Source organism: Streptomyces desertarenae (genome assembly GCF_042681365.1).
Lineage (GTDB): Bacteria > Actinomycetota > Actinomycetes > Streptomycetales > Streptomycetaceae > Streptomyces > Streptomyces desertarenae.
On sequence record NZ_JBHUFU010000001.1, the window covers coordinates 229571 to 284091 of the forward strand.

The 54521-nt window shown below is 74.4% G+C and carries 53 protein-coding genes and 1 pseudogene (2 of these 54 running past the window's edge); 25 read left to right on the forward strand and 29 right to left on the reverse strand.

Going from position 1 to position 54521, the window contains the following annotated elements; translation table 11 throughout:
• On the reverse strand, positions 1-311 hold the start of the coding sequence (ligD, locus tag ACFSJS_RS00930) for a non-homologous end-joining DNA ligase (RefSeq protein WP_380895593.1). Its footprint begins 583 nt before the window's first position; the window shows 311 of its 894 coding nt (coding positions 1-311); its start codon is at positions 309-311; its stop codon lies beyond the left edge, outside the window.
• 201 nt (positions 312-512) lie between these two features.
• Between ligD and ACFSJS_RS00935 the strand changes: the two genes are divergently transcribed.
• The 3 genes from ACFSJS_RS00935 to ACFSJS_RS00945 all read left to right on the forward strand — a co-directional run bounded on the left by ACFSJS_RS00935 (position 513) and on the right by ACFSJS_RS00945 (position 3131).
• Positions 513-1292 carry an IclR family transcriptional regulator gene (locus ACFSJS_RS00935; RefSeq protein ID WP_380895595.1) on the forward strand — a complete coding sequence of 260 codons (780 nt, stop codon included), beginning with the start codon at positions 513-515 and terminating at the stop codon, positions 1290-1292.
• A gap of 86 nt (positions 1293-1378) precedes the next feature.
• Complete coding sequence (locus ACFSJS_RS00940) at positions 1379-2260, forward strand: SMP-30/gluconolactonase/LRE family protein (RefSeq protein WP_380895597.1); 882 nt, start codon at positions 1379-1381, stop codon at positions 2258-2260.
• Positions 2261-2333: 73 nt separating this feature from the next.
• A complete protein-coding gene (locus ACFSJS_RS00945) occupies positions 2334-3131 on the forward strand; it encodes an SCO2400 family protein (protein WP_380895599.1) in 798 nt (265 codons plus the stop codon).
• An 87-nt stretch (positions 3132-3218) separates the two neighbouring features.
• Here the strand turns inward: ACFSJS_RS00945 and ACFSJS_RS00950 are convergent, their stop codons facing one another.
• Complete coding sequence (locus ACFSJS_RS00950; RefSeq protein WP_380895601.1) at positions 3219-3701, reverse strand: MarR family winged helix-turn-helix transcriptional regulator; 483 nt, start codon at positions 3699-3701, stop codon at positions 3219-3221.
• A gap of 85 nt (positions 3702-3786) precedes the next feature.
• On the opposite strand from ACFSJS_RS00950, the gene ACFSJS_RS00955 reads away from it, so the two are divergent.
• From ACFSJS_RS00955 to arfA, 6 genes are all read left to right on the forward strand, one after another.
• The gene (locus tag ACFSJS_RS00955) at positions 3787-4803 is read left to right on the forward strand and encodes an NADP-dependent oxidoreductase (RefSeq protein WP_380895603.1); all 1017 of its coding nucleotides are present in this window, start codon (positions 3787-3789) and stop codon (positions 4801-4803) included.
• 242 nt (positions 4804-5045) lie between these two features.
• A complete protein-coding gene (locus ACFSJS_RS00960) occupies positions 5046-6398 on the forward strand; it encodes an extracellular solute-binding protein (RefSeq protein ID WP_380895605.1) in 1353 nt (450 codons plus the stop codon).
• Entirely contained in the window at positions 6395-7357 is a 963-nt protein-coding gene (locus ACFSJS_RS00965) for a carbohydrate ABC transporter permease (RefSeq protein WP_380895607.1), read from the forward strand. The genes ACFSJS_RS00960 and ACFSJS_RS00965 overlap by 4 nt, the downstream gene beginning before the upstream one ends.
• On the forward strand, positions 7354-8295 hold the full coding sequence (locus ACFSJS_RS00970) for a carbohydrate ABC transporter permease (protein ID WP_380895609.1): 942 nt from the start codon (positions 7354-7356) through the stop codon (positions 8293-8295). Before ACFSJS_RS00965 ends, ACFSJS_RS00970 begins: the two co-directional genes overlap by 4 nt.
• A 272-nt stretch (positions 8296-8567) precedes the next feature.
• The gene (locus ACFSJS_RS00975) at positions 8568-9581 is read left to right on the forward strand and encodes an arabinan endo-1,5-alpha-L-arabinosidase (RefSeq protein ID WP_380895610.1); all 1014 of its coding nucleotides are present in this window, start codon (positions 8568-8570) and stop codon (positions 9579-9581) included.
• A 129-nt stretch (positions 9582-9710) separates the two neighbouring features.
• Positions 9711-11213, forward strand: a complete 1503-nt coding sequence (gene arfA, locus ACFSJS_RS00980; RefSeq protein ID WP_380895611.1) for an arabinosylfuranosidase ArfA — start codon at positions 9711-9713, stop codon at positions 11211-11213.
• Between the two features lie 67 nt (positions 11214-11280).
• On the opposite strand, the gene ACFSJS_RS00985 is transcribed toward arfA, so the two are convergent.
• The 8 genes from ACFSJS_RS00985 to ACFSJS_RS01020 all read right to left on the reverse strand — a co-directional run bounded on the left by ACFSJS_RS00985 (position 11281) and on the right by ACFSJS_RS01020 (position 20852).
• The gene (locus tag ACFSJS_RS00985) at positions 11281-12438 is read right to left on the reverse strand and encodes an aldose epimerase family protein (RefSeq protein ID WP_380895613.1); all 1158 of its coding nucleotides are present in this window, start codon (positions 12436-12438) and stop codon (positions 11281-11283) included.
• On the reverse strand, positions 12435-13718 hold the full coding sequence (gene mmsB / locus ACFSJS_RS00990) for a multiple monosaccharide ABC transporter permease (RefSeq protein WP_380895615.1): 1284 nt from the start codon (positions 13716-13718) through the stop codon (positions 12435-12437). Before mmsB ends, ACFSJS_RS00985 begins: the two co-directional genes overlap by 4 nt.
• Positions 13715-15280 (reverse strand): multiple monosaccharide ABC transporter ATP-binding protein, encoded by a 1566-nt coding sequence (gene mmsA, locus ACFSJS_RS00995; protein ID WP_380895617.1) that lies wholly within the window; start codon positions 15278-15280, stop codon positions 13715-13717. The genes mmsB and mmsA overlap by 4 nt, the downstream gene beginning before the upstream one ends.
• A gap of 40 nt (positions 15281-15320) precedes the next feature.
• Positions 15321-16454, reverse strand: coding sequence for a multiple monosaccharide ABC transporter substrate-binding protein (chvE, locus tag ACFSJS_RS01000; RefSeq protein ID WP_380895618.1), 1134 nt, complete (start codon positions 16452-16454; stop codon positions 15321-15323).
• A gap of 5 nt (positions 16455-16459) precedes the next feature.
• A complete protein-coding gene (locus tag ACFSJS_RS01005) occupies positions 16460-17455 on the reverse strand; it encodes a hypothetical protein (protein ID WP_380895620.1) in 996 nt (331 codons plus the stop codon).
• A gap of 123 nt (positions 17456-17578) precedes the next feature.
• Positions 17579-18607 (reverse strand): zinc-dependent alcohol dehydrogenase, encoded by a 1029-nt coding sequence (locus ACFSJS_RS01010; protein WP_380895622.1) that lies wholly within the window; start codon positions 18605-18607, stop codon positions 17579-17581.
• Positions 18604-19764 carry a mandelate racemase/muconate lactonizing enzyme family protein gene (locus ACFSJS_RS01015; protein ID WP_380895624.1) on the reverse strand — a complete coding sequence of 387 codons (1161 nt, stop codon included), beginning with the start codon at positions 19762-19764 and terminating at the stop codon, positions 18604-18606. The genes ACFSJS_RS01010 and ACFSJS_RS01015 overlap by 4 nt, the downstream gene beginning before the upstream one ends.
• 113 nt (positions 19765-19877) lie before the next feature.
• Positions 19878-20852 carry an SGNH/GDSL hydrolase family protein gene (locus tag ACFSJS_RS01020; protein WP_380895625.1) on the reverse strand — a complete coding sequence of 325 codons (975 nt, stop codon included), beginning with the start codon at positions 20850-20852 and terminating at the stop codon, positions 19878-19880.
• A gap of 343 nt (positions 20853-21195) precedes the next feature.
• On the opposite strand from ACFSJS_RS01020, the gene ACFSJS_RS01025 reads away from it, so the two are divergent.
• The gene (locus ACFSJS_RS01025; RefSeq protein ID WP_380895627.1) at positions 21196-21690 is read left to right on the forward strand and encodes a DUF3145 domain-containing protein; all 495 of its coding nucleotides are present in this window, start codon (positions 21196-21198) and stop codon (positions 21688-21690) included.
• A 63-nt stretch (positions 21691-21753) separates the two neighbouring features.
• Positions 21754-22695, forward strand: a complete 942-nt coding sequence (locus tag ACFSJS_RS01030) for an NAD(P)-dependent oxidoreductase (protein ID WP_380895629.1) — start codon at positions 21754-21756, stop codon at positions 22693-22695.
• Here the strand turns inward: ACFSJS_RS01030 and ACFSJS_RS01035 are convergent.
• On the reverse strand, positions 22632-23300 hold the full coding sequence (locus tag ACFSJS_RS01035) for a TetR/AcrR family transcriptional regulator (RefSeq protein WP_380895631.1): 669 nt from the start codon (positions 23298-23300) through the stop codon (positions 22632-22634). The genes ACFSJS_RS01030 and ACFSJS_RS01035 overlap by 64 nt on opposite strands.
• 144 nt (positions 23301-23444) lie before the next feature.
• Between ACFSJS_RS01035 and ACFSJS_RS01040 the strand changes: the two genes are divergently transcribed.
• Entirely contained in the window at positions 23445-24398 is a 954-nt protein-coding gene (locus tag ACFSJS_RS01040) for a beta-ketoacyl-ACP synthase III (RefSeq protein ID WP_380895633.1), read from the forward strand.
• A gap of 128 nt (positions 24399-24526) precedes the next feature.
• Here ACFSJS_RS01040 and fabF read toward each other — a convergent pair whose 3' ends face one another.
• The 5 genes from fabF to ACFSJS_RS01065 form a co-directional block, all read right to left on the reverse strand.
• Complete coding sequence (fabF, locus tag ACFSJS_RS01045; RefSeq protein ID WP_380895635.1) at positions 24527-25789, reverse strand: beta-ketoacyl-ACP synthase II; 1263 nt, start codon at positions 25787-25789, stop codon at positions 24527-24529.
• A gap of 89 nt (positions 25790-25878) precedes the next feature.
• Positions 25879-26127, reverse strand: coding sequence for an acyl carrier protein (locus ACFSJS_RS01050; protein ID WP_380895637.1), 249 nt, complete (start codon positions 26125-26127; stop codon positions 25879-25881).
• A 71-nt stretch (positions 26128-26198) separates the two neighbouring features.
• Positions 26199-27233, reverse strand: a complete 1035-nt coding sequence (locus tag ACFSJS_RS01055) for a ketoacyl-ACP synthase III (protein WP_380895639.1) — start codon at positions 27231-27233, stop codon at positions 26199-26201.
• Positions 27234-27246: 13 nt separating this feature from the next.
• The gene (locus ACFSJS_RS01060) at positions 27247-28203 is read right to left on the reverse strand and encodes an ACP S-malonyltransferase (RefSeq protein WP_380896744.1); all 957 of its coding nucleotides are present in this window, start codon (positions 28201-28203) and stop codon (positions 27247-27249) included.
• A 100-nt stretch (positions 28204-28303) separates the two neighbouring features.
• Positions 28304-29506, reverse strand: coding sequence for a PucR family transcriptional regulator (locus ACFSJS_RS01065; protein ID WP_380895641.1), 1203 nt, complete (start codon positions 29504-29506; stop codon positions 28304-28306).
• Between the two features lie 295 nt (positions 29507-29801).
• Here ACFSJS_RS01065 and ACFSJS_RS01070 point away from each other — a divergent pair.
• Positions 29802-30563, forward strand: a pseudogene (locus ACFSJS_RS01070) (aldo/keto reductase); the annotation flags it as partial.
• Positions 30564-30613: 50 nt separating this feature from the next.
• Here the strand turns inward: ACFSJS_RS01070 and ACFSJS_RS01075 are convergent.
• Complete coding sequence (locus ACFSJS_RS01075) at positions 30614-31498, reverse strand: NAD(P)-dependent oxidoreductase (protein WP_380895642.1); 885 nt, start codon at positions 31496-31498, stop codon at positions 30614-30616.
• A 179-nt stretch (positions 31499-31677) separates the two neighbouring features.
• Here ACFSJS_RS01075 and ACFSJS_RS01080 point away from each other — a divergent pair, with 179 nt between their 5' ends.
• Complete coding sequence (locus tag ACFSJS_RS01080; RefSeq protein WP_417823173.1) at positions 31678-32646, forward strand: GlxA family transcriptional regulator; 969 nt, start codon at positions 31678-31680, stop codon at positions 32644-32646.
• 58 nt (positions 32647-32704) lie between these two features.
• On the opposite strand, the gene ACFSJS_RS01085 is transcribed toward ACFSJS_RS01080, so the two are convergent.
• Complete coding sequence (locus tag ACFSJS_RS01085) at positions 32705-33565, reverse strand: SDR family oxidoreductase (RefSeq protein WP_380895646.1); 861 nt, start codon at positions 33563-33565, stop codon at positions 32705-32707.
• Positions 33566-33693: 128 nt separating this feature from the next.
• Between ACFSJS_RS01085 and ACFSJS_RS01090 the strand changes: the two genes are divergently transcribed.
• Positions 33694-34128 carry a winged helix-turn-helix transcriptional regulator gene (locus ACFSJS_RS01090; protein WP_380895648.1) on the forward strand — a complete coding sequence of 145 codons (435 nt, stop codon included), beginning with the start codon at positions 33694-33696 and terminating at the stop codon, positions 34126-34128.
• Between the two features lie 270 nt (positions 34129-34398).
• Positions 34399-35166 carry a class I SAM-dependent methyltransferase gene (locus ACFSJS_RS01095; protein ID WP_380895650.1) on the forward strand — a complete coding sequence of 256 codons (768 nt, stop codon included), beginning with the start codon at positions 34399-34401 and terminating at the stop codon, positions 35164-35166.
• A gap of 369 nt (positions 35167-35535) precedes the next feature.
• Here the strand turns inward: ACFSJS_RS01095 and ACFSJS_RS01100 are convergent, their stop codons facing one another.
• Both ACFSJS_RS01100 and ACFSJS_RS01105 read right to left on the reverse strand, forming a co-directional pair.
• A complete protein-coding gene (locus ACFSJS_RS01100; RefSeq protein ID WP_380895652.1) occupies positions 35536-35778 on the reverse strand; it encodes a DUF397 domain-containing protein in 243 nt (80 codons plus the stop codon).
• Complete coding sequence (locus tag ACFSJS_RS01105; RefSeq protein ID WP_380895654.1) at positions 35775-36596, reverse strand: helix-turn-helix domain-containing protein; 822 nt, start codon at positions 36594-36596, stop codon at positions 35775-35777. Before ACFSJS_RS01105 ends, ACFSJS_RS01100 begins: the two co-directional genes overlap by 4 nt.
• Before the next feature lie 94 nt (positions 36597-36690).
• On the opposite strand from ACFSJS_RS01105, the gene ACFSJS_RS01110 reads away from it, so the two are divergent.
• From ACFSJS_RS01110 to ACFSJS_RS01120, 3 genes are read left to right on the forward strand one after another with little or no spacing between them, the layout of a single operon-like run.
• Positions 36691-37176: a hypothetical protein gene (locus ACFSJS_RS01110; protein ID WP_380895656.1), complete on the forward strand. Its 486-nt coding sequence runs from the start codon at positions 36691-36693 to the stop codon at positions 37174-37176.
• On the forward strand, positions 37173-37649 hold the full coding sequence (locus ACFSJS_RS01115) for a hypothetical protein (protein ID WP_380895658.1): 477 nt from the start codon (positions 37173-37175) through the stop codon (positions 37647-37649). Before ACFSJS_RS01110 ends, ACFSJS_RS01115 begins: the two co-directional genes overlap by 4 nt.
• 31 nt (positions 37650-37680) lie before the next feature.
• Positions 37681-38355, forward strand: a complete 675-nt coding sequence (locus tag ACFSJS_RS01120) for a pirin family protein (RefSeq protein WP_380895660.1) — start codon at positions 37681-37683, stop codon at positions 38353-38355.
• 52 nt (positions 38356-38407) lie between these two features.
• On the opposite strand, the gene ACFSJS_RS01125 is transcribed toward ACFSJS_RS01120, so the two are convergent.
• A complete protein-coding gene (locus ACFSJS_RS01125; RefSeq protein ID WP_380895662.1) occupies positions 38408-39388 on the reverse strand; it encodes a DMT family transporter in 981 nt (326 codons plus the stop codon).
• A 329-nt stretch (positions 39389-39717) separates the two neighbouring features.
• Here ACFSJS_RS01125 and ACFSJS_RS01130 point away from each other — a divergent pair, with 329 nt between their 5' ends.
• A complete protein-coding gene (locus tag ACFSJS_RS01130; RefSeq protein WP_380895664.1) occupies positions 39718-40410 on the forward strand; it encodes a maleylpyruvate isomerase family mycothiol-dependent enzyme in 693 nt (230 codons plus the stop codon).
• Between the two features lie 4 nt (positions 40411-40414).
• Here ACFSJS_RS01130 and ACFSJS_RS01135 read toward each other — a convergent pair whose 3' ends face one another.
• The 4 genes from ACFSJS_RS01135 to ACFSJS_RS01150 all read right to left on the reverse strand — a co-directional run bounded on the left by ACFSJS_RS01135 (position 40415) and on the right by ACFSJS_RS01150 (position 45536).
• A complete protein-coding gene (locus tag ACFSJS_RS01135; protein WP_380895666.1) occupies positions 40415-41872 on the reverse strand; it encodes an SGNH/GDSL hydrolase family protein in 1458 nt (485 codons plus the stop codon).
• A gap of 199 nt (positions 41873-42071) precedes the next feature.
• Positions 42072-43565, reverse strand: coding sequence for an amino acid permease (locus ACFSJS_RS01140; RefSeq protein ID WP_380895668.1), 1494 nt, complete (start codon positions 43563-43565; stop codon positions 42072-42074).
• A 422-nt stretch (positions 43566-43987) separates the two neighbouring features.
• Positions 43988-44698, reverse strand: a complete 711-nt coding sequence (locus ACFSJS_RS01145; protein WP_380895670.1) for a type 1 glutamine amidotransferase — start codon at positions 44696-44698, stop codon at positions 43988-43990.
• Positions 44699-44717: 19 nt separating this feature from the next.
• Positions 44718-45536 (reverse strand): serine hydrolase domain-containing protein, encoded by an 819-nt coding sequence (locus ACFSJS_RS01150; protein ID WP_380895672.1) that lies wholly within the window; start codon positions 45534-45536, stop codon positions 44718-44720.
• A 169-nt stretch (positions 45537-45705) separates the two neighbouring features.
• On the opposite strand from ACFSJS_RS01150, the gene ACFSJS_RS01155 reads away from it, so the two are divergent.
• Together ACFSJS_RS01155 and ACFSJS_RS01160 are read left to right on the forward strand one after the other, a co-directional pair.
• Positions 45706-46209 (forward strand): MerR family transcriptional regulator, encoded by a 504-nt coding sequence (locus ACFSJS_RS01155; RefSeq protein WP_417822988.1) that lies wholly within the window; start codon positions 45706-45708, stop codon positions 46207-46209.
• A 4-nt stretch (positions 46210-46213) separates the two neighbouring features.
• On the forward strand, positions 46214-47245 hold the full coding sequence (locus ACFSJS_RS01160; RefSeq protein ID WP_380895674.1) for an aldo/keto reductase: 1032 nt from the start codon (positions 46214-46216) through the stop codon (positions 47243-47245).
• 81 nt (positions 47246-47326) lie between these two features.
• Here ACFSJS_RS01160 and ACFSJS_RS01165 read toward each other — a convergent pair whose 3' ends face one another.
• Positions 47327-48235 carry a DUF4429 domain-containing protein gene (locus ACFSJS_RS01165; RefSeq protein WP_380895676.1) on the reverse strand — a complete coding sequence of 303 codons (909 nt, stop codon included), beginning with the start codon at positions 48233-48235 and terminating at the stop codon, positions 47327-47329.
• A gap of 511 nt (positions 48236-48746) precedes the next feature.
• Complete coding sequence (locus ACFSJS_RS01170; protein WP_380895678.1) at positions 48747-49409, reverse strand: TetR/AcrR family transcriptional regulator; 663 nt, start codon at positions 49407-49409, stop codon at positions 48747-48749.
• A gap of 115 nt (positions 49410-49524) precedes the next feature.
• Here ACFSJS_RS01170 and ACFSJS_RS01175 point away from each other — a divergent pair, with 115 nt between their 5' ends.
• Positions 49525-51135: an MFS transporter gene (locus ACFSJS_RS01175; protein ID WP_380895680.1), complete on the forward strand. Its 1611-nt coding sequence runs from the start codon at positions 49525-49527 to the stop codon at positions 51133-51135.
• A gap of 202 nt (positions 51136-51337) precedes the next feature.
• The gene (locus ACFSJS_RS01180) at positions 51338-51796 is read left to right on the forward strand and encodes a peptidase inhibitor family I36 protein (RefSeq protein WP_380895682.1); all 459 of its coding nucleotides are present in this window, start codon (positions 51338-51340) and stop codon (positions 51794-51796) included.
• On the opposite strand, the gene ACFSJS_RS01185 is transcribed toward ACFSJS_RS01180, so the two are convergent.
• Positions 51777-52595: a potassium channel family protein gene (locus ACFSJS_RS01185; protein ID WP_380895684.1), complete on the reverse strand. Its 819-nt coding sequence runs from the start codon at positions 52593-52595 to the stop codon at positions 51777-51779. The two genes, ACFSJS_RS01180 and ACFSJS_RS01185, sit on opposite strands and share 20 nt — an antisense overlap.
• A gap of 68 nt (positions 52596-52663) precedes the next feature.
• Here ACFSJS_RS01185 and ACFSJS_RS01190 point away from each other — a divergent pair, with 68 nt between their 5' ends.
• The gene (locus tag ACFSJS_RS01190) at positions 52664-52957 is read left to right on the forward strand and encodes a small hydrophobic protein (protein ID WP_380895686.1); all 294 of its coding nucleotides are present in this window, start codon (positions 52664-52666) and stop codon (positions 52955-52957) included.
• Between the two features lie 129 nt (positions 52958-53086).
• On the opposite strand, the gene aceE is transcribed toward ACFSJS_RS01190, so the two are convergent.
• Positions 53087-54521, reverse strand: the 3' portion of a protein-coding gene (gene aceE, locus ACFSJS_RS01195; protein ID WP_380895688.1) for a pyruvate dehydrogenase (acetyl-transferring), homodimeric type. 1298 nt of this gene lie beyond the right edge of the window; the window shows 1435 of its 2733 coding nt (coding positions 1299-2733); the start codon falls outside the window, past its right edge — the gene reads right to left on this strand; its stop codon occupies positions 53087-53089.

The following is a 54521-nucleotide window of genomic DNA, read 5'->3' on the forward strand; positions in this document are numbered from 1 at the left end:
CACACCAGGGTCGGCAGGTCCTGCACGACCACCTGGCGGTCCGTGCTCCCGTCGACGCGGTGCACCTCGCGCACGGCCACCCAGTCGGGGGTGCCCGGCGGCACGTGCTTGGCCATGAAGGACTTCCCGGCCACGCCGCCGGGGGCGCGGACGAAGGAGGCCGGCCGGTCCCGCAGGTGGGGCAGGAGCACCTCGCCCACGGAGGTGTAGTACTCCACGACGTCGGCCTTGGTGAAGCCGGCCTCGGGGTAGAGGACCTTGTCCGGGCGGGAGAGGGAGAGGGTCCGGCCCTCCACGACGGTGTTCGGCATGGGATACGGGTTGCCGCGGCGGTGCGGTCCCACACCGCCTCGGCGCCCCGGTCCGGAGCGCGTTGCCGGGGGACCCGGGCTGCCACTAGCCTACGTTCGTGATTCCGGTCATCCTTCGGGATCCCGAACGAGCAGAGGGTCCGGCGTCAGGGGCCGAGCGGCACCGCGACTCCGGGCCAGGGGGAGGAGGGGAGGGCGGCGATGGGACGTCTCGTACCGGCCGTGACCAGGGCTCTCGACATACTGGAGCTCTTCCTCGGGGGGGACGGCACCCTGTCCGCGCCGGAGATCACGCGGAAGCTGGGGCTGCCCCGCACCACCGTCCACGAGCTGGTGACCACCCTGGCCGCACGCTCCTATCTGGTGCCCGTGCCCGAACAGCCCGGACGCTACCGGCTCGGGGTGCGCACCTACCAGCTCGGCAGCCGCTACGCCGAGCAGCTCGACCTCGCCGCCGAGGGGCAGCAGGTGGCCCGCAGCGTCGCCGAGACCTGCGACGAGACGGTGCACGTGGCGATCCTGGAGGACGCGGACGTCATCTACATCGCCAAGGTGGACAGCACCCACGCGGTGCGCATGGTCTCCGCCGCCGGGCGCCGCCTGCCCGCGCACTGCACCTCCGTGGGGAAGATGCTGCTGGCCTCCCTGCCCGAGGAGGAGCTGGACGCGCGGCTGCCCGGTCCCGGCGGCGAACCGCTGAGGGCGATGACGCCGAACTCCATCACCTCGCCCGGCGAACTGCGCGCGGCGCTGGCGGAGGTCCGGGAGCGGGGCATCGCCGTGGAACGGCGTGAGTCCAACCCGGACGTGAGCTGCGTGGCCGCGCCGGTGCGCGACAGCGCGGGCCGGGTGGTGGCGGCGCTCAGCATCTCGGTGCCCATGATCCGCTGGAGCGAGGAGCGGCGCACCGAACTGGAGGCCCTGGCGGCCAAGGGGGCCGCCGAGCTGTCGGCGCGCCTGGGATACCGGGGCGCCGCCTGACCGGAAGGCGGGGGGCGGCCCGCGGAGGCACGGACGCACGGCCGCACGGAGGCCGTGGAGGACCATCGGCGAAGGGGCGGGACGGCATGACCGGAACGGGGAGTACGGCGCGGTTCGACGTCGCGGTGCGGCAGGAGGCGCTGCTGGGCGAGGGTCCCACCTGGGACGCGGAGCGCGGCCGGCTGGTCTGGGTGGACATCCTCTCCTCGCGGGTGCACACCTGGGAGCCGGGCAGCGGGCGCCGCACGGTGCTGGCCACCGAACAGCACGTCGGCGCCGCCAAGCCGCGCGCCGGCGGCGGCCTCGTGGTCAACCTCCGCGACGGCGTGGGCCTGTACGGCGAGGACGGCTCCTTCGCCTGGCTGCACCGCGACCCGGTGCCCGGCCGGCGGGGCAACGACGCCGCCGTGGCCCCGGACGGCGCGCTGTGGGCGGGCACGATGGCCTACGACGAGACCCCCGGGGCGGGCACCCTCACCCGCGTCGCCCCGGACGGGACGGCCGCCACCGTCCTGCCGGAGGTGACGATCAGCAACGGCACGGGGTGGAGCCCGGACGGGCGGCTGATGTACTACGTCGACACCCCCACCCGCCGCATCGACGTCTTCGACGTCGACCCGGACGCCGACGGCGCCGCCGCCCTCGGCGGCCGCCGGACGCTGGCCGCGATCGAGGCGGGGGCGGGCTTCCCCGACGGGCTGACGGTGGACGCCGACGGGTGCGTCTGGGTCGCCCTGTGGGACGGCGGCGCGGTGCGGCGCTACACCCCCGACGGCAGACTGGACCGCACGGTGCCCGTTCCGGCCTCCCGGGTGACCGCGTGCGCCTTCGGCGGGCCCGGGCTGGGCGACCTGTACGTCACCACGGCCCGGACGGGCGTCGACCCCGGAGCCGAGCCGCTGGCCGGGGCGCTGCTGGTGCTGCCGGACGCGGGACGGGGGCTGGTCCAGCCGCCGTTCGCGGGCTGACGCGGGTCGGCACACCATCTTCACCCCGGGCCCCTTCTGCGGGACACCCGGCGAGCCGTAGCCTACGGGCTCCATGACCTACTGCGTCACATGCCGCCGGCACCTCAACGGCGCCCTCTGCTGCCCCGGATGCGGTACGCCCAGCCGCGACCTGGCGCCGGCGGACACCGCCCCCCGCCCCCTCGCCGCGCCGCACGCCCCGTACGGCAGGAGCCGCCGCGCGGCCGGGGACGGGCCCGGCGGCGGGCACCGCGACGCGCCCGGCGGCGAGGGGACGGGCGGGGAACCGGACGGGGACGGCCGCGGCGGCGGACGCCGGGCCGACCGGGCCGCGAGGCGGAGGCGGGCCGCCCTCGTGGGCCTGGTGCTCGGCGCCGGGCTGTCCACCCTCGGCATCGCCGAGTTCACCACCGAGGGCGTGCTGAGGGAACTGCCGCTGCTGCCGTCCGCGCCCGCCGGTGAGGACGTGGACGGGGCGGAGCGGACCGGCGGCGACGGCGGCGGCGCCGCAGGTGGCGGACCGGGCGGCCCGCCGACTGCGGCGGACCGGCCGGGGACGGAGCGCGGCCCCGCCGCCTCCCCGGCCTCCTCGGCCGCGGCCTCCGCCGGGGCGTCCGCGTCGGCCGCGGCCTCCGCGGAGGCGTCCCCGTCGGCCTCCGAGCCCTCCGCGCCGGCCCCCACGGTGACGGAGGAGGGCACCGTCGAGGCGCCCTCGCGGCCCACCGCCGAGCCCACCGGGGAGCCCGAGCCGCCGCAGAGCACCGGACCGGCCGATCCGCCGCCCCCGCCTCCCGCGGAGCCCGAACCCGAGCCCGAACCGGAGCCGGAGCCCACCCCCACCTGCGACCGCTTCATGTGGTGGTGCGTCTGAGACCCGTGCGCGGGGAGGACCGCGGCGGACCGGGGGCGACCGGGACGGGGCCGCGGCGCGGCCGCGGCCCGGGAGCCCCGGGCCGCGTCACGGCCCGTCCGGCTCCGCGCCCGTGCCGCCCGCCGCGCCCTCCGTGCGCCCGGCACCCAGCATCCGCCTGAGCAGGTCGCGCAGGAGGGCGCGCTCGACCGGGGTCAGCTCGCCCAGCGGCTCGCGGGCGAAGTCCAGGGAGCCGCGCAGCAGTTCGGCGGTGCCCAGGCCGCTTTCGGTGAGGGCGGCGAGCTTGACGCGGCGGTCGGCCGGATCGGGACGGCGCTCGACCAGGCCGCGGGACTCCAGCCGGTCGACGAGGCCCGTGATGTTCGACGGCTCGCACTTCAGCCGTCTGGCGATCTCCCGCATGGGCAGGGGCCGGTGGTGGAGCAGGGCGATCAGCCGGGCCTGGGGGCCCGTCAGGGAGTGCCGGCCGGCCGCCTCGTCGTACTCCCGGTGGAAGCGGTCGACGACGGTGCCGATCAGCTCGACCACTTCCAGGGTGAGCGGATCGGCGGGTGCGCTGCGGGAGGCCATACCGCCAGGATACCGATGTGCTTGACAACCTGAAACATCCTGTGGATGGTTGTTTCAGGTACTGAAGTATTTGGAGGGTTCTCCCATGGCACTGCCCACGACCGGCCGAGAGTGGCACCTGACGGCCCGCCCGGAGGGCTGGCCCGCCCCCGAGGGCTTCGCCCTGCGCGAGGCGCCCGTACGGGCTCCCGGTCCCGGCCAGATCCTGGTGCGCAACCTCCACATGTCGGTGGATCCGTACATGCGCGGCCGCATGGACGACCGCGAGTCCTACGTGCCGCCGTTCCGGCTGGACGAGCCGATGGACGGCGGGGCGGTCGGCGTCGTCGTCGCCTCCGAGGCCGAGGGCCTCGCCCCGGGCGACCACGTGCTGCACGGCCTGGGCTGGCGCGAGTACGCCACGCTGGACGCCCGGCACGCCTCGAAGGTCGACCCGGAGCTGGCCCCGCTGACGACCTACCTGGGTGTGCTCGGCATGCCCGGTCTGACGGCCTACGCCGGTCTGCTGGAGGTGGCCTCCTTCAAGGAGGGGGACGCCGTCTTCGTCTCCGGTGCGGCGGGCGCGGTCGGCAGCCAGGTCGGCCAGATCGCCCGGCTCAAGGGCGCCTCGCGGGTGATCGGCAGTGCCGGCTCGGCGGAGAAGGCGCGGCTGCTCACCGAGGAGCTCGGCTTCGACGCGGCCTTCAACTACAAGGACGGGCCGGTGTACCGGCAGCTGAAGGAGGCCGCGCCCGACGGCATCGACGTCTACTTCGACAACGTCGGCGGCGACCACCTGGAGGCCGCCATCGGCTCGCTGAAGGTGCACGGCCGCGTCGCCGTCTGCGGCATGATCGCGCAGTACAACGCCACCGAGCCGCCCGCGGCCCCGCGCAACCTCGCGCTCGTCATCGGCAAGCGGCTGCGCATCCAGGGGATGCTGGTCGGCGACCACTCCGCCCTGCGGCCGGCGTTCGTGGAGGAGGTCTCGGGGTGGATCCGCTCCGGTGAGCTCAAGTACCACGAGACGGTCGTGGAGGGCATCGAGAACGCCGTGGACGCCTTCCTCGGCATGCTGCGCGGCCGGAACGTCGGGAAGATGGTCGTCAGCCTCGACGCCTGACGCCCGGCCGCGCGGCGCCCGCGAACACGGGAGGGGGGGCCGCCCCGGCACCGCCGGGACGGCCCCCCTCCCGTGTTCGCCTCCCCCTGCCTCCTCCGCGCCCGCGCCGCGCCGCGGGCCGGGCGGCTCCCGTCCCGGCGCGGCGGTTTCTGCGCAAACCATTGACGCGGCAGGGCTTCGCTCCTACCTTCCCGTTCGGAACTCCGATCGTTATTCGATATTTCGAACGTGGGGTGGAGTGTATGCGTCAGACCCCCCTGCCGGCCCGCGCGCCCGGCCGGCGGCGCCTGCTGGGCGGCATGGCCGCCCTGGCCGCCCTGGCGGCCACCGGCGCGGGAACCGCGGGCTGCGCCGCCCCGGCCGCCGTGGGCGCGGGGCGCACCCGCGTACGGTTCTGGCACCTCTTCGGCGGCGGCGACGGCGTCAGCATGCGGACGATGCTGGACGCCTACCGCGCGGCACACCCGGAGGTCGCCCTGGAGGCCTCCACCCTCCAGTGGGGCGCCCCGTACTACACCAAGCTCGGGATGGCGGGGGCGGGCGGACGCGCCCCCGAGGTCGCCGCCCTGCACCTGGCGCGACTGCCCGGGTTCGGCCCCGGCTCCCTGCTGGACCCCTTCGACACCGGCCTGCTGGCCGAACACGGCGTCACCGAGGAGGACTTCCCCGCCGACCTGTGGCGCCGCGGCCGGATCGGCGGCCGGCAGTACGCCGTCCCGCTCGACACCCACCCGATGGTCCTCTACTACAACACCGACCTCTGCGCGAAGGCCGGACTGCTCGGCCCGGACGGAAGGCTGAAGCCGGTCCGCGGCACCGAGGAGTTCACCGCCGCCCTGCGCGCGGCCGGGAAGGCCACCGGCGGGCCCGGACTGGTCGTGGAGACCCTCGGCGCCGGGACCATCGGCCCCTGGCGGCTGTTCGCCACCTTCTACTCGCAGACCGGCGGCACCCTGCTGGACGAGGGCGCCACCCGCATCACCCTCGACGACACCAGGGCACTGCGGGTGCTGCGCTTCATGCGGCGGCTCACCGACGAGGGCCTGGCCCACCGCCGGGTCGACTACAACGGCACGGTCGGCGTCTTCGGCGGCGGGGAGACGGCCTTCCTCCTCAACGGGGAGTGGGAGGTCGGCACCTTCACCAACCTGGGCCTCCCCTTCTCCATGTCCCGGGTGCCGAACCTGTTCGGCCGCCCCACCGCGCAGGCCGACTCCCACTGCCTCGTCCTGCCCCACCAGCGCGACCGCGGCGGCGAGACCAACGAGGCGGCCCACGCCTTCGTCGCCTGGCTGCTGAGGAACAGCGCCGAGTGGGCCAGGGGCGGCCACGTCCCCGCCTACCTGCCCGTCCTGGAGGAACCCGCCTACCTCGACCTGCACCCGCAGTCGGAGTACCGGTCCGTGATCGACGACGTGGCCCTGGACCCGCCCGCCTGGTTCGCCGGCTCCGCCTCCACGATGTGGATCGAACTCGGCGCCGTCCTCTCCGGGGTCCTGACCGGCTCCCGCACCCCGCAGGGCGCCCTGGCGGAGATGCGGGACCGGCTCCAGGCCCTGCTCGACACCCCCGACCCGCTCGGAGGCGACGCATGACCGCGACCGCGCCCACCGCCCCGGCCCCGCCCCCCGGAACCGCCCCCCGGGCCGCCGCTCCCCGCCCGCCGGCCGTGCGCCGCCGCTGGATCGAGCACGGCCTGGTCTTCACCGCGCCCTTCCTGCTGCTCTACGCCCTCTTCCTGGTCTGGCCGCTGCTGCTGGGCCTGAGGATGAGCCTGGGCGACGACGACATCACCGGCGCCGGCGGCGGCTTCGTCGGCCTGGACAACTACGCCGAGGCGCTGGGCGATCCGGACGTGTGGTCCTCGCTGGGGAACACCGTGTGGTTCACGCTCCTGTCCACCGCGCCGCTGGTGCTGGCCGGCCTGGTCATGGCCCTGCTCGCCCACCACCTGCGGGTGGTGCAGTGGCTGTGGCGGCTGTCGTGGTTCGCGCCGTTCCTGCTGCCCTCGGGCGTGGTCGGCCTGCTGTGGCTGTGGATGATCTACCCCTCCGACTTCGGCCTGGCCGACCTGCTGCTGGGCTCCCTCGGCCTCGACTCCGGGATCGGCTGGCTCACCGACACCCGCTACGCGATGCTCTCGATCGTCCTGACCACCGTGTGGTGGACGGTCGGCTTCAACTTCCTGCTCTACCTCGCCGCGCTCCAGGCCATCCCGCAGCACCTGTACGAGGCGGCCGAACTGGACGGCGCCGGAGCCTGGCACCGGCTGCGGCACATCACCGTGCCGATGCTCGGCCGCACCACGGGGGTCGTGGTCATCCTCCAGCTCCTGGCCTCGCTGAAGATCTTCGACCAGGTCTACATCATGACCGGCGGCGGCCCCGACGAGAGCACCCGCCCGATCCTGCAGTACGTCTACGAGGCCGGCTTCACCGGTTACCGCATCGGCTACGCCTCGGCCGTCTCCTACGTCTTCTTCGCCCTGATCGTGGTCGTCTCGCTGGTCCACCTGCGGATGACCCGCCGCTTCCGTGAGGGGGCCGCCCAATGAGCGCGACCGTGAAGGACGGGCCCGGCGGCCCGGCGACCGCACCGCCCGCCGCGCGGGGCACCGCCCGCGCGCGCACCGCCCGGCGGCCCTCCGGACCGGGCGGCGGCCGCCGCCCGCGCTGGACCCCGGGGCGCGCCGCGGTGTTCGCCGCGGCCCTCGTCCTGGCGGCGCTGTGGGTGCTGCCGCTGGCCTGGGCGGTGGCCACCTCGCTCAAGCCCGAGAACGAGACGACGCGGACCTCGCTGGAGTGGGTCGGCTCGCGCCTCACCTTCGAGGCGTACGAGAAGGTGTGGGCCTCCGGCGACCTGGCCCAGTGGATGCTCAACTCCGCCTACGTCTCGGTCGTGACGACCGCGCTGACCGTGCTGACCTGCGCCATGGCCGCCTACGGCTTCTCCCGCACGGAGTTCCGCGGCCGGAAGGCGCTCTACGGGCTGGTGATGGCGGGGATCATGGTGCCGCCGCAGGTGCTCATCGCCCCGCTGTTCGCCGAGATGGTCGCCCTGGGACTGGTCGACACCTACTGGGGCGTGATCCTGCCCCAGGTCGCCGTCCCCGCCATGGTGTTCATCCTGGTGAAGTTCTTCGAGGGGGTGCCGCGCGAGCTGGAGGAGGCCGCCCACGTCGACGGCGCCGGGCGCTGGCGGGTGTTCTGGACGGTCGTGCTGCCGCTGTCGCGGCCGGTGCTGGCCGCCGTCGCCATCTTCACCTTCATCCAGACCTGGAACAACTTCCTGTGGCCGTTCCTGGTCACCACCGATCCGAACGCGATGACGCTGCCGGTCGGCCTGGTCAACGTCCAGTCCACCTACGGCGCCCGCTACGCCCAGGTGATGGCCTCCCTGGTGATCGCCGGACTGCCGCTGCTGCTGGTCTTCGCCCTCTTCCAGCGGCAGATCGTCCGCGGCGTGGCCCACACCGGACTGGCGGGGCAGTGACGGCGCCCCGCACCCGCCGGCGCGGGCGGTCCTCACCGGCTCGTCCGCGGCGGTGAGGCCGTACCCGCCGCGTCCGGGCCGGAGGACCTCCCCCTCCGTCACGCCCCCCGCCGCCGCGGAGCCGGACCCCCGCCGCCGCGGAGCCGGACCCCCGGCCGCCCGGCGGACCCGAGGGCCGCCGCGGATCCCGCCGATCCCTCCGACCGCAACGGAAAGGGAGACCAAGGAGCCGTGTGCTCCGAGCGATTGCCGAGAATGTCCGAAGGAGGAACATGAACGATCGAACGAGACATCCGCACAGGCCCGCCGGGACCGGTCCGCGCCGCTCCCCGGTCGCGCTGGCCGCCGTCCTCCTGGGCCTGCTCGTCGCCCTGGTCCCCGGCAGCGCGCACGCCTACCCGCTCCCCGGCCGGGTCACCGGTGACGTCTCCGTCCACGACCCGTCGATGATCCGCCTCGACGACGGCCGGTACGTCCTGTACTCCACCCACGACGGGCCCCAGGCCCGGATCTCCACCGACCGGGTCCGCTTCACCCACGCCGGCCCGGCCTTCCCCGACCCGCCCTCCTGGTGGGCCGGGTACTCGCCCGAGCGCAGCCCCTGGGCGCCCGACATCTCCAAGCACAACGGCCGGTACTGGCTGTACTACTCGCTCTCCACCTTCGGCTCCAGCCACTCCGCCATCGGCGTGGCCACCAGCACCAGCGGCCTGCCCGGCACCTGGACCGACCGCGGCATCGTGCACTCCACCACCTCGAACTCCGGCTACAACGCCATCGACCCCAACCTCTTCGTCGACGACGACGGGACGTGGTGGCTGACCTTCGGCTCCTGGTGGTCGGGGATCAAGACGATCCGGCTCGACCCGGCCACCGGCAAGCAGCACGCCGGCGACCGGACCCTGTACTCCGTCGCCGCCCGCAACCCCACGAGCAACGGCATCGAGGGGCCGACGCTGATCAAGCGCGGCGGCCACTACTACCTCTTCGCCTCCTTCGACAAGTGCTGTGCCGGCACCGACAGCACCTACAGCATCCGCGTGGGCCGCTCCACCAGCCCCACCGGACCGTTCCGCGACCGCCGCGGAGTGGACATGCGGAACAACGGCGGCACGGTCGTGCTGGAGACCCACGGCCGCGTCATCGGCCCCGGCGGCCAGTCCGTCCTCGCCGACACCGACGGCGACCTGCTCGTCTACCACTACTACGACGGGGGCAACAACGGCTCGCCCACCCTCGGCATCAACCTGATGCGCTGGGACGCGGGCTGGCCGGTGGCCCACTGACGACCCGCCGGCCGCGGGCGGCCACCCCGCCCGCCCGCGGCCGGCGCCACCCTCCCCACCCCTTCGCGGACCCCGCGGGCCCACGCCGCCGCGGACCCCGCCCCGAACCGCCCCGGACGGAAGGAATCCATGAGCACCACCGCACGGTTCACCCTCGACCCCGCCTTCACCGTCGGCGAGGTCGACCCCCGGCTGTTCGGCTCCTTCGTGGAGCACCTCGGCCGCTGCGTCTACACGGGCGTCTTCGAACCCGGACACCCGTCCGCCGACGAGCAGGGCCTGCGCACCGACGTGCTGGAGCTGGTCCGCGAGCTGGGCGTGACCGCCATCCGCTACCCCGGCGGCAACTTCGTCTCCGGCTACCGCTGGGAGGACGGCGTCGGCCCCGCCGAGCAGCGCCCCCGCCGGCTCGACGCCGCCTGGCGCTCGGTGGAGACCAACCGCTTCGGGCTGTCGGAGTACATCGACTTCGTGCGCAAGGTCGGGGGCGAGCCGATGATGGCCGTCAACCTCGGCACCCGCGGCGTCCAGGAGGCCCGGGACCTGCTGGAGTACGCCAACCACCCCGGCGGCACCGCCCTGTCCGACCTGCGCGCCGCCCACGGCGACAAGGAGCCCTACGGCATCCGGCTGTGGTGCCTGGGCAACGAGATGGACGGCCCCTGGCAGACCGGCCACAAGACCGCCGCCGAGTACGGCCGGCTGGCCGCCGAGACCGCCCGCGCCATGCGGCAGCTCGACGACTCCCTCGAACTGGTCGCCTGCGGCAGCTCCTCCCAGGCGATGGACACCTTCGCCGCCTGGGAGGCCACCGTCCTGGCCGAGACCTACGACCTGGTGGACCACATCTCCCTGCACGCCTACTACGAGGAGGTCGACGGCGACCGCGACTCCTTCCTGGCCTCGGCCGTGGACATGGAGTCCTTCATCGAGAACGTCGTCGCCACCTGCGACCACGTCGGGGCCCGGCTGAAGTCGCCCAAGCGCATCAACCTCTCCTTCGACGAGTGGAACGTCTGGTACCAGCGGCGCTTCCAGGCCGCGCCCCTGCCCGACTGGGAGGAGGCGCCCCGGCTGCTGGAGGACAACTACACCGTCACCGACGCCGTGGTCTTCGGCTCCCTGCTGATCGCGCTGCTGCGCCACGCCGACCGGGTCACCGTCGCCTGCCTGGCGCAGCTCGTCAACGTCATCGCCCCGATCATGACCGAGCCCGGCGGCCCGGCCTGGCGGCAGACCACCTTCTTCCCCTTCGCCCAGGCCTCCCGCCACGGGCGCGGACGGGTCCTGGAGGTACGGGTGCAGTCGCCCACGTACACCACCGCCAAGTACGGCGAGGTCCCGCTGCTGCACGCCACCGCCGTGCGCGACGAGGCCACCGGCGCCGTCACCGTCTTCGCCGTCAACCGCTCCCGGCACGACGCCCTGCCGCTGGAGGTGGACCTGCGCGGCCTCGCCCCGGAGCGCGTGGTGGAGCACAGCGTGCTGGCGGACTCCGACCCCGAGGCGCGCAACACCCTCGCCGAACCCGAGCGGGTCCTCCCGCACGCCGGGGAGGGCACCGAACTGGCCGGCGGGACGCTGCGCGCCGTCCTGGAGCCGATGTCGTGGAACATGATCCGGCTCGCCTGACGCAGCCGGGGACGGCGGCGGGGGCGGTCCGTCCGGACCGCCCCCGCCGCGCGTGCCCCCCGCGCCCCTACTGCGTGGAGAAGGAGTGCACGGTGGTGCTCCGGTACGTCCGGCCCGGGCGCAGCACGGTGGTGGGGAAGGCCGGCTGGTTGGGGGAGTCGGGGAAGTGCTGGGTCTCCAGGCAGAACCCGTCGCCCTGCCGGTAGACCCGCCCCGAGGTGCCCTCCAGGGTGCCGTCGAGGAAGTTGCCGCTGTAGAACTGCACGCCCGGCTCGGTGGTGGCGATCCTCATCACCCGGCCCGAGACGGGCTCGGTGACGGTGACGGCGTGCTCGGGTCCGGCCGTGATGCCCTTGTCCAGCACGAGGTTGTGGTCGTACCCCTGGGCGTACAGGACCTGCCGGTGCGCCTCGCGGAGGTCCAGCCCGATCGGCTTGCCCCGGCGGAAGTCGAACGGCGTGCCCGCGACCCGCGCGAGCTCCCCGGTCGGGATCAGCGTCTCGCCGACCGGGGTGTAGCGGGAGGCGGCCACCTGGAGGACGTGGTCCGAGACGCTGCCGCTGCCCTCGCCGGCGAGGTTGAAGTACGTGTGGTTGGTGAGGTTGACGACGGTGGGCCTGTCCGTCGTGGCCTCGTAGTCGATCCGGAAGCTCCCGTGCCGGTCCAGCGTGTACTCCACCCGGACCTCCAGCGTCCCGGGGAAGCCCATCTCGCCGTCGGGGCTGGTGCGGGCGAGGACCAGGCCGACCTCGCCGCGCCGGGAGAACGGCTCGACCCGCCACACCTGGGCGTGGAACCCCCGGTCGCCGCCGTGCAGGCAGTGCCCGTTGTCGTTGCGCGGCAGTTCGTGCACCCGCCCGTCGAGCGTGAGGCGCCCGTCCGCGATGCGGTTGCCGTAGCGGCCGATGAGCGCGCCGAAGTACGGGGAGCGCTCCACGTAGGAGTCCAGGTCGCGGAAGCCGAGGGAGACGTTGTCGTACCGGCCGTCGCGGTCGGGCACCTCCAGCGACTGCACGATCCCGCCGTAGGAGAGCACCGCCAGGCGGGTGCCGCCGTTCTCCAGCGTCCACAGGTCCACCGCGGTGCCGTCCGCCAGTTCCCCGAACCGCCTGCGCCGCGGCCCGTCCGCCTCCCCGGCGGCGTGCGCGGTCCCCGGCCCCACGGCCGCGGCGGCCACACCCGCCGCGGCGGCCGCCGTGATCACTGCGCGCCTGCTGGTGCTCACGATCCCACCTTCCTCTTGTTCCAGACGTCGAATCCCACCGCCGCCAGCAGGACCAGGCCCTTGATGACCTGCTGGTAGTCGGTGCCGATGCCCACCAGGGACATCCCGTTGTTGAGCACCCCGAGCACCAGACCGCCGATGACGGCACCCAGCACGGTACCCACACCGCCGCTCATCGAGGCACCGCCGATGAACGCCGCGGCGATCGCCTCCAGTTCGAAGTTGACGCCCGCCTGCGGGGTGCCGGCGTTCAGCCGCGCGGCGTACACGCAGCCCGCCAGCGCCGCCAGCACGCCCATGGTGACGAAGACCAGGAAGGTCACCTTCCGGTCCTGTACGCCCGACAGCTTGGCCGCCGCCCGGTTGCCGCCCAGGGCGTACACGTGGCGGCCGACGACGGCGTTGCGCATCACGAAGCCCAGCCCGACCAGGATGGCGCACATGATCAGCAGCACCACCGGGACGCCCCGGTAGCTGGCCAGGGTGAGGGTGAACGCCACCACCGCCGCCACGATCGCGCCGCACTTGAGGAGGAACAGGTTCAACGGCAGCACCTCCAGTTCGTACGCCAGCTGCCGCCGCCGGTCGCGCCACTCCTGCACCAGCACCACCGCCACCACGACCACGCCGATCAGCACCGTCAGGTCGTGGTAGTTCGACAGCGGGCCGCCCTCGGGCAGGAAGCCCTGGCTGATCTCCTGGAAGCCGCGCGGGAAGGGCGCCAGGGACTGGCCCTCCAGCAGGATCTGGGTGCCGCCCCGGAACAGCAGCATCCCCGCCAGTGTCACGATGAACGACGGGATGCCGACGTAGGCGATCCAGAAGCCCTGCCAGGCGCCCGCCAGCGCGCCGATCAGCAGCGAGCAGGCCAGCGCGGCGGGCCAGGCCATGCCGTACTCGACCATCATCACGGCCGCCGCCGCGCCGACGAAGGCGGCCAGCGAACCGACGGACAGGTCGATGTGCCCGGCGATGATCACCATCATCATGCCCATGGCCAGGATCAGGATGTAGCTGTTCTGCTGGACGATGTTGGACACGTTGACGGGCTTGAGGAGGTTGCCGTCGGTCCACACCTGGAACAGCACCACGATCAGTGCCAGCGCGACGAGCATCCCGTACTGCCGCGTGTTGGCGCGCACGGTGCGCGCCAGCAGCGCCCAGGCCGCCCCCGGCCGGCCCGTACCGCCTCCGCCCCCGTCGGGGCCGTCCTCGGCCGTCCTGCCCGGAAGGCCCCCGCCCGCGGGGGTCCTTCCCCCGGTGATCGTGTCGTCGCTCATCGCGCGCCCCGGCTCCCGTCCTCGGTCATGTAACGCATCAGCACTTCCTGGCTCGCGTCCTCGCGGGCCACCTCGCCGGTCAGCCGTCCGGCCGCCATGGTGTAGATCCGGTCGCACATCCCCAGCAGCTCCGGGAGCTCCGAGGAGATCATCAGCACCGCCTTGCCCTGCGCGGCGAGCCGGTCGACGACGGTGTAGATCTCGTACTTCGCCCCGACGTCGATGCCGCGCGTGGGCTCGTCGAGGATCAGCACCTCGGGGTCGGTGTGGATCCACCGGCCGAGCACGACCTTCTGCTGGTTGCCGCCGCTGAGCCGCCCCACCTGCTCCAGGACGGTCGGGGTCCTGATCCGCAACGACGTCCGGAAGTGCTCGGCGACCCGCCGCTCCCGGTGCTCGTCCACCACCCCGGCGCGGGCCAGCTTCGGCAGCGAGGCCAGGGAGACGTTGCGGCTGACGGTGTCGATCAGGTTCAGCCCGTAGGTCTTGCGGTCCTCGGTGACGTACGCCAGACCGCGGGCGATGGCGGCGGGCACGGTGCGGGTGTCGGCCTCCTCGCCGCCGATCCGCACCGTGCCGCCGTCGTGGATCCCGTAGGAGCGGCCGAAGACGCTCATGGCCAGCTCGGTGCGGCCCGCCCCCATCAGCCCGGCGATGCCGACGATCTCCCCGCGCCGCACCGTCAGCGACACCCCGTCGACCACCTTGCGCCGGCGGTCGACGGGGTGGCGGACCGTCCAGTCGCGGATCTCCAGCGCCGGCCGCCCGGCGTCCGCGCCCGTGTAGCGGGTGCGTTCGGGGAAGCGGTGGTCCAGGTCGCGGCCCACCATGCCGCGGATGATCCGGTCCTCCGGGAGCGCCGCGGGCGCCTTCGGGGAGGGGCGGACGGGGAGCGTCTCCACCGTCCGGCCGTCGCGCAGCACGGTGACGGTGTCGGCGACGCGGCGGATCTCGCCCAGCTTGTGGGAGATGAGGATGCAGGCGATGCCCTGGGAGCGCAGCTCCGAGATGAGGTCGAGGAGCTTGGCGCTGTCCTCGTCGTTGAGCGCGGCGGTCGGTTCGTCCAGGATCAGCAGCCGCACCTTCTTCGCCAGCGCCTTGGCGATCTCCACCAGCTGCTGCTTGCCCACGCCGATGTCGGCGACCCGGGTCTGCGGGTTCTCGCGCAGCCCGACCTGCCGCATCAGCGCGGCGGCGCGGCGGACGGTCTCGTTCCGGCGGACGATGCCGCGGGAGGCGATCTCGTTGCCCAGGAAGATGTTCTCGGCGATGGAGAGCTGGGGCACCAGCGCCAGTTCCTGGTGGATGATGACGATGCCGCGCCGCTCGCTGGCCCGGACGTCCCGGAAGGCGCACGGCTCGCCCTCGAAGAGGATCTCCCCCTCGTAGCTGCCGTGCGGGTGGACCCCGCTGAGCACCTTCATCAGCGTCGACTTGCCCGCTCCGTTCTCCCCGCAGACCGCGTGGACCTCGCCGGGGCGGACGGTCAGGTCGACCCCGGACAGGGCCCGGACCCCGGGGAAGGTCTTGGTGATCGAGCGCATCTCCAGAACGCTGCTCATGGTCGTCCCCTCCGTGGTGTGGGGCGTGCGTGCGGGCGGGCTACGAGAGCTGGTCGGCCGTGTAGTAGCCCTCGTCCACGAGCAGGTCGGTGGAGGACCTGTCGATGCTGACGGGCTGGAGGAGGTAGGCGGGGACGACCTTGGCGCCGTTGTCGTAGGACTCGGTGTCGTTGACCTCCGGCTCGCCGCCCTTCAGTACGGCGTCGGTCATCTGCACGGCCCGTTCCGCCAGTTCGCGGGTGTCCTTGAAGACGGTCTGCGTCTGCTGCCCGGCGAGGATCGACTTCACGGAGGCCAGCTCGGCGTCCTGCCCGGTGATCACGGGGTAGGGCTTGGCCTCCGTGCCGTAGCCGGCGCTCTTGAGGGCCGAGACGACGCCGATGGAGATGCCGTCGTAGGGGGAGAGGACGGCGTCCAGGCGCTCGCCGCCGTAGTGGCGGCTGAGCAGGTCGTCCATCCGCTTCTGGGCGGTGCCGCCGTCCCAGCGCAGGGTGGTGACCTGGTTCAGCTCCGTCTGGCCGCTGCGCACCACCAGCCGCCCGCCGTCGATGTGGGGCTTCAGCACGCTCATCGCGCCGCGGAAGAAGAAACCGGTGTTGTTGTCGTCCGGCGAGCCGGCGAACAGCTCCAGGTCGAACTTCTCCCCCTTGCCCTCCGCCAGGCCCAGCGCGTCGACGATGTACCGCCCCTGGAGTTCGCCGACCTTGAAGTTGTCGAAGGTGGCGTAGTAGTCGACGGCGTCGGTGCCGCGGATGAGGCGGTCGTAGGCGATGACGGGGATGCCGGCGTCCGCGGCGCGCCGGAGCGCGTTGGTCAGCGACGAGCCGTCGATGGCGGCGATCACCAGCGCCTCGTGGCCCTTGGAGATCATGTTCTCGATCTGCGCGACCTGGTTCTCCACCTTGTCGTCGCCGTACTGGAGGTCGGTCCGGTACCCCTTGGCCTCGAACTGCTCCACCATGTTCTCGCCGTCGGCTATCCACCGCTCGGAGGACTTGGTGGGCATGGCGATGCCGATGGTGCCGCCCTCGGCCCCGCCGCCGTCGTCCCTGCTGCCGCCCTCGGCGTTCTGCCCGCAGGCGGTGAGCGCCAGGGCGAGGGCGGCGCAGGCCCCGGCGGCGGCCCTGGCGGTGCGCCTCCGGGCGCGGGTGCGGGTGGGGATGCGGTCGCGCATGGTGGTCAGTTCCCTTCCGGTGTGCTGCCGGTGTCCTCGGGGAAGCGGTGGAGCGGGCCGGGCAGCCGGGAGCCCCGGGGGGACATCCCGGCGCCGGCGCCCAGCCGGGCCAGCAGGTCCAGGGCGAGCCGCCCGCGGCGGACCCGTTCGCGGGCGGTCTCCACGGTCAGGTCGCGCAGGTGCGCGCCGTAGGGGTAGATGCCGGGGGCCTTGCTGAGGCCGAACTTGAGGTAGATCGGCGCGCCGCGCCGGATCAGCTCGGCGGCGTCGTACATCCGCACGTAGCCGCCGAGGTCGTCGGGGGCCTCCAGGTAGAAGTCCATCGGGGCGCGGCTGACGCGGCGGATCTCGGTCAGGTGCTCCAGGCTCAGGTCGGAGGGCACGTTGATCGAGTCGGCGCCCAGGCGCTCGAAGACGGCGAAGGAGGCGGGGTTGACCGGGCCGATCAGGGCCGAGACCTTGAAGGTGGTGTCGGCGGGCAGGGCGCCGCGCTCCCGCAGCCGGTGGAGGGTCAGCAGCACGCCCTCGTCGGCCACCAGCAGGCAGCGCACGCCGAGTTCGGCGGCGCGCAGGGCGTCCTCCACGCACCCGGCGAGCGCGTCGTGGCCGCGGGCGCGCAGCCCGGCGCCGCCGGAGGAGGTGCGGGTGCCGGCCCCGGTGTCCCAGGTGCCGCGCGGGCCGGTGAACAGGCACAGCTCCGCGCCGTGTTCGGCGCAGGCGCCGACCATCTCGCGGATCTCGGCGTCGGTCAGCATCCACACGCCGCTGCCCTGGCTGATGCGGTGGACGGGGACGTCCAGCGCCTCGGCCTCCTTCAACACGGTGGCCAGCGCCTCCGGCCCCTCCACGGAGGGGATCTCGGTGCGCCAGGTGCCCCCGTCGGGGAAGGCGTGCGGGGATGCGTCGGCGGGGTCGCACGCGGGGCAGGCGTACCCGAGGGAGGCGAGGGCGGCCTCGCCGGGGCGGCGGGGGCCGGAGGGTTCGATGGACGCGTCGGTCACGATGCTCCCAGGTTCGGTGTGTCGTACAGCGTTCGTCGTCGTGGGTGTGGCGCGGGACCGGGGCGGGGCGCGGGCGCCGGCCCCGGTGGGGCGGGCCCGTCCGGCGCCGGACGGGCCCGCCGGTCAGGGGCGCAGCAGGACCTTGCCGACCGCCGGATCGCCGCCGCCGACCAGCGCGACGGCCGCGGCGAACTCCTCCAGCGGCAGCTCGTGGGTGATCAGGGAGGCCGGTGCGAGCAGGCCCGAGGCGAAGGCGCGCACCGCGTGCGCCCAGGCGGCGGGCGGCGCGCCGAAGACGGTCCGGACGGTGATCTGCCCGACGGTCAGGTGGATCGGGTCGATGCCGGCCGCGCCCGGTCCGGGCAGCCCGGTCAGGACCACCCGGCCGCCGCGCCGGGCCAGCAGGCACGAGTCGCGGGCGGTGGTGGGCGCGCCGGCGGTCTCCACCACCAGGTCGTAGCGGCCGCGCACCTCCTCCGCCTCCGCCGGCCCGCGCACCTCGGTGGCGCCCAGGGTCAGCGCCCGCCCGGCGTGCCCGGTCCTGGGGTCCACGACCAGCAGCTCGGCGGGGGAGGAGGCGGCCAGGAACTGGACGGCCAGCAGGCCGAGGGTGCCCGCGCCGACCACCGCCACCCGCTCACCGGGCCGGGGCCCGGCCGCCAGCGCGGCCGCGGCGACCACGGCGGCCGGCTCCAGCAGGGCGGCGGCGCGCAGGTCGGCTCCGTCGTCCAGGACGTGCAGCAGCCGGGCCGGCAGGGTCAGCGTGTCGGCGAAGGCGCCGGGCCGGGTGAACCCGGTCTCGTCGTAGCCGCCGGTGCACAGGCTGCCGGCGCCCTCCCGGCAGCGGTCGCAGACCAGGCAGGCGCGGAACCCCTCGCCCACCACCTTCCGGCCCACCAGCGCCGGGTCGACGCCCTCCCCGGCCTCCTGCACCGTCCCGGACCACTCGTGGCCGGGGACGACCGGGTAGCGGACGTAGCCCTCGGCGCGGGTCCCGGCGTACACCTCCCGGTCGCTGCCGCAGATCCCGGCCGCGTACACCGCCACCCTCACCTCGCCCGGTCCGGGCGGGGTGTACGGCACCTCGGCGAGCCGGTGCGTGCCGGGCCGCTCCACGACGACGGCCCGGCCCGTGCGCGGGGTGCGCGTCATGCCCGTGTCCCGTGCGGGTCCCGCTTCTCCCAGCCCTCGGCCCACAGGTCGAACCGGGCCTGCTGCTGCGGGAACTCCGCCGCCGCGTCGGTGTCCAGCTCCACGCCCAGACCGGGGGCGTCGGGGAGGGCGAAGTAGCCGTCCACGACCTCCGGAGCGCCCTTGACCACCTTCTTGATCTCGGCGTCCGCGAAGTCGTTGAAGTGCTCCAGGATCTTGAAGTTGGGCGTGCAGCCCGCCAGTTGGAGCGAGGCGGCCGTCAGCACCGAGCCGCCGACGTTGTGCGGCGCGACCATCATGTAGTGGGTCTCGGCGGTGGCGGCGAGCTTGCGGGTCTCCAGGATGCCGCCGAGGTGGCCGAGGTCGGGCTGGATGACGTCGGCCGCCTGCGACTCGAACAGCTCGCGGAACTCGATCCGGTCGTGGATGCGCTCGCCGGTGGCGATCGGCATGTCCACCTTCTCGGCCACCTTCGCCAGGGCCTTGAGGTTCTCCGGCGGCACCGGCTCCTCCAGCCAGGCCGGCCGGAACGGCTCCACCTCGCGGGCGATGCGGACGGCGGTGGACGGGCTGAACCGGCCGTGCATCTCCAGCAGCAGCTCGCACTCCGGTCCGATCGCGTCCCGCACCGCCTCCACCAGGGCGACCGAGCGCAGCGTCTCGGCGTGGTCCAGCTCGAAGTGGCCGGTGCCGAAGGGGTCGAGCTTGAGCGCCCGGTAACCGCGCCCGACGACCCTCAGGGCCGCCTCGTGGAACGCCTCGGGGGTGCGTTCGACGGTGTACCAGCCGTTGGCGTACGCCTTGACCCGGTCGGTGACCCTTCCGCCGAGGAGCTGCCAGACGGGTACGCCCAGCGCCTTGCCCTTGATGTCCCAGCAGGCCATCTCCACGACCGCGATGCCGGACATCACGATCTCCCCGGCCCGGCCGTAGTCGCCGTACTTCATGCGGCGCACCAGGTCCTCGACGGCGAAGGGGTCGGAGCCGGCGATGTGGTTGGCCTCGGCCTCCCTCAGGTAGCCGATCAGCGCGTCGGTGTGGCCGAGCATCCGGGTCTCGCCGACCCCGGTGAGCCCCTCGTCGGTGTGGACCTGGACGTAGGTCAGGTTGCGCCACGGGGTACCGACGACATGGGTGCTGATTCCGGTGATGCGCACAGCGGTTGCCCTTCCTCGCCGTTCGATATTTCGTCACACGTTCGAAATGCTGGCGTGAATGTAGTGACGGGCTCCGACCGGCGTCAATGGGGCGGGCGCGGATTCGCGCCCTTTCAGGAGGGCGGGCGCACGGAGGCGACCACGCGGTGGGCGATCCCGGCGAGCCGGCGCTGGCCCTCCCTGCCGGGGTGGAACCAGTCCCAGGTGCTCAGCTCCCGGGCGGTGAAGCGGTAGGCGTGGACCGCCCCGCCGTCGTGGCGGCAGCGCGCGTCGCGTGCGCAGACCTCCGCCAGCGCCGCGTTGTACGCCCGCACCCGCTCGGCCACCTTCCCGCGCCGCTCGGCGGCCGCGGAGCCGGAGGCGTCCGGGGAGGCGCCGCCCAGCATCGACGGGCAGATGCCCAGCTTCCACACCTGGGCGGCCAGCGGGTGGGCGCGGCCCACCGACCACAGCCGCTCCAGGTCCGGCAGGCTGGCGACGAACACCTGCGTACCGGGCGAGGAGGCGCGCAGCACGCGCAGCGCCTCGGCGAAGTCGGCCCGGAACTCCTCCACCGGCGTCATCCGCCCCACGGTCGGCCGGCAGGCGTCGTTCGCCCCGACCAGCACCGTCACCAGGTCCGGCCGCCGGGCCGCGGCCCGGCGGGCCTGGGCGGGCAGCTCGGCCATCAGCGCGCCGGAGCGCGCCAGGTTCCAGCGGGCGCCGGCCGGGACGCCTAGCCGCCGGGCGAGGCTGTCCACCTCCGGGGAGGTGCCGGTGGCCCAGGACGCCTCCGGGCAGTCGGCCAGCAGCGAGCAGGCGTCGAAGGCGCGGGTGATGGAGTCGCCCAGGGCCGCCAGGGAGTCGGGGGAGGTGTCCCACTCCGGCGTGGGGGAGGCAGGGGCGCTGGCGGAGGCGCCCGGGGGGCGCGGCGCGCCGTCACCTCCGCCGTCACCACCACCGCTTCCGCCGCCGCCCGGACCGCCGCACGAGACGGCGAACACGACCAGGGCCACCACCGCGGCCGCGGCCGCGCACGCGGCGCCCAGGAGCCCGCGGTGCCCGGTGCGCCGGGCCCGCGGGGCACCGGACGGGGGGTCTGCCGGCATGTCGTCCTCCCGTCGCTGCTTCCCGTTTCCCGGTGTGACGATGGTTCGGTCGGGTGGGTTGACCGTCGTGGCGGACGGTACGTCACCCCCTGCGCGCCGCGGCACGGTAGCTTTTTCCATGACGGTCCGAAAATGGCCGTCGGACACGGTCGACAGATTACATCGCGTCACTTGCTGTCCCTTTTAGGGAGAATCAGCACGAATAGTGTTTACTGTTCGTAACCTCGGAGGCTGGAGGACATGTGACCGATGGGACGGGACGTCGAGCGGTGATCCGGCGCACGGCCGACAGGGTTTCGGGGCCGCCACGGAAGGTCGCACGCGAACCGCACAGGAGGTCCCGGTGACGACACGTGGAGTTCTGTACATCCACTCCGCGCCCCGCGCGCTGTGTCCGCACGTCGAATGGGCCGTCGCCGGGGTGCTCGGCGCCCGCGTCGGCCTCGACTGGATCAAGCAGCCCGCCGCCCCGGGCACCTGGCGCGCCGAACTGTCCTGGCAGGGCGAACCGGGCACCGCCTCCAAGCTCGCCTCCGCGCTGCGCGGCTGGCGGCTCCTCCGCTTCGAGGTCACCTCCGAACCGTGCGCAAGCGCCGAGGGCGAGCGCTACAGCTCCACCCCCGAGCTGGGCATCTTCCACGCGGTCACCGGCCTGCACGGCGACATCCTCATCCCCGAGGACCGGCTGCGCGCCGCCCTGGACCGCGCCGCGCGCGGCGAGGCGGAGCTGGAGAGCGAGATCGCCAAGCTGCTCGGCAAGCCCTGGGACGACGAGCTGGAGCCCTTCCGCTACGCGGGTGAGGGCGCCCCGGTCCGCTGGCTCCACCAGGTGGTCTGACGGGCGGTCCGGCCGGCCGTGCCGACGGGCCCCGGGAGCGCTCGGGGCCGTAGCCTCCCGGGCATGACCACTCCGACCACTTCGACCACCCCGCCGGCCCCCGCGGCGTCCGTGGCGGTCCTCGGCACCGGGATCATGGGCGCGGCGATGGCCCGCAGCCTGCTGCGCGCCGGGCTGGAGGTCCGCGCCTGGAACCGCACCCGCTCCCGCGCCGAGCCGCTGGCGGCCGACGGCGCGCTCGTCACCGGCGACGCCGCCGAGGCGGTCCGGGGCGCCGACGCGGTGCTCACCATGGTCCACGACGCCCGGGCCGTCCTGGAGGCCGTGCGGGCCGCCGCGCCCGGGCTGCGGCCCGGCGCCGTCTGGCTCCAGAGCACCACCGTCGGCCCCGGCGACCTCCCGGCCCTGACCGCCCTCGCCCGCGAGCACGGGCTGCGCTACGTGGACGCCCCCGTCCTCGGCACCCGCAAGCCGGCCGAGGACGGGCAGCTGACGGTGCTGGCCGCGGGCCCCCGCGAGGTGCGCGGCGCACTCGCCCCCGTGCTGGACGCCGTCGGCTCGCGCACCTCGTGGGTCGGCGACGAGCCGGGCGCCGCGACCCGGCTCAAACTCGTCTGCAACTCCTGGGTGCTCACCGTCACCCACGGCGTCGCCGAGGCGCTCGCCCTGGCCGAGGGCCTGGGCGTCGACCCGCAGGACTTCCTGGACGCGGTCGCCGGCGGCCCGCTCGACATGGGCTACCTGCGGGCCAAGGCGGCCCTGATCCGCTCCGGCGACCTCACGGCGAGCTTCGCCGTGCGCACCGCCGAGAAGGACGCCCGCCTCATCCTCGCGGCGGCCGGCGGGGCCGGGGTGCGCATGGACGTGACGGCGGCGGGCGCCGAGCGCTTCCGCCGCGCCGCCGAGCAGGGCCACGGCGACGAGGACATGGCCGCCTCGTACTACGCGGGCTTCGCCGCCGGCCCGCCGGAGGCGGGGGCCGGGGAGGGCCGGGCGGGGGGCTGAGGCGCGGGCGGCGGCAGCAGCCGGTCCACCGCCCGCCGGGCGCGGTCGGCGGCGGCGGGGTCGCCGTGGAGCTGGAGCGTGTGGTTCAGGCTCATCAGGATCCCGTAGAGCTCGAAGACGACCTGCTCCGCGTCGGTGCCGCGGGGCAGGTCGCCGCGGTCGGCGGCCGCCCGCACGTCCGCCGACAGCCTGCGCCGCCAGGCGCCGAACTGGCGCCGCAGCAGGTCGCGCACGGGTCCGGCGCGGCCGTCGTACTCGAAGGTGGAGCTGACGAAGAGGCAGCCGCCGGGGAACACCCCGCGCTCCAGGTAGGAGATCCAGGCCGCGCAGACCGCGCGCAGCCGCGCCAGCCCCGGCTCGGCGTCCGCCGCGGGGCGCCAGACCTCGCGGTCGAAGACCACCGCCGCCCGCTCCAGGGCGGCGAGCTGGAGCGCCTCCTTGGAGCCGAAGTGCCCCAGCAGGCCGGACTTGCTGATGCCCAGGTCGGCGGCGAGTCGGCCGATCGTCAGGCCCTCCAGGCCCTCCAATGAGGCGAGGGCGACGCTGCGCTCGACGATCCGCTCGCGGGTGCGGCGGGCTTCGGCGGCGGATCGGCGGGGGCTCACGGGCGCCATCGTACGGCGTACCGAGGACCGGACCCCAATAGAGTCCGATCGATCGGTCGCTATAAGGTCCGGGTGTTGACGAGTCGAGGCCGCGCCCGGAGCCGGATCCCGGCCCCCGGCCGCGGCCAGCCGAGGAGGACCGCAGTGCCCCGCACCCGTATCGCCGCCCTGGGCCACCACCAGCCCGACCACGTGCTGACCAACGACGACCTGGCGGGGATGGTGGACACCAGCGACGAGTGGATCCGCCAGCGGACCGGCATCGCCACCCGCCGCATCGCCCGCGACGAGAGCGTCGCCGACCTGGCCGCCGCGGCGGCGGGCAAGGCCCTGGCCGCCGCCGGGCTCGACCCGGCCGACATCGGGCTGGTCACGGTCGCCACCTGCTCGGCCCAGGACCGCTGCCCGTCCATCGCCGCCCAGGTCGCCGGACGCCTGGGCGTCCCCGCCGCCGTCGCCTTCGACCTCAACAACGGCTGCGCGGGCTTCACCACCGCCCTGGCCACCGCCGACCACGCGCTGCGCGCGGGAGCCGCGCGGCACGCCCTCGTCATCGGCGCCGAGAAGATGTCCGACGTCACCGACTGGACCGACCGCTCCACCTGCGTGCTCCTCGGCGACGGCGCGGGCGCGGCCGTCGTCAGCGCCGGGGAGGGCGGCGGCGACGGCCGGGACGGCATCGGCCCCGTCGTCTGGGGCTCCGACCCCACGCGCGGCGACGCCGTGCGGCTGCGGGGCGCCTGGCAGCCGCGCTTCGCGCAGGAGGGCCAGACCGTCTTCCGCTGGGCCACCACCGAGTTGGTCCCCCTGATCGAGCGGACCTGCCAGGAGGCCGGCACCACGCCCCGGGAACTGGGCGGCATCGTCACCCACCAGGCCAACCTGCGCATCATCGAGGCCCTGGTGCGGCGGCTGGGGGTGGAGGACACCGTGGTGGCGCGCGACGTGGTCGACTCCGGCAACACCTCGGCGGCCTCCGTCCCGCTGGCCTTCTCCAAGCTCGTGGAGCGCCGCGCGATCGAACCGGGCGCGCCCGTGCTGCTGTTCTCCTTCGGAGGCGGGCTCTCCTGGGCCGGACAGGTCGTCGCCTGCCCCTGACGCCCCCGGGCCCCGCCCGGCGGGGCCCGCTTCCCGCGCGCCCCGGGGAGACGGGCGAGGGGCCCGCCGGATCGTCCCGGCGGGCCCCTCGGGCGCCCTCGTGCCGCTGCCGCGGCGGATGGTGGGCGTCAGGCCGTGCGGAAGGCCACGACGACGTTGTGGCCGCCGAAGCCGAAGGAGTTGTTGAGCGCGACGAGCCGGCCCTCGCCCAGGGGACGGGCCTCGCCGCGCACGATGTCGGCGTCGACCTCCTCGTCCAGGTCGTCGACGTTGACGGTCGGCGGGGCGGTGCGGTGGTACAGCGCCAGCACCGTCGCCACCGTCTCGATGCCGCCCGCGCCGCCCAGCAGGTGGCCGGTCATGGACTTGGTGGCGGAGACGGCCACGTGGTCCAGGTCGGAACCCAGCACCTTGCGCAGCGCCTTGACCTCGGCGACGTCGCCCTGCGGCGTGGAGGTGGCGTGCGCGTTGACGTGGGCGACCTCCGCGGGGTCCAGGCCGGTGGACTCCATCAGGTGCTGGAGCGCGGCGGCGATGCCCCGGCCGGTCGGCTCGGGCTGGGCGATGTGGTGGTTGTCCGCGGACAGCCCCTGGCCCAGCACCTCGCAGTAGACGCGGGCGCCGCGCCGGGCGGCGTGCTCGGCCGACTCCAGCACCACGATGCCCGCGCCCTCGCCGAGCACGAAGCCGTCGCGGGCCTTGTCGAAGGGCCTGGAGGCCCTCTCCGGCGCGTCGTTGTTCTTGGACATCGCCATCATGTTGGCGAACGCGGCGACGGGCAGCGGGTGGATGGCCGCCTCGGTGCCGCCGGTGACGACCACGTCGGCGCGCCCGCTGCGGATCATCTCCACGGCGTAGCCCACCGCCTCGGCGCCCGAGGCGCAGGCGCTGACCGGGGTGTGCACGCCCGCCTGGGCGCCCACCTCCAGGCCCACGTTGGCCGAGGGGCTGTTGGGCATCAGCATCGGCACGGTGTGCGGGGAGACGCGGCGCGCGCCCTTCTCCCTCAGCACGTCGTACTGGTCGAGCAGCGTGGTGACGCCGCCGATGCCGGAGGCGACGACGGTGCCGAGCCGGTCCGGGTCCACCTGGCCGCTCTCCCCGGCCTTGCCCTCGAAGCCGGCGTCGGCCCACGCCTCGCGGGCCGCGATCAGGGCGAACTGGGCCGAGCGGTCCAGCTTGCGGGCCAGCGGGCGGGGCAGGACCTCGGAGGGCTCGACCGCCACCTCGGCGGCGATCCTCACCGGCAGCCCGGCCGCCCACTCGTGCTCCAGGGCCTTGACGCCGGAACGGCCGGCGACCAGGCCCTCCCACGTCGATGCGCTGTCGCCACCCAGCGGTGTGGTTGCGCCGACACCGGTGACGACCACGGTGCGATTGGTCGCGTTCACGGGTTTCCTCGTCTCCACTGGTAGGGATGTGCGGTCATCCGCCACCGCGAGCCGGGTGGCGACAAACGCCTCGACGGACTGCGAACCGGTCAGTCCTGGTGGGCGGTGATGTAGTCCACCGCGTCACCGACGGTCTTGAGGTTCTTGACGTCGTCGTCCGGGATCTTCACGCCGAAGCGCTCCTCGGCGGCGACGACGACCTCGACCATGGACAGCGAGTCGACGTCCAGGTCGTCGGTGAAGGACTTCTCCGGCTGGACGTCCTCGACCGGGATGCCGGCGATCTCGTTCACGATCTCGGCGAGACCGGTGACGATCTCTTCCTTGGTGGCGGCCATCTGTGGCGCTCCTTCTCGTTGTGTTGCGTTGTGCTGCGGTCTGTTGCGTGTGGGGGCGGATCGACCGCCGCCTAGGGGAGGGTAACGACCGTCGCCGCGTAGACGAGACCCGCCCCGAACCCGATGACGAGCGCGGTGTCGCCGCTCTTCGCCTGCCCGGTCGCCAGCAGCCGCTCCATGGCGAGCGGGATGGAGGCGGCCGAGGTGTTGCCGGTGGTCTCCACGTCGCGGGCGACCGTGACGTGCTCCGGCAGCTTGAGGGTCTTCACCATCGAGTCGATGATCCGCATGTTGGCCTGGTGCGGGATGAAGACGTCCAGGTCGTCGGCGCTGATGCCCGCGGCCTCCAGGGCCTGCTGGGCGACCTTCGCCATCTCGAAGACGGCCCAGCGGAAGACCGTCTGGCCCTCCTGCCGGATCGCCGGGAACTTCAACTCGCCGTTCTCGCCGACGGGCAGCTGCGAGACGTCGCCGACGCGGAACCCGTCCCACGGCACGGTCTGCGAGATCACGTCCGCCTTGTCGCCCTCCGAGCCCCACACGACGGGGCCGATGGCGGGCTCCTCGGACGGGCCGACGACCACCGCCCCGGCGCCGTCCCCGAAGAGGAAGGCGGTGGTGCGGTCCGTCAGGTCCGTCAGGTCCGACAGCCGCTCGACGCCGACCACCAGCGCGTACTCGGCGCTGCCGTCCACGACCAGGCCCTTGGCGATGGCCAGGCCGTAGCCGAAGCCGGCGCAGGCCGCGGAGATGTCGAAGGCGGCGGCCTTGCCGGTGCCCAGCCGGTGGGCGATCTCGGTGGCGATCGAGGGCGTCTGCTTGAAGTGGGAGACGGTCGAGATGACGACCGCGCCGATCTGCTCCGGGTCGATCCCCGCGTCCGCGATGGCCTTGCCCGCCGCGGCGAGCGTCATCTCGGCGACGGTCTCCTCCGGGCCCGCCCAGTGCCGGGTGGAGATCCCGGAACGGGAGCGGATCCACTCGTCGGAGGAGTCGATGTGCTTGAGGATCTCCTCGTTGGGCACCACGCGGGTCGGCCGGTAGCCGCCGACACCGAGGATGCGCGCGTACGGGGCGCCCTTGGCGGGCCTGATCTTCGCGGTCATGCTCTCGGGTCTCCTATCGGCTGCTGTCCGGTTGCCGGACCGTGCCGGCGGCGTGCTCGGCGATCAGTTCGCGGGCCGCCTCGAGGTGTTCGGGCGTCTTCACCGCCAGCGTCGTCACCCCGGGCAGGGCGCGCCTGGCCAGGCCGGTGAGGGTGCCGCCGGGGCACACCTCGACCAGCGCGGTGACGCCCAGCTCGCGGAAGGTCTCCATGCACAGGTCCCAGCGCACGGAGCTGGAGACCTGGGCCACCAGCCGCCGCACGACCTCGCCGCCCTCCGCGACGACCCGGCCGTCCCGGTTGGAGACGTAGCGGACGACCGGGTCCTTGGCCGCGACGCCCTCGACCGCGCGGGCCAGCGCGTCCACGGCCGGGGCCATGTGGTGGGTGTGGAAGGCGCCCGCCACGGACAGCGCCTTCACCATCCGCACGCCCTCCGGCTTGTCCTCGGCGAGGGCCGCGAGCTGCTCGGTGGTGCCGGCGGCGACGATCTGCCCGGCGCCGTTGACGTTCGCCGGGGTGAGCCCCAGCTTCTCCAGGTGCGCGGTCACCGTCTCCGGGTCGCCGCCGACGACGGCGGTCATGCCGGTCGGGGTGACGGCGGCGGCCTCGGCCATCGCCCGGCCGCGGGTGCGCACGAGGCCCATCACGTCCTCGGGGCTGAGGACTTCGCCGATCGCGGCGGCGGTCAGCTCGCCCACGCTGTGGCCCGCGACCGCGCCGAGGGCCTCCTTGGGCATCCCGTCCAGCAGCGCCTGCGCCGAGACGAGCCCTGCGGCGACCAGCAGCGGCTGGGCCACGGCGGTGTCGCGGATCTGCTCGGCGTCGGCCTCGGTGCCGTAGTGCACCAGGTCCAGGTCGATGGCGGCCGACCACTCACGCAGCCGGTCGGCGACACCGGGGAGTTCGAGCCAGGGAGTCAGGAAGCCGGGTGTCTGGGCACCCTGGCCGGGGGCGACGAGTACGAGCACTCTCACACTCTCTCTTGTCGACGGAGGTCACCGCCGGTGGGGACCGGCACGAAGAACATCCAGGCTAGTTGTCCGGAGCCGACAAAACCGTCCGGCACGACTACATGCGGCCGCCTCCGTCGTGGAGTCGTCCCAGGATCAGGGCCACACGCAGGGTGAAAGCCGACCGGACGTCGGACGGGGACCAGCCGGTGACATCCGTCACACGGCGCAGCCGGTAGCGGACGGTGTTGGGATGGACGAACAACATCCGCGCCGCCCCCTCCAGACTGCTCGCCTGCTCCAGGTAGACGCTCAGAGTCTCCAGCAGGGCCGCCCCCGCCTCCTGGAGCGGTCTGTAGATCTCCTCCACCAGCAGGGCGCGCGCGGTGGAGTCCCCGGCCATCGCGCGCTCGGGCAGCAGGTCGTCGGCGAGGACCGGCCGCGGTGCGTCGGGCCACGCCGCGCACGCCTTGAGGCCGGCCGCGGCGGCCTGCGCCGACCGCGTCGCCGACAGCAGGTCGCCCACCACGGGCCCGGCCACCACCGGACCCGGCGCGAACGGCCCGATCAGCGCCTTGGCCATGTGCAGTGGATCGTCGGAGCCGCCCGCGACGACCACCAGGCGGCTGCCCAGCACCCCGGTGAGCACCTGGAGCCTGGCGTGCCGGGCGGCGCGGCGTATCGCCTCCACGGTCAGCTCGCTGTCCCCGTCGGGCGCGGTGCCCAGCACCACGGCCACGTGCTCGGGGGAGCTCCAGCCCAGCGCCGCGGCGCGGGAGACGGCCCCCTCGTCGGCCTCGCCGGAGAGCACCGCGTTGACCACCAGCGACTCCAGGCGCGCGTCCCACGCGCCGCGCGCCTCGGCGGCCTGGGCGTACACCTGGGCGGTGGCGAAGGCTATCTCCCGGGCGTAGACGAGCAGCGCCTCGCGCAGCACGCCCTCGTCGCCGGGCGCGGCCACCTCGTCGATCGCGGACTCCACGACCTCGATGGTGGTGCGGACCATCTCCACGGTCTGCCGCAGCGTGACCGCCCGCGTCAACTCGCGCGGCGCGGTGCCGAACACGTCCGTGCTGATCGCCTGCGGCGTCTCCGGGTGCCGGAACCACTCGGTGAAGGCCGCGATGCCCGCCTGCGCCACCAGGCCGATCCACGACCGGTTCTCCGGCGGCATCGCGCGGTACCAGGGGAGTTGCTCCCCCATCCGCGTCAGGGCGGCGGCGGCCAGCTTGCCGGAGGACTGCTCCAGCCGCCGCAGCGTCGCGGGGTGCGGATGCGGGCGCTGCTTGTCGGGTGCTGGGGTCTGAGTGGGTTCTGGCACGGGGACAAGACTGCCCTATTGGTACGGAGAGGAGGAGGGCGGGTGTCGGATCCGCACAACCGGGCCGGTGCGGCGGGGCGGTGGGCGGTGGTCCCCGTCCGCCGGAAAACCGGTTGGAGCGGCGCCGCGGAGCGGACGAGACTGGAGGTGTGGCGTACGTCGTGCACACGGCGTCGGAACCGGATGAGAACCGACGGATGAGAACCGACGGATGAGAACCGACGGATGAGGACCGGCGGGTTGGGGCGGAGCACGGTGGAGGTCACCGAGCTGGGCTTCGGGCCGCAGGCCGCGGAACGGGTTCACGCTCTCGACGAAGGTCGGCAGGCTGCTCGTGCCGCAGGACCCGGCGGGCCGGACCGACGAGGCGTTCACGGTGCCCGCGACGCACCGGCGGGTGTGGGACTTCTCCCGCGACGGCATCCTGCGCAGCGTCGAGGACTCCCTCGCCCGCATGGGCGTCGACCGCTTCGACGTGCTGTTCCTCCACGACGCGGAGGGCCGCTTCGAGGACGCCCTGCGCCACGGCTACCCGGCGCTCGCCGAACTGCGCGCCCAGGGCGTGGTGGGCGCCGTCGGGGCGGGGATGCACCACACCGGCATGCTGACCAGGTTCGTGCGGGAGACCGACGCCGACGTGGTGATGCTCTCCGGCCGCTACACGCTGCTGGAGCACGGCGCCCTGGACGACCTGCTGCCCGCGTGCGCCGAGCGCGGCGTCTCGGTGCTGGCGGCCTCCGTCTTCAACTCCGGTCTGCTGGCCGCGCCGCGGCCCGCCGACGGCGCGTTCTACGACTACGGCCCCGCCCCGTCCGAACTGCTGCGGCGGGCCCACCGCATCGCCGACGTCTGCGAGGCGCACGGGGCGACCCTCCCTCAGGCGGCGATGGCGTTCCCCCTGCTCCACCCCGTGGTCGCGGGCATCGTGGTCGGCATGCGCTCGGCGGAGGAGGTGCGGGCCGACGTGGCGGCCTTCGAGGCGGACGTACCGGCCGGGCTCTGGTCCGACCTGCGCGGCGAGGGCCTCCTGGACGAGCGCGCCCCGGTGGGGGACTGAGGCGCGGGACCGCCGGGGAGCCGGCCCCCGCCCGGCGCCCCGGCGCGCGGTCACCCGCCGGCCGACGGTCCCCGCAGGACCTCGATCACGCTCGCGTAGCTGTCCGAGCCGTGCCCGGCGGCCTTCGCCCGTTCCATGGTGGCCTTCAGCAGCGCGGGCAGCGCGTTGTCCAGGCCGCGCGCCTCGGCCGCGTGGAGGAGGTGGTCGATCGTCGCGATCTGCACGTCGACGGTGGCGTCGTCGCCCGGGTAGCGGCCGGCGTCCACCTGGGGCGCGTAGGTGGTCATGAAGCCGGCCACGGCGGTCAGCCAGCGCACGGCGACGGGGGTGAACGCCGTGGCCTGCGTCCCCTCCGCACCGACCAGCGCGGTGCCGTGCAGCCAGCCGGTCAGCACCGCCCACATCAGACCGAGCAGGGCGGCGTCGTAGAGGGACGCCGTTCCCGGATCGGCCCCCAGGTACAGGGGTTCGCCCAGGGCCGCCAGGATCGGCCGGTGGGCCTCGAAGACGGGCTCCGGGCCGCTGTAGAAGAACATCGTCTCCGGGCTGCCGACCCCCGGCGGGGTGGTCATGATCGCGCCGTCGAGGTAGTCGGCCCCGTGCGAGCGGGCCCACTCGGCGGTCTCCCGGGCCTGCTCCGGCGAACCGGAGGTGAGGTTGACCAGCGTCCTGCCCGCCAGGGCGCCGGCCACGGGGTCGAGGACGGTGCGCAGCGCGTCGTAGTCCAGGACGCAGGCGACGACCAGCGGGCTCGCCGCGACCGCCTCCCCGGCCGTCGCGGCCGGCAGGGCGCCCCGCGCCACGAGTGCCTCCGCCTTGTGGGCCGAGCGGTTCCACACGGTGGTCGGGTGCCCCCGGTCCGACAGTACGGCGGCCAGTGCCGAGCCCATCGATCCCAGGCCCAGGACGGTCACGGCCGGATAGTGCGCGTTCATGCCACCACTCCCCGAAGTACGTCCGCACGCGGCGGACGGTCGTGTCGTTCACGTGGGGACCACGCTCGCAGTGCGCGGCGGCCCGGGACAGTGACGGCGGTGACGGCCGGCGCCAAATTCCTGCCACGCCGTCGGCGGTGTGGCCTACGCTTCGGGGCATGGGTGCCGGTTCCGTCGCCGTGGTCGTGCCCGAGGGCATCGAGATCCCCTCCTGGGACCTGTACGAACTCGGCATCCCCTGCACCGTCTTCGGGAAGCCGCAGCCGGATCTGGCCGACCCCTGGTACGAGCTGCGGCTGTGCGGGACGGGGGACGGCCCGCCGGGCGGTGCGGGGCTGGCCCTGCGGACCCCCTACGGCCTCGACGACCTCGTCGGCGCGGACACCGTGATCGTCTCCTCCGTCCCCGACGCCTGCGTCGAGGACGGCGAGCCGATCCCGGCGGAGCTGGTCAAGGCCCTGCGCCGCGCCCACGAGGGCGGCGCCCGCATGGTCTCCCTGTGCACCGGCGCCTTCGCGCTCGCCGAGGCGGGCCTGCTGGACGGCCGCCGCGCCACCGCCCACTGGATGCACACCGCCCAGCTCGCCGCCCGCTACCCGGAGGTGGAGGTCGACGACTCGGTGCTGTACGTCGACAACGGCGACGTCCTCACCAGCGCCGGACTCACCGCCGGCCTCGACCTCTGCCTCCACCTCGTGCGCCGTGACCTGGGCGCCCACGTCGCCAACCAGCTCGCCCGCCGGATGGTCGTGCCCGCCCACCGGCCGGGCGGCCAGGCCCAGTTCGTCGACCTGGCCGTGCCCGCCACCGACGACGAGGGGCTGGCGCCGGTCCTGGAGTGGGCCCGCGCGCACCTGGACGAACCGCTGACGGTCGGGGACCTGGCGCGGCGCGCGGCGATGAGTCCGCGCACGTTCTACCGGCGGCTCCGGGCCGCCACGGGCACCACGCCCGTGCGGTGGCTCCTGGGCCAGCGCCTGGCCAGGGCCCAGAGCCTGCTGGAGTCGACGGACCTGCCGGTCGAGAGGATCGGCGAACTGAGCGGCCTGGGCACGGCGAACAACCTCCGCCACCACTTCCTGAAGCACGTCGGGGTCTCGCCGAGCGACTACCGCCGCACCTTCCCCAAGGCACCCCCCCTCCCGTAGGCGCGCGGCCGCGTCCGGCGGGGCCACGCGCGCCCACGGGGCGGGGCGCGGTCCGGGCTCAGCCCTTGAGGGCCTCGGCGACGGAGTCGGACAGCGGGGTGGCGGGGCGGCCCAGGAGGGCGGGAAGGTCGCCGGCGACCCGCTCCAGGGCCCCCTGGGCGACCTTGGTGTCGGAGTCCACCAGCAGCTCCACGAGGAAGTCCGGCAGGCCCGCGTCGGTGAGGATCCGCGCGTACCGCTCGGCGGGCAGGTCGGTGTAGACGACCTCCCGGCCCGAGACGGCGGTGGCCGCCGCGGCCAGCTCGGCGAGTGTCCAGGCGCGGTCGCCGGTCAGCTCGTACACCCGGCCCGCCTGGTCGTCGCGGGTCAGGACGGCGGCGGCGGCCTCGGCGTAGTCGGCGCGGGCGGCCGAGGCGATGCGGCCCTCGCCGGCCGAGCCGACGATGGCGCCGCGCTCGACGGCGTCGGGCAGGGCGGCGGTGTAGTTCTCGGTGTACCAGCCGTTGCGCAGCAGCACGGTCGGCAGGCCGGATCCGGCCAGGGCGGCTTCGGTGTCGCGGTGGACGCGGGCCAGTCCCAGCGGGTTGGTGTCGGCGTCGACGACCGAGGTGTAGGCGACCAGGCCGACCCCGGCCTCCCGCGCGGCGTCGACGACGGCGCGGTGCTGGGCGATGCGCAGGGCGTCGGGCCCGTTGGCGGAGACGAACAGCAGCTTGTCCGCCCCGGCGAAGGCGGGGGCGAGGGTCTCGGGCCGGTCGTAGTCGGCCTCGCGGACCTCCACGCCCCGGGCGGCCAGGTCGGCGGCCTTCTCGGGGGTGCGGACGGCGGCGGCGATCTCGGCGGCGGGCACGCCGCGCGCGAGCAGCTTCTCCACGGCCAGGCGGCCGAACTGCCCGGTGGCACCGGTGACGACGATCATCGAAGGCTTCCTTCGGTCGGGGGTGGGGAGCGGAACGGATCTGCGGGACCCGGCGTGCCGCCCACCGTACACGGCATAATTGAAAGCGCAAACTTTTAGAAAGTGCTGTGCTCCGGTAGCCTGCGGGCATGGACACAACGACCCCCACACCCGAGGCGGCGGAGGACCGGGCGGCCCGGGAAGCGGCATTCGACGTGTTCGCCCGCGCCTGCCCCTCCCGACCGGTCCTGGGGCACCTCACCGGGCGCTGGGGCGTGCTGGTCCTGGCCGGCCTGTACGACGGGGCCGCCCGCTTCAACGCCCTGCGCCGCTGCGTCGACGGCGTGAGCGAGAAGATGCTCGCCCAGACCCTCCAGGCCCTGGAGCGCGACGGCTTCGTCCACCGCGAGGTCCGCGCCGTCATGCCGCCGCAGGTGGAGTACAGCCTCACTGAGCTGGGCCGCACCACCACCGCCAAGCTGATCGACCTCATCGAGCACCTGGAGGCCCACATGCCCGAGGTGCTCGCCGCCCAGGAGCGCCACGACCGCCGGCACGGCGACCCGGCGCGCGACGGCGGCTGAGCCCGCCGCACCCGGACCGGCCCCGGACGCCCCGGCGCCGAACCCGTGAAGAAACCGTCCCCGGACGGGCCGGCGAAGGCCCCGTGGCGGCCCGCCGCGGGGGAACGCCCGGCCGTTCGCCCCTCCCCGCGTACGGGGACCTTCCCCACCCCGTGTCCGGCCGCCTCGCGCCCATCGGCGCCCTCGGGCCCGCCGGTCCGTCCTGGCCCGCGGGCCGCCCCGCTCCCAGAGTCCTGGGGACGGCGGCGGACCGGACGAAGGGGGCGCCGGATGCGGCGGGACATCCGCACGGTGGAGGACGTACTCGGGCTTCTCGACGGGCTGTTCGCGCCCGGGGCCGACCGCTGGACGGACGGCGCGGCCTCCTGGTGGGACGGCTTCTACGCGGACCGCTCCCGGCCCGTGCCGTTCTTCGCGGCGAAACCCGACGAGAGCCTGGCCTCCTGGCTGGAGCGCGGCCTGATCACCCCGGGCCGGGCCCTCGACCTGGGCTGCGGACCGGGCCGCAACGCCCTCCACCTGGCGGCCGGAGGCTTCACCGTGGACGCCGTCGACCTCTCCGAGCGGGCGATCGACTGGGCCGGGGAACGCCTCCGCGAGGCGGCGCCCGACCTCCGCGCCCGCGTCCGCCTCCACCGCGGGGACGCCTTCGTCCTCACCGCCGGCGAACTCCCCGGCCCCTACGACCTGATCTGCGACTCCGGCTGCTTCCACCACCTGCCGCCGCACCGCCGCGTCGGCTACCTGGCCCTCGTCGACCGCGTGCTCGCCCCCGGCGGCCACCTCGCCCTCACCTGCTTCGCCGCCGGACCCGGCGGGATGGGCTGCGAACTGTCCGACGCGGAGCTGTACCGCCCGTCCGGCCCGTCCGGTCCGTCCGGCCTCCACGGCGGACTCGCCTACACCCCCGACTCCCTGCGCCGGATCTTCTCCGACCTGGAGGAGGTCGAGGTGCGCCGCATGCGCGACGAGCCCTCCGACTCCCCGTACTTCGGCGAGTCCTTCCTCTGGACGGCCCTGTTCCGCCGGGGGGCGTGAGGGATACGGCCGCCCTGGCCGGTGTCGACCGCCTCCGGGTCCGCGCGGAGCGCGATGGCGGCACGGATCCCGCGTGCCGCCCGCTCCCTGTCGTAGTGCGGGGAGAGCGTGCCGTCGGCCGCCGTGTCACCGGTGGGGACGCCGTCCTCGGCGTCGGCGGTGCGCTCGTGGTGCCGGCGGAGTGCGGCTCCAGCGCCGCGACGGCCCCGATCGCGTCCTGCGGGAAGGACAACCGGCCGGTGGGGCAGGTGTGTCCGCCGCTGTGGACCCCGTCCTCGAAGGTGCCGTCGGCGTGGACCTTGCTGTGGATGTCGGCGGCCGCGCCGTACGGCGCCGTGGGACGGAGCCCCGCCCCACGGCGCCGTACGGTCAGGCGCGGGCGGAGCCGAGGAAGGCGGACCAGGCGTCGGGGGAGAAGGCGAGGTGGGGCCGGGAGACGTCCTTGGAGTCGCGGACGTGCACGGCGTGCGGGCAGGCCGCCACCTCCACGCAGTCACCGCCCGAGTCGCCGCTGTGGCTGGACTTGTGCCACTCGACAGCCACCTCGACGCACTGGCCGCCTGAGTCGCCGCTGTAGCTGGACGTGAGCCAGACCAGATCTGCGGTGTTCATAGCTCGCGGATCATCTCCTCGATCAACTGCGCGGAGTCCTTCGGGGTTAGAGCCTGCGTTCGAAGCATCCCATAGCGCGTCTGGAACTCGCTGACCGTGTGCCGGTCGTCGATCACCTCGCCGCCGGCCTGGGTTTCGACATAGGCGACCCACTGGCGGTCGGGCGTCTCCAGCAGAGTGAAGGGACCGCTGAACCCGGCGTGGGTCTCGTAGTGCGTCGGCATGAGTTGAACCGACACGTTCCGCAGTTCGGACAGCTCCAGCAGCCGCTCCAACTGCGCCTTGAGGACGGCCTTTCCCCCCACCGGCCGCCGCAGCACCCACTCCTCGACCACCATGGCCAGCGAGACGGACGGCTTGCGCGTCAGCAGCACCTGGCGCTCCATGCGCGCCTGCACCCGGCGTTCGATCTCCTCCTCGTCCAGTACCGGGCAGCGGGCGCTGAGGACCGCGCGGGCGTAGTCCTCGGTCTGCACCAGCCCGAGGATCACGTGCGTGTCGTACGTCCACAGGCTCACCGCCTCCTGCTCCCGCCGCGCGTACTCGCCGAACCACGACGGCAGCCGCGTCCACTTCAGGTGCGGTGCGGCGGCGCGCAGCGCGCCCCGGGCGTCCAGCAGCTCCTCCGCCTTGGCGATGAACGCCGGACTCGCCAGCCGTTCCCCGTACTCGATCTTGGCGACCGTCGACTTCGAGTAGCCGACCTGTCGGCCGAGTTCCTCCCGTGTGGTTCCGTGCGCCTCGCGCAAGGCGCTCAGCACCGCGCCGAAGACCTTCATCCCGTCCGAGCCCGTGCTGTTGGGCGTGGTCGCGGACATGCCTCTCACCCTCCCCCGGGGCCCCTGCGACAGCGCAGGGATGTGGATCGATCTCTGCTGGTCACGGTAGGCACGAGCGGCCAGAGTCGGTGGCGTGAACGGAGAAACAACCACCGAAAGCGTCACCCCCGCCCCCGGCGCGGAACCGGCCGCCGACCGGGACCCGCCGCCGGGGTGGGAGTGGCTGCCGAGGGCGGGGCATTCGCTGCGGCTGGCCGGAGTGCACTTCGACGCGGTGCGCGTCGCCGGGGAGTTGGCCGAGGAGGCGGCGCGGGAGACGGACGGGCCGGTCGTCCGGGAGCACGCGGGGGAGCGGTACACGTACTTCCTGCTGCCGCCGGGCACCGTCCGGGCGTACCGCTGGCCGCCCGGCGCACGCGGGTTGACCAGCGGCGACCGGTACGCCTCCTACGTCGGCGTCCCGGCCCTGCGCGGCGCCACGTGGCCGCTGTCCTGGCGCCGCACGCCCACCGGGCGGGCGCCCTTCGTGGAACCGGCCGCGCTGCACCGGCTGCTGTGCCGCCTCACCGGCCCGCGCCCCCTCCCGGCCGCCCTCGACACGGAAGGGGGCGGCCGGTGAGCGCCACCCGCGTCACCGGGCTGCCGCGCCGCGTGGCCGCCTGGACCTGGCTGGAGGCGACCGAAGTGGGCCGCATGGCCTTCCTGTTGATCGCGCCGTCGGCGCCCCTTCCCTGGGGGAGCACGGCCCAGGAGGCCGAGCGGCGGATGCTCCGCCTGGCGACCCTGCTGGGACTGGACGAGGCGGACCGCCCGCTGGTGTACGTCGGACCGTGCGTCACGCTCCCCGCCGCGCGGCCCGACGCCGACGGCGGGCGGGGGACCCTGACCGTGCGGCTGGGGGAGTGCGGCATGGGACTGCGGGCGCGGGCGTGCCGGGAGTGGACCGACTTCGCGCGGGCCGGCGGGCCGGTGGCGCTGCTGGCCGGCCTCGATCCGCTCGCCCCGGACTCCACACCGGGCGAGGTGGAGGAGTACCTGCGCACCCGCACCGCCCTGGGGCGGCTGTGGATGGGCACCACGGCCGCCGTGTGACGCTCCGGGGCCGTGCACGTACCGTGGAGGAATGCTGCACATATGGCGCGAAGTCGACCGTTACCGAGGTGGTGACGCGGCGGCCGGCATCGAGACACGGCACGCCTTCTCCTTCTCCGGTTTCTACGATCCGTCCAACACGCGCTTCGGACTGCTGGTCGCCTGCAACGAGGAGCGGCTCGCGCCGGGCGCGGGCTTCGCCGAACACCCGCACGCGGACGTGGAGATCGTCTCCTGGGTGATCGAGGGCGAGTTGACGCACGAGGACTCGGCCGGGCGCCGCGCGGTGGTCCGGCCCGGGGACGTCCAGCGGCTGAGCGCCGGGCGCGGCATCCGGCACGTGGAGCGCAACGCCGGGAGCGAGCCGCTGCGGTTCGTGCAGATGTGGCTGGTGCCGGGGGTGTTCGGGGGCGAGGCCGAGTACGAGGTGGTGCGCGGCATCGCCGACGGCACCCCGTACGGATTGGCCCGTGCCGACGCCGTCATGCACGTGCGGCGGCTGGGCGCGGGGGAGCGCACGGCGGTCCCGGACGCCCCGTGGGTGTACGTGCACGTGGTGCGCGGCGGACTCCGCCTGGGCGACGAACTGCTGGAGGCCGGCGACGCGGCGCGGATCACCGACGCGAAGCGGCTGGAGGCGGCCGGGGAGGTCTCCGGCACCGAGGTGCTCATCTGGGAGATGCACGCGGAGCCGTCCTACGGCTGAGCGACCGGGGAGCGGGCCGGGGCCGTCGCGCGACGGCCCCGGCCCGCTCCCGTCACCGGCCCCGGCGGCCCGCGGGCGCGGTGAGCACGGCCAGGCCGAGCGCCAGGACGGCCATTCCGCACCAGGCCACGGCCGGCAGGCGTTCACCGAGGACGGCCACGCCCAGCGCGGCGGCGACGGCGGGCTCGGCCAGCGTCAGCGTGGTCGCCGCCGAGGCGGTGGTGTGGCGCAGCCCGTGGCCGAAGAGCCGGTAGGCCAGGAAGGTGGTGAAGAACGCCAGGTGCACGGCGACCGCGGCGCCGCGCGCGGTGGTGAGCCAGTGCGTGTCGGCGGAGAGCAGGACGGGCAGCACGAGCAGTCCCGCGGCGCCGAACATCGTCCCCATCACGGCGCCGGAGGCGTGCCCCCGCACGATGAGCCGTCCGCCGATGAGCGAGTAGACGGCGTAGGACAGCCCGGCCAGCGCGGCGAGCAGGACGCCGAGGGTGTCCACACGCCCGGCGTCCCCGGCGAACTGCGGCCCCAGGACGAGGAGGACGCAGCCGAGCACGGCCGCCAGGGTGGCGAGGGTCCAGCGCGCCGTCGGCCGGGTCCGCCCGAAGGCCCAGGCGAGCAGACCGGTGAAGACCGGGGCGCTGCCCAGCGCGATCACCGTGGCCACGGCCACGCCCGTCCGCGCCACGGCCGGGTAGAAGGTGAGCGGATAGCCGGCCGTGGCCAGGGCGCCGAGGACGAGCAGCCGGCGTTCGGCGCCGGTGCACCGGGCGGGCAGGGAGCGGGCGCCGCGGGAGGTGAGGAACAGCAGCAGGCCGCCGAGGGCCATGCCGGCGGCGCCGATGGCCGCCGCCGAAGCACCGGCGGGAGCCAGGGAGCTCGCGGTTCCGGTGGTGCCCCACAGCACCGCCGCGACGAGGATGGGCAGCGGGCCGCTCAGCGCGCCGGCCGGCCGGTTCCATGGGGGCCGCGGCCCGGCGCCGGACCGCCGGGCGGGAGCCGGGGAGGAGGAAGAGGAAGAGGTCGTCTGGTTCTGCACGTCGTGGACTTCCGTTGTCGAATGCGTCGTGGACGGGATCCGAGAACGGGCGCACGACAGCGGGCCCCTGGCACCCCGCGGGGTGTCCGGGGCCGTGGACGGGCCTTTTTCAGACCGGACCGTCGGAGTGTGCGCCCGTCAGGCGCACACCGGCAGCCGCAGGACGTTCGTCTGGGAGTTCATGCATCCGATCGTACCGGTGCGCCCGCGCACCGCGGGGGCCTCCGCCGCCGGAGGGCGGGGGCGCCGGCCCCGGCGGCGGGCGGGAGCCGGTCCGCCCCGGGGAAAACCGGGAGCGCCCGCGGTGGAGCACCCCCTAGGCTCCCGCCGTGGACCCCGACTCCCTCCTCGACCACCTGCGGCGCGACCTCGACGCCTTCCGGGCCTGCCTGGACGGGGACTCGGCGGCCCCGGTGGCGCACTGCGGCGACTGGACGCTGCACGACCTCGCCGAGCACCTGGGCCGGGGCAACCTCTGGGCGGCCGCGGCCGTCACCGAGCGGCGCGGCGACCTCGACCCCCCGGCGGCGCCGCGCGGCCGGGCCGCCCTGGCGCGGTGGTTCGAGGAGACGTCCGCCGTGCTGCTGGACGCGCTCGGCGCCGATCCGTCCGCTCCGGCCTGGACGTTCCACCCGCCGCACACCGTCGGCTTCTGGCGCCGCCGCCGCTGCCTGGAGACCCTGGTGCACCGCTGGGACGCCGAGAACGCCCTCGGCGCGGCCCGCCCGCCGGAGGCGGACCCGGCCTGCGAGGGCGTGGCCGAGGTGTTCGACACCATGGCCCCGCGCCAGATCGCGCGGGGCCGCGCCGCCCCGCCCTCCCGCTGCCTGCGGCTGCGCGCCACGGACACCGGCGCCTCGTGGACCTACGGCCCCGGCGCACCGGTCGCCACCCTCTCCGCCCCGGCCGGGGAGCTGCTGCTGGTGCTGTGGGGCCGCCGCCCCGCAGTCGGCGGGACGGCGGTGTGGGAGGGCGACGAGGCGGCGGGACGGCGCGTGCTGGACGGGCCGCTGGTGCCCTGACCGGCTACCGGGCCACGCGGTCGGGCACGGCGGCGGCCAGCAGGCCGTACCCCTTCGGGTTGAGGTGGAGCCAGTCCCCGTCGTGGGCGTCCGGCCGGAGCCGCTCGGGGGCGCCCGGGTCGCGCACCGCGCGGTCGAAGTCGACGACGCCGTCGAACCGGCCGCTGGTGCGGATCCACTCGTTGACCGCCTGCCGGGCCCGCTCGCGGTGCCCGGCCGGGTCGTCGTACATCCCGTTGCCGCCGAAGGGCGTCAGCGTGGCGCCGTACACCTCGATGCCCTGGGCGTGGGCGCGGGTGACGATCTGGTCGTAGGCGGCGATCAGGTCGTCCACCACCTGCTGCTGGGCCGCCTCGGTCGCCTCGGCGGTGCCGAGGTCGTTGACGCCCTCGAAGACGATCAGCGACTCGACGCCGGTGTGCGCCAGCACGTCGCGGTCCAGCCGGGCCAGGAGGTTGGGGCCCAGACCGTCGTGGAGCACCCGGTTGCCGCCGGCGGCCTGGTTCAGCACGGCCGCCTGGGAGGCGCCGCGGCGGGACCGGAGGCGGTCGAACCACTGGTCGGGCCAGCGGTCGTTGCCGTTGGTGGTGGAGCCGCGCCCGTCGGTCAGGGAGTCGCCCACGACGGCGACGGCGGTGGTGGGCCGGTCGGGCCGCACCTCGACGCCGCTGAGGAAGTACCAGTGGTCGGTGGGGGTGGCCCCCGGCAGGTCGGCGGCCTCCAGGTGGTTGCCGCGCAGCAGGTGGGAGGTGGTGCGGGAGCCGGGGTGGGAGGTGATCTCGTTCGACGCCTGCCCCTGGGCGAGGTAGACGGTCACGGTGAGGTTGGACCCGGGGGCCACCCTCAGGTTCACCGGGTCGGAGACGACCTGGGCCCCGGCCGGGACCACGGCCGAGGGCCGGCCGCCGAAGGTCAGCGTGCGGGACGTGCCCGGACGTATCGCGGCGACGCCGGCCCTCCCGTCCGCCGGGAGGGCCACGGACGCGGCGGTGACGGGCAGCGCCGTGCCGCCGAAGGCGTTGGAGAAGCGCAGCCGCAGCGTGCCGCCGCCGGCCGTGACGCGGACGGTCTGCCGCAGGGTGGTGTCGTCGAGGACCAGGCCGTCCTGGGTGAAGGGGGCGGGCGGCATGTTGTGGGGCTCGGTCAGCTGCGGCATCGCGGCCCAGGTGTGCACCCACGGCCGTGCGTGCCGGCCGGGTCCCTCGGCGGTCCGGGCCGCCCGGGTCGTCCGGTCGCCGTCGGAGGCGGCCCCGTCGCGTCCCTCCCCGGAGGAGGGCGGGGCACCGGTCAGGACGGAGGCGGCCAGCACGGTCGCCGCGACGGCGGCCGCGGAGACCAGGCCGGAGAGCCGGGAGAGCCGGGAGGGGCGCCGCTCGGGGGAGGCCGCCGGGTGCGCGGGGTGGGGGAGGCCGGCTGCGGGGGCGCCGAACGGGGTGCGGGGGGTCGGTCTTCTTCTTCGCATGGGTCTGCGCGTCCTCCGGTGGGGGGCGGTGGTCGTCACGTGCGCGCGTGACGCTAGCCGCCGGACGCGGCGGAGGGGCAAGACCGGGGACCGCCTACTGCTGCGTACGGCAGCGGTGAGCGGTGTACGGCGGCGGAACGGCGGCCGGCCGGTGCTCTCCGGAGCACCGGCCGGCCGCCGCGGGAGCGCGCGGGGGGCGTCAGTCGCCCGCGTAGGCGGGCTGCCGCTCCCCCTCCCCGTCCGGGAGGCCGCGGTCCGAACCGCCGCTCCCTCCGGCCGCGGACCGGCGCCCGAGCACCGCCCAGCCGGCGGCGACGACCGCGGCCCAGCCCGCGCCGACGTACAGCGAGACGCGCGCGTCGGGGTCGAGGGCGATCATCCCGGTGACGAAGAGCAGGAACAGCAGCGCGATCCAGCTGCACGTGCTGCCGCCGGGCGCCGGGAAGGACGAGGCCGGCAGGCGGTCCGCCAGGACGGCGCGGCGGTAGCGGATGTGGCTGACGAGGATCATCATCCAGGTCCAGATGCCCGCGGCGGTGGCCACCGAGGTGACGTAGGCGAACGCCTTCTCCGGTACGACGTGGTTGAGGACCACGCCGATGCCCATCAGGGCGACGGACAGCGCGATGCCCGCGGCCGGGGTGCTGCGCGCGTTCAGCCTCCCCAGGAACCCCGGAGCCTCGCCGTTGGTGGCGAGGCCGCGCAGCATGCGGCCGGTGGAGTACATGCCGGAGTTGCAGGACGACAGCGCGGCGGTGAGGACCACGAAGTTGACGACGGCCGCGCCGAGCGGGATGCCGATCCGGTCGAAGGCGTGGACGAAGGGGCTCTCCCCGGCGCCGAACTCGGTCCACTCCACCACCGAGAGGATCACGGTCAGGGCGCCGACGTAGAAGATGATGATGCGCCAGGGCAGGGTGTTGATCGCCTTGGGCAGGGTCTTCTCGGGGTCCTCGGACTCGCCCGCGGTGACGCCGACGAGCTCCACGGCCAGGTAGGCGAACATGACGCCCTGGAGGGTCATCAGGCTGGAGCCGACGCCCTCGGGGAAGACGCCGCCGTGGGACCAGAGGTTGCCGGCGGAGGCGGTGTCGCCGGCGTCGGAGAAGCCCAGGGTGAGCACGCCCAGACCGATGACGATCATGCCGATGATCGCGGTCACCTTGATCATCGAGAACCAGAACTCGACCTCGCCGAAGATCTTCACCGAGATCAGGTTGACGCCGAAGAGCACCACCAGGAAGGTCAGCGCGCTGACCCACTGGGGGATCTGCGGGAACCAGAAGTGCACGTAGATCGCGGCGGCGGTGAGTTCGGCCATGCCGGTGACGACCCACATCAGCCAGTACGTCCAGCCGGTGGCGAAGCCGAAGAAGGGCCCCAGGAACTCCCGGGCGTACTCCGCGAAGCTTCCGGAGACGGGCCGGTACAGGAGCAGTTCGCCCAGCGCCCGCATGATGAAGAAGACCACGACGCCCGCCAGGGCGTACATGAGGATGATGCTGGGACCCGCCTTGGCGATGTTCGCCCCGGCGCCCATGAACAGGCCCACGCCGATGGCGCCGCCGATGGCGATCATCTGGACCTGGCGGCTGCCGAGCCCTCTTCGGTACCCCTCCTCGGAGGTCCGACCGCCGGGACGGGGCTCGGTGCCCTCGGCGGCGGTGCGGCCCGCGACCTTCTCAGGGGTCATGGTGGTGTCACGCCTTTCTCCGCGTCCGGCCCGGTGCGTTCGGGCCGGTTCATCCGGTCCCCCCCGGATTGGAGTTCCGCGTACCGGCGGTCGGCCGGCCTGGCGCCGACGTCCGCGACGCGGGTGGGTCACGGCTGTCGGTCGTGAACGTCTACCACGGGGTGGAGGCGGGGACGAAACAGGCCGATGTGGTCGAGGCCACGGAAATAAGTGCACTGGAGTAAGAAAAGGGACCAACGGAGCGCGTTGCGGCTCTGTCCTTTTATCGGTTTTGAATGTTCTTTGAACGGACGCTTGCCTGTTCTGGAACCCGTTCCACAGGGCCGGGGCGCGGCGGTGGTGCGCCGCGGCGCGCGGCGCGCGGGGCGGCGGGACGGCGGGACCGCCCGGCGCGGACACCGCCCCGGCGGGGCCGCGGCCGCTCAGAGCCCGCGGACCAGCCCGGCGAAGCGGAGGGCGACCGTGCGCCAGACCGCGGCCGAGGCGGGCTCGTCGGCCTCCGCCCGGCGGACGGTCCCGGCGGGGTCGAAGCCGTGCCGGACCAGGCGCCGCGGATCCCACGCCCGCACCCGGGCGGCCGTGGCCTCGGGGTGGAACTGCGTGCCCCACGCCCGGTCGCCGACGGAGAAGGCCTGGTACGGGCAGCGCTCGCTCTCCGCCAGCCACCGCGCGCCGGGCGGCAGTCCGGTGACGGCGTCGACGTGGTTCTCGATCGCCGTGGTGCGGCGCGGCAGCCCGTGGAAGAGCGGGTCGTGCTCCGCCTCCGGCCGGAGCGTCAGCGCCGTGCTGCCCATCTCCGGCTCGCCGTGCCCCGCCGCGACCGCGCCGCCCGCGAGCAGCGCCAGCAGCTGGCCGCCCAGGCAGATCCCGAACACCGGCACGCCGCCGTCCAGCGCTCCGGCCACCAGATCGCGGGTGGGGGCGAGCCAGGGGGCGCGCTCGTCGTCGTCCGGCATGTACCCGCCGCCGAGGACGAGGAGTGCCTGGTGGGAGAGCCGGCCGGGCAGCGGTTCGCCGTCGTGGGCGCGGACGACGTCCAGGGCGAGCCCGCCCTCGGCCAGCCACGTGCCGAACCGGCCCGGGCCGCCGTCCGGGGTGTGCTGCACGGCCAGGACGCGCGGCCGTTCGCCCATGCCTTCGCCCCCCGGGCCGTCAGCGCCCGCGCAACTCGGCCAGGACCGCGTCGGTGAAGGGCGGCCAGGCCTCGACCGCCCAGGGGCCGAAGACCCGGTCGGTCAGCACCGCGCAGGCGGCGCCCGCCTCCGGGTCCACCCACAGGAACGTGCCGGACTGCCCGAAGTGGCCGAAGGTGCGCGGCGAGGAGGAGGACCCCGTCCAGTGCGGCGACTTGCCGCCGCGGATCTCGAAGCCCAGGCCCCAGTCGTTGGGCCGCTGGTTGCCGTAGCCGGGCAGCACGCCGGACAGGCCGGGGAAGGCCACCGAGGTGGCCGAGGCGACGGTGCGCGCGTCCAGCAGGCGCGGGGCCTGGAGTTCGGCGGCGAAGCGGGCCAGGTCGGACGCGGTGGAGACGGCGTCCTTGGCCGGGGAGCCGGGCAGGTCGGTGCCGGTCATGCCCAGCGGCTCCAGGACGGCCTGCCGCAGGTACTCGGGGAAGGGGATGTCGGTGGCCCGGGCGATGTGGTCGCCGAGGACCTCGAAGCCGGTGTTGGAGTAGATCCGCCGGTCGCCCGGGGCGGCCATCGTGCGCTGCTCGTCGAAGGCCAGGCCGGAGGTGTGGGCCAGCAGGTGCCGCACGGTCGAGCCCTCGGGGCCGGCCGGCTCGTCCAGGTCGATCGCGCCCTCCTCGACGGCGACCAGCGCCGCGTACGCCGCCAGCGGCTTGGTGACCGAGGCCAGCGGGAAGCGGCGGTCGACGGGGCCGTGCGTCCCGGCCACCGTGCCGTCGGCGCGGACCACGGCCGCGGCCGCCGTCGTGGCCGGCCAGTTCTCGATCGTGCGCAGGCTCTCCATGGGGCCTGAGCCTAACGCGGGGCCCCGCGGCGGCCGCAGGGTCCCCGGCCCGCCGGGGCCCCGCCGCGGGGCGGGCCCGCACCGGGGGAGGGGAGCCCGGCGGGAGCGGCGGGATCCGCCGCGGAACACGCTTGCCTGGAGTGCACTCCAACTCCGTAGCGTGCACGGTATGACCGTGATGCAGACGCAGGCGGAGCAAGGGCAGCGGGAAGAGAAGGACACGGGGAGCGCGCCGGGGGAACCGCACCTGGACGCGTGCGCCACGGCCGAGGTGGCGCACCCGCGGCCCGACGGCCAGGACCGCTACACCATCAGCGAGGTCGCCGCCGTCACCGGGCTGAGCGCCCACACGCTGCGCTGGTACGAGCGGATCGGCCTGATGCCGCACATCGACCGCTCCCACACCGGGCAGCGCCGCTTCACCAACCGGGACCTGGACTGGCTGGCACTCGTCGGCAAGCTGCGCCTGACCGGGATGCCCGTCGCGGACATGGTGCGCTACGCCGAGCTGGTGCGCGAGGGCGACCACACCTTCGAGGAGCGGCAGGAACTGCTGCGCGCCACCCGCGAGGACGTGCTGCGCAGGATCGACGAGCTGCGGAGCACCCTCGCGGTGCTCGACTTCAAGATCGAATTCTACGCGGACGCCCGCCGGGCGTCGGAGAGGTTCTGACCCGATGAGCACGGAGAAGACCGGAAGCGGAACGATCGGCACGGCGCGGCTCGGCGCGGACGGACCCGAGGTCGGCGTCCAGGGCCTGGGCTGCATGGGCATGAGCTTCGCCTACGGGCCGACGGACGCGGACGAGGCGCGCGCCACCCTGGAGCGCGCCCTGGAGCTGGGCGTCACCCTCTACGACACCGCCGACATGTACGGCTTCGGGGAGAACGAGAGGTTCATCGCGCCGTTCGTGCGGGCGCACCGGGACGAGGTGGTGGTGGCCACCAAGTTCGGCATCGTCATGGACCCCGCCGACCCGCTCAGGCGCGGCATCCGCAACGACGCCCCCTACCTCCGGCAGTGCGTCGAGGGCAGCCTGGAACGCCTCGGCGTCGACACCATCGACCTGTACTACATGCACCGCCGCGACGTGAACGTGCCGATCGAGGAGACCGTCGGCGCCATGGCCGAGCTGGTGGCCGAGGGCAAGGTGCGGTGGCTCGGGCTGAGCGAGGTCACCGGCGACGAACTGCGCGCGGCGCACGCGGTGCACCCGATCGCGGCGCTCCAGTCCGAGTGGTCGGTCTTCAGCCGGGACGTGGAGCGCACCGCCGTGCCCGCCGCGCGGGAGCTGGGCGTCGCCTTCGTGCCCTACTCGCCCCTCGGGCGCGGCTTCCTCACCGGTGCCTTCACCGACGCCGGCAAGGAGCTGACGGAGGACGACTTCCGGCGCACGATGCCGCGCTTCACCGGTGAGAACGCGGCGGCCAACGCCGCCCTCCTGGAGCCGCTGCGCGCCATCGCGCGGGCCCACGGGGCCACGCCCGGGCAGATCGCCCTGGCCTGGGTGCACCGGCAGGCGTCCGTGCACGGGCTGGAGGTCGTCCCGATCCCGGGGACGCGCAGGAGGAGCCGGGTCGAGGAGAACACCGCCGCCACGCGGATCGAGCTGACGGAGGAGGAGCTGGCCGCGCTGGAGCCGATCGCCTCCGAGGTGGTGGGCGGCCGCTACGCCGACATGGGCTTCACGTCGGCCGGACGGGAGTAAGGGGGCGGGCGGCGGGCCGCGGCGCGGTCCCCCCGCCTCCCGGCCGCGCTCCCGCGGAACGCGCCCGGGCGGCGCCGGGGCTCACAGCTCGGCCAGGAGTTCGGCCTTCTTCGAGCTGAACTCGTCGTCGGTGAGCAGCCCGGCGTCGTGCAGCTCGCCCAGGTGCCGGATGCGGTCGGCGATGTCGGCGGGAGCGGGCCGGACCGACGCGGGCAGCTCCCGGGCACCGGGGACGGGCGCCGCCGCGGGCCCGTCCGGGCGCGGGGGCGGGCCGGCCGCCCGCACCGCCTCCAGGACCGAGGCCGCCAGGGGCAGCGACTCGTGGACCAGGCCGTAACCGAGGCCGAAGACGACGGCGGCCGGGTCCTGGTCGGGCTCGGGCGGACCGCCGGACGGCCGGTCCCGCTCACCGCGGCGGACCAGCCGGAGGCGGCCGCCCACCACCTCGGGCGAACGCCACTCGACGTCCTCCAGCTCGCCGACCGCGAACGTCTGGTCGCCGGCCTTCCACTTCGCCGAGGACGCCCCCGTCCAGAACCAGCGGAACGACACCGTCTGGCCGTCGAAGGAGACCTTGCCGTCGTACGCCTTGAACTGCAGGGGCGCGGCCGGGGCGGCGACCAGGTGGCGTTCGGCGGGCTCGGCGGCCGACGCGCCCAGGACGGAGGCCACCTCGCTGACCCAGGAGGCGGCCAGGGGCTCGTGCTCGGCGGGGAGGACGAGCCGGTAGGGGTCGCTGGTCTCCCGGAGCTGCCCGGCGGCCGCGTCCATCAGCGGGTCGGCGCCCGGCCGCGGCTCGGCGCGCAGCACCACCGTGCCCTTCCTGGCGCCGGGGACCAGCTCGACCGAGCTCAGGGCCTCGTAGGGGACGCGCCGCTCGCCGAGTACGTGGAACAGCTTCGGCGTGCGGATCCCCCGCTCGAAGCGGATGAGGACGGAGTCGGTGTCGAACTCCCAGGAGGAGTTAATTCCGGCCAGCACGTCACCCATGGGGGCCATCGTATGCGCCGGTGGCCCGGCCGTCCTCCTCCAGAGGAACCGCGTGCGTCACACCCCGTGCACCTGGTGGTGGGCCCCCGTCCCCACGGCCGCCATGTTCGCCGGGCGGCGGGCGCCCGGCACGGAACAGCCGGCGTGGCCGGTGGCGCCGCCGGTGGCCGGGGGGCGGGCGCCGAAGGCGGGGAGACGGGGTCGGTGCCGCGGCCGAGGCAGCCGGACTCCGGGTTCGGCGCGTCCTCGGTCCGGTCGCCCTCGCAGCGCGTCACCCCCGTCCGGGCCCGCGCCCCCCCGCCGCCCGGTGCGCCGGGGGTGCCGGCGGGAGGACGCGCCGTGCGGTGCGATGTCGGGCAAGCCGCACACGGGGATGCCGGGGCAGGGGGCGGGATCACTGGTCCGCCGGCCTGGGAGGAGCGGGGAGGGACCCGCCCGCTGCGTGAGGCACCTCACGTTTCGGCGGTGCGAGCTCACCTGAACGGGTGAAGGGTGGCGGAGGCGCCTCCCTTCACCCCCGCACCCCGCCCCCGCCGCCGGCGCTCCCGCGGGGCGGCCCCCACTCCTCGGCCAGGGCGGGCCCCAACTGCTCCAGGTACCCCTGGAAGAGCCTGCGGGCGCCCTCGACGGTGGCGTCCGGGCCGGTCGCCCAGCGCCGTCCGGCCAGCTGCATCACCCCCGAGAAGGCGGCGACCAGCACGCGCGGCCGGGGGTCGGCGTCCGGGTCCACCCCGGCGCGGCGGGCGATCTCGGCGACGAGCCGGCTCTCCTGCTCCGCGGAGTACCGCAGGCGGGCGGCCAGCAGGGGCGGGGTGGTCTCGATGACCTGCCACATCCGTATGTACAGCTCGATCGGGACGACCTCCCGGAGGGCGTCGCTGATGCCGTCCCACGCGGTGCCGAGGGCATGGCCCAAAAGCTGCAGCGGGGTCTCGTGCGCGGGGCGCTCCTCGACGGCGGTGAGGAACCGCTCCTGGACCATCCGCTGGAGGGCGAGGGCGACCTCCTCCTTGTTGGCGAAGTAGCGGAAGAAGGTCCGCTGGGAGACGTCGACGGCCCCGGCGATGTCACCGACCGTGGTGCGCTCGTACCCCCGGTCCACGAACAGTTCGTGGGCGGTGCGGACCAGCGCGTCCCGGGTGCGCTGCTTCTTGCGCTCGCGCAGTCCGGTCAACCCGTCACCTCCTGCCGGCTCTGTGGTGGCGGACACCCTATCCGTGAGCGGCGCGACGACTGGGCGACACATAAACGACTCCGAAAGTGACAGTGACTGACACTAAGCTCGCGCCATGACTTCCAAGACCGCCCCTGCTCCTTCGGGCCGGCCCGGACCGGAGCCCGCGCAGACGGCGCCTTCCCGCACCGGACTGCGCGGCCATCCCTGGCTGACACTGCTCGCCGTCGCGCTCGGCGTGGTGATGGTCGCCCTGGACGGCACCATCGTCGCCATCGCCAACCCCGCGATCCAGCAGGACCTGGGCGCCTCGCTCCAGGACGTGCAGTGGATAACCAACGGCTACCTGCTCGCCCTGGCCGTCGCGCTGATCACCGCGGGCAAGCTCGGCGACCGCTTCGGCCACCGGCAGGCGTTCCTCGCGGGCATCGTCGGCTTCGCCGCCACCTCCGCGGCCATCGGCCTGTCCGAGGGCGTCACGATGGTCATCACCTTCCGGGTGCTCCAGGGACTCTTCGGCGCCCTGCTGATGCCCGCCGCCCTGGGCCTGCTCCGCGCCACCTTCCCGGCCGAGAAGCTCAACATGGCGATCGGCATCTGGGGCGCGGTGATCGGCGCCTCCACCGCGGCCGGTCCCATCGTCGGCGGGCTCCTGGTGGAGCACGTGAGCTGGGAGTCGGTCTTCTTCATCAACGTGCCGGTCGGCGTGCTGGCCGTCGTCCTGTGCCTGGCGATCCTGGTGGACCACCGGCCGGAGAACGCCCCCCGGTCCTTCGACATCCCCGGCATCGTCCTGCTGTCCACCGCGATGTTCTGCCTGGTGTGGGCGATCATCAAGGCCCCCGAGTGGGGCTGGGGCGACCTCGGGACGTGGCTGTTCCTGCTGGTCGCGGCGGCGGCCTTCGCCGCCTTCGTGGCCTGGGAGGCCAGGGTCGGCGAGCCCCTGCTGCCCCTGGGGATGTTCCGCTCCGTCCCGCTGTCGGCGGGCACCGTGCTGATGGTCCTGATGGCCTTCGGGTTCATGGGCGGGATCTTCTTCGTCACCTTCTACCTCCAGAACGTCCACGGGATGAGCCCGGTGGACAGCGGGCTGCACCTGCTGCCGCTGACCGCGATGATGATCGTCTCCTCCCCGCTGGCCGGCGCGCTGATCACCAGGGTCGGCCCGCGCGTCCCCCTAGTCGTCGCGATGGTCGTCACCGCGATCGCCATGTTCGGCCTGTCCACCCTGGAGCGGGGGACGGGCACGGCCGAGATGTCGCTGTGGTTCGCCGTGCTCGGCCTCGGTCTCGCCCCGGTGATGGTGGGCGCCACCGAGGTCATCGTGGGCAACGCACCACTGGAGCACGCCGGGGTCGCCGGCGGCCTCCAGCAGGCCGCCATGCAGGTGGGCGGCAGCCTGGGCACCGCCGTCCTGGGCGCGGTGATGGCCTCCCGCGTCCACGAGGTCCTGCCCGGCAAGTGGGCCGAGGCCCAGCTGCCCCAGCTGCCGCCGGAGCAGGCCGCCGCCCTCGGCGAGGCCGCCGAGCTGGGTTTCGCCCCGCCGGCCCCGCGGGGCACCCCGGAGCAGGCGGCCGAGGCCATGACCAGGGTGGTGCACGACTCCTTCCTCTCCGGGATGGGCCTGGCCTTCACCCTCGCGGGCATCGTGGCCGTCCTGGCCGCGGGCGTCGCGCTGTTCACCAAGGGCGGCCAGCATGGCACGGGACCCTCGGTGCACATCTGAACCCGCACACGCCTGTGGACGACCGGCGGGTTGTGGACAACTCCGTTACCCGTCCCGGTGAAACGGCCGGTCTGCCCTTGGCAGGCCGGCCGTTCCGTGTCGAAGCTGGCCACTGCGCGGCGGCCGTCCCCGGTCGCCACCCGGCCGCCGTCCGGCCGCCGCGCGACGACCACGACACGCACGACACGGGGGAGCGACCCGCATGCGTCACCTGCACGAGACCCACCGCGCCCGCACCGCGCACCGCCCGCCCCGCCCGCACCGCGTGCGGCGGGCCCTGGGGCTTCGCACCGCCTTGCCGGCGGCCCTGGCGGCGGTGGCCGCCGTCGCGCTCACCGCCCTGCCGCCGCCGGCGGCCGCAGCGGCCGACCGGGCGCCGCGCCTGGGCGAGTGCGCGGCAGGGCAGCTGTGCCTGTGGGAGCGGACGGACTTCCGGGGTCCGCGCCACACCCGCGAGCTGGCCGACACCGACATCGAGAGCTGCGTCCCCCTGCCGGGCGGCACCGGCGCCGCCTCGCTGGCCAACCGCACCGGCAGGCCCGTGACGGCCTACCAGAGCGCCGAGTGCGCCGAGACGGGCGAGTTCGACACCTACCCGTCGGGCTCCTGGGCGCCGCAGGCCGGCCACCGGGTGCGGGCGATCAAGATCTGGGAGAGCTGACGTGCGGCGACGCACCGGGCGCGGGGCCGCCGGGTGCGGGGCCGCCGGGGGCGGCGCTCCCGCCCCGCAGCTCCGCGACCTCCTCCCGCAGGGCCCGCACCTCGGCCGTCAACGCCTCGATCGCGGCGGTCTGCCGCCGCTCCTCGGAGGTCTCCTGGTCGAACCGCGCGATGAACCAGGCCGCGATGTTCGCGGTCACCACACCGAGCAGGGCGATGCCCGAGAGCATCAGGCCGATGGCCAGCACCCGGCCCAGTCCGGTGGTCGGTGCCAGATCGCCGTAGCCGACCGTCGTCATGGTGGTGAAGGACCACCACACCGCATCGCCCAGCGTCCGGATGGTGCCGTTCGGCGAGTTCCGCTCGACCTCCAGCACGGCCAGCGAACCGAACACCAGCAGGCCCGCGCAGGAGCCGGCCACATAGGTGGTCAGCCGCACCTGGGAGGTCATCCGGGCACGCTGCCCGACCAGCAGCAGGGCGGAGACCAGGCGCAGCAGCCGCAGGGGCTGGAGCAGGGGCAGCAGCACGGCCAGGAGCGCGAGCGGCTGTTCGCGGACGAAGGCCCACCGGTTGGGAGCCAACCGGAGCCGGACGGCGTAGTCCAGGGCGAAGAAGGCCCACACGCTCCACTCCACGTACCGGCAGGCGGTCCGAAGCCACGGGTCGGCGTCCGTCATCACGATCGGCACGGCGTAGGCGATGGCGAAGAGCACCGCCGTCACCAGCAGTGGGCCCTGCGTCCTGCGCTCCCAGCGCTCCTTGGCCGCGTTGTCCCCGGTTTCCGATTTGCCCGCCATCCCAGCATCGTATGGGCCACCCGGGGCATCAGATACGGCAGCCCGGTCCGACGACCTCGGGAGGCGATATGACGGGCGCACGGTACTTCGAGGGCAAGCGGCGCGGCGGCGGGGATCTCACCGGGGACGAGCGCTCGACGTTCGGCGTCATCGGCGTGGTCTGCGCGGTCGCCGGGTTCTTCGCGATGGGGATCGTGCTCGGGCCCATCGCGATGGTCTGCGGCTGGCTCGCCATGGGGCGGAGCTGGTCCGGCAACCGTCCGGTACCCGCCGTGGTGGCCCTCGTCCTGGGAGCGGTGGACACCGCCCTGGCGCTGATATGGCTGCTGACCGCCGCCGGCTCATGGGGCCTGGTGATGTGACCGCGCTGTGGCCGCGCGGGGTGCGGAGCGCAGCTCGGCCCCGGCCGGGCGGCCGGGGCCGAGCTGCGAAAGGGCCGGCGTGCAGGGCCCGGGGGCTGCCGCCCCCGGGGTCCTGCGCCGGTTCGCCCGTCAGGCGTCGCCGCCCGCCGGGCCGGGGTCGGCCGCGGCCACGTCGAGCAGCCGGTAGCGGTCGATGGCCTGCTTGAGGGCCGAGCGGTCCACCTTCCCCTCCGCGGCCAGCTCGGTGAGCACGCCCAGGACGATCGACTCGGCGTCGATGTGGAAGAAGCGGCGCGCCGCCCCGCGGGTGTCGGCGAAGCCGAAGCCGTCGGCACCCAGCGACTGGTAGCGGTTGGGGACCCAGCGGGCGATCTGGTCCGGCACCGAGCGCATCCAGTCGGACACCGCCAGCACCGGGCCCTCGGTGCCCTGCAGCTTGCGGGTCACGTACGGCACCCGCTGCTCCTCCTCTGGGTGCAGCAGGTTGTGCTCCTCGGCGTCGACGGCCTCGCGGCGCAGCTCGTTCCAGGAGGTCGCCGACCACACGTCCGCCCGGACGTTCCACTCCTCGGCGAGGATCCGCTGGGCCTGCAGGGCCCACGGCACCGCCACGCCGGAGGCGAGGATCTGCGCCGGGATCTCGCCGGCCTCGCCCTGCCGGTAGCGGTACAGGCCCTTGAGGATGCCCTCGCGGTCCACGTTCTCGGGCTCGGCCGGCTGCTGGATCGGCTCGTTGTAGACGGTCAGGTAGTAGAAGACGTCCTCGGCGTTCTCGCCGTACATCCTCCGCAGGCCGTCCTGCACGATGTGCGCGATCTCGAAGCCGAAGGCCGGGTCGTAGGCGACGCAGGCGGGGTTGGTCGAGGCCAGCAGCTGCGAGTGGCCGTCGGCGTGCTGCAGCCCCTCACCCGTCAGGGTGGTGCGGCCGGCGGTGGCGCCGAGCACGAAGCCGCGCGCGAGCTGGTCGGCCATCTGCCAGAACTGGTCGCCGGTCCGCTGGAAGCCGAACATCGAGTAGAAGACGTAGACCGGGATCAGCGGCTCGCCGTGGGTGGCGTAGGCCGAGCCCGCGGCGATCAGCGAGGCCGTGCAGCCGGCCTCGGAGATGCCGTCGTGCAGCATCTGTCCGTTGGGGGACTCCTTGTACGCCAGCAGCAGCTCGCGGTCGACCGACTCGTAGGTCTGGCCCAGCGGGTTGTAGATCTTGGCCGACGGGAAGAAGGAGTCCATGCCGAAGGTGCGGTACTCGTCGGGGGCGATCAGCACGAACCGCCGGCCGATCTCCTTGTCCCGCATCAGGTCCTTCAGCAGCCGCACGAACGCCATCGTGGTGGCGACCTGCTGCTGGCCGGAGCCCTTCTTCACCGAGGCGTAGGTCTTGTCGCCCGGCAGGACCAGCGGCTTGGAGCGGTTCACGCGCGTGGGCACGTAGCCGTCCAGCTCCCGGCGCCGGTCGTGCATGTACTGGATCTCCTCCGAGTCCCGCCCCGGGTGGTAGTAGGGGGGAAGCCCGGACTCCAGCTCCTTGTCGGAGATCGGCAGGTGCAGCCGGTCCCGGAAGCGC

What these genes read in the sequence shown, in the direction of transcription:
- ACFSJS_RS00965 (WP_380895607.1), top strand. Translation starts at nt 6,395, where the DNA reads ATGACCGCGACCGCGCCCACCGCCCCGGCCCCGCCCCCCGGAACCGCC.
- ACFSJS_RS00960 (WP_380895605.1), top strand. Translation starts at nt 5,046, where the DNA reads ATGCGTCAGACCCCCCTGCCGGCCCGCGCGCCCGGCCGGCGGCGCCTG.
- ACFSJS_RS01105 (WP_380895654.1), bottom strand. Translation starts at nt 36,596, where the DNA reads ATGTCCGCGACCACGCCCAACAGCACGGGCTCGGACGGGATGAAGGTC.
- ACFSJS_RS01090 (WP_380895648.1), top strand. Translation starts at nt 33,694, where the DNA reads ATGGACACAACGACCCCCACACCCGAGGCGGCGGAGGACCGGGCGGCC.
- ACFSJS_RS01140 (WP_380895668.1), bottom strand. Translation starts at nt 43,565, where the DNA reads ATGACCCCTGAGAAGGTCGCGGGCCGCACCGCCGCCGAGGGCACCGAG.
- ACFSJS_RS00945 (WP_380895599.1), top strand. Translation starts at nt 2,334, where the DNA reads ATGACCTACTGCGTCACATGCCGCCGGCACCTCAACGGCGCCCTCTGC.
- ACFSJS_RS00955 (WP_380895603.1), top strand. Translation starts at nt 3,787, where the DNA reads ATGGCACTGCCCACGACCGGCCGAGAGTGGCACCTGACGGCCCGCCCG.
- ACFSJS_RS00975 (WP_380895610.1), top strand. Translation starts at nt 8,568, where the DNA reads ATGAACGATCGAACGAGACATCCGCACAGGCCCGCCGGGACCGGTCCG.
- ACFSJS_RS00950 (WP_380895601.1), bottom strand. Translation starts at nt 3,701, where the DNA reads ATGGCCTCCCGCAGCGCACCCGCCGATCCGCTCACCCTGGAAGTGGTC.
- mmsA (WP_380895617.1), bottom strand. Translation starts at nt 15,280, where the DNA reads ATGAGCAGCGTTCTGGAGATGCGCTCGATCACCAAGACCTTCCCCGGG.
- ACFSJS_RS01145 (WP_380895670.1), bottom strand. Translation starts at nt 44,698, where the DNA reads ATGGGCGAACGGCCGCGCGTCCTGGCCGTGCAGCACACCCCGGACGGC.
- ACFSJS_RS01165 (WP_380895676.1), bottom strand. Translation starts at nt 48,235, where the DNA reads ATGGGTGACGTGCTGGCCGGAATTAACTCCTCCTGGGAGTTCGACACC.
- ACFSJS_RS01030 (WP_380895629.1), top strand. Translation starts at nt 21,754, where the DNA reads ATGACCACTCCGACCACTTCGACCACCCCGCCGGCCCCCGCGGCGTCC.
- ACFSJS_RS01075 (WP_380895642.1), bottom strand. Translation starts at nt 31,498, where the DNA reads ATGAACGCGCACTATCCGGCCGTGACCGTCCTGGGCCTGGGATCGATG.
- ACFSJS_RS00935 (WP_380895595.1), top strand. Translation starts at nt 513, where the DNA reads ATGGGACGTCTCGTACCGGCCGTGACCAGGGCTCTCGACATACTGGAG.
- ACFSJS_RS01135 (WP_380895666.1), bottom strand. Translation starts at nt 41,872, where the DNA reads ATGCGAAGAAGAAGACCGACCCCCCGCACCCCGTTCGGCGCCCCCGCA.
- ACFSJS_RS01190 (WP_380895686.1), top strand. Translation starts at nt 52,664, where the DNA reads ATGACGGGCGCACGGTACTTCGAGGGCAAGCGGCGCGGCGGCGGGGAT.
- ACFSJS_RS00940 (WP_380895597.1), top strand. Translation starts at nt 1,379, where the DNA reads ATGACCGGAACGGGGAGTACGGCGCGGTTCGACGTCGCGGTGCGGCAG.
- ACFSJS_RS01150 (WP_380895672.1), bottom strand. Translation starts at nt 45,536, where the DNA reads ATGGAGAGCCTGCGCACGATCGAGAACTGGCCGGCCACGACGGCGGCC.
- ACFSJS_RS01120 (WP_380895660.1), top strand. Translation starts at nt 37,681, where the DNA reads ATGCTGCACATATGGCGCGAAGTCGACCGTTACCGAGGTGGTGACGCG.
- ACFSJS_RS01055 (WP_380895639.1), bottom strand. Translation starts at nt 27,233, where the DNA reads ATGACCGCGAAGATCAGGCCCGCCAAGGGCGCCCCGTACGCGCGCATC.
- ACFSJS_RS01010 (WP_380895622.1), bottom strand. Translation starts at nt 18,607, where the DNA reads ATGACGCGCACCCCGCGCACGGGCCGGGCCGTCGTCGTGGAGCGGCCC.
- ACFSJS_RS01185 (WP_380895684.1), bottom strand. Translation starts at nt 52,595, where the DNA reads ATGGCGGGCAAATCGGAAACCGGGGACAACGCGGCCAAGGAGCGCTGG.
- chvE (WP_380895618.1), bottom strand. Translation starts at nt 16,454, where the DNA reads ATGCGCGACCGCATCCCCACCCGCACCCGCGCCCGGAGGCGCACCGCC.
- ACFSJS_RS01155 (WP_417822988.1), top strand. Translation starts at nt 45,706, where the DNA reads ATGACCGTGATGCAGACGCAGGCGGAGCAAGGGCAGCGGGAAGAGAAG.
- arfA (WP_380895611.1), top strand. Translation starts at nt 9,711, where the DNA reads ATGAGCACCACCGCACGGTTCACCCTCGACCCCGCCTTCACCGTCGGC.
- ACFSJS_RS01175 (WP_380895680.1), top strand. Translation starts at nt 49,525, where the DNA reads ATGACTTCCAAGACCGCCCCTGCTCCTTCGGGCCGGCCCGGACCGGAG.
- ACFSJS_RS01050 (WP_380895637.1), bottom strand. Translation starts at nt 26,127, where the DNA reads ATGGCCGCCACCAAGGAAGAGATCGTCACCGGTCTCGCCGAGATCGTG.
- ACFSJS_RS01100 (WP_380895652.1), bottom strand. Translation starts at nt 35,778, where the DNA reads ATGAACACCGCAGATCTGGTCTGGCTCACGTCCAGCTACAGCGGCGAC.
- ACFSJS_RS00970 (WP_380895609.1), top strand. Translation starts at nt 7,354, where the DNA reads ATGAGCGCGACCGTGAAGGACGGGCCCGGCGGCCCGGCGACCGCACCG.
- ACFSJS_RS01180 (WP_380895682.1), top strand. Translation starts at nt 51,338, where the DNA reads ATGCGTCACCTGCACGAGACCCACCGCGCCCGCACCGCGCACCGCCCG.
- ACFSJS_RS01020 (WP_380895625.1), bottom strand. Translation starts at nt 20,852, where the DNA reads ATGCCGGCAGACCCCCCGTCCGGTGCCCCGCGGGCCCGGCGCACCGGG.
- ACFSJS_RS01095 (WP_380895650.1), top strand. Translation starts at nt 34,399, where the DNA reads ATGCGGCGGGACATCCGCACGGTGGAGGACGTACTCGGGCTTCTCGAC.
- ACFSJS_RS01085 (WP_380895646.1), bottom strand. Translation starts at nt 33,565, where the DNA reads ATGATCGTCGTCACCGGTGCCACCGGGCAGTTCGGCCGCCTGGCCGTG.
- ACFSJS_RS01160 (WP_380895674.1), top strand. Translation starts at nt 46,214, where the DNA reads ATGAGCACGGAGAAGACCGGAAGCGGAACGATCGGCACGGCGCGGCTC.
- mmsB (WP_380895615.1), bottom strand. Translation starts at nt 13,718, where the DNA reads ATGAGCGACGACACGATCACCGGGGGAAGGACCCCCGCGGGCGGGGGC.